The sequence below is a fragment of the Bacillus sp. FAU18 genome, assembly GCF_056033885.1.
Genome location: NZ_JBVYHZ010000004.1, coordinates 207,230 through 264,900, shown reverse-complemented (window position 1 = coordinate 264,900; position 57,671 = coordinate 207,230). Strand labels below are relative to the sequence as shown.

Annotated in this window: 58 protein-coding genes and 1 pseudogene (2 of these 59 running past the window's edge); 17 read left to right on the top strand and 42 right to left on the bottom strand. The window is 44.4% G+C overall.

Annotation, left to right across the window (positions count from 1 at the left end; genetic code table 11):
• From garD to glnK, 8 genes are all read right to left on the bottom strand, one after another.
• Positions 1–1,016 carry the 5' portion of a galactarate dehydratase gene (gene garD, locus AC0OMU_RS12460; RefSeq protein WP_474241211.1) on the bottom strand. Its footprint begins 517 nt before the window's first position, so only the first 1,016 of its 1,533 coding nucleotides appear in the window; its start codon is at positions 1,014–1,016; the stop codon falls past the left edge of the window.
• Between the two features lie 91 nt (positions 1,017–1,107).
• Positions 1,108–1,809: a FadR/GntR family transcriptional regulator gene (locus AC0OMU_RS12455; RefSeq protein WP_003246338.1), complete on the bottom strand. Its 702-nt coding sequence runs from the start codon at positions 1,807–1,809 to the stop codon at positions 1,108–1,110.
• Positions 1,810–1,878: 69 nt separating this feature from the next.
• Positions 1,879–3,246 (bottom strand): glucarate dehydratase, encoded by a 1,368-nt coding sequence (gene gudD / locus AC0OMU_RS12450; RefSeq protein WP_015382662.1) that lies wholly within the window; start codon positions 3,244–3,246, stop codon positions 1,879–1,881.
• A 36-nt stretch (positions 3,247–3,282) separates the two neighbouring features.
• Positions 3,283–4,650, bottom strand: coding sequence for a glucarate transporter GudP (gene gudP / locus AC0OMU_RS12445; protein ID WP_003234818.1), 1,368 nt, complete (start codon positions 4,648–4,650; stop codon positions 3,283–3,285).
• Positions 4,651–4,734: 84 nt separating this feature from the next.
• Positions 4,735–6,201, bottom strand: a complete 1,467-nt coding sequence (gucD, locus tag AC0OMU_RS12440) for an alpha-ketoglutaric semialdehyde dehydrogenase GucD (protein WP_015482745.1) — start codon at positions 6,199–6,201, stop codon at positions 4,735–4,737.
• 29 nt (positions 6,202–6,230) lie between these two features.
• Complete coding sequence (kdgD, locus tag AC0OMU_RS12435) at positions 6,231–7,157, bottom strand: 5-dehydro-4-deoxyglucarate dehydratase (RefSeq protein ID WP_015482744.1); 927 nt, start codon at positions 7,155–7,157, stop codon at positions 6,231–6,233.
• Between the two features lie 226 nt (positions 7,158–7,383).
• Positions 7,384–8,328 (bottom strand): glutamine utilization two-component system response regulator GlnL, encoded by a 945-nt coding sequence (gene glnL, locus AC0OMU_RS12430; protein WP_003234824.1) that lies wholly within the window; start codon positions 8,326–8,328, stop codon positions 7,384–7,386.
• Between the two features lie 10 nt (positions 8,329–8,338).
• Positions 8,339–9,571 carry a two-component system sensor histidine kinase GlnK gene (gene glnK / locus AC0OMU_RS12425; protein ID WP_080030709.1) on the bottom strand — a complete coding sequence of 411 codons (1,233 nt, stop codon included), beginning with the start codon at positions 9,569–9,571 and terminating at the stop codon, positions 8,339–8,341.
• Positions 9,572–9,872: 301 nt separating this feature from the next.
• Here glnK and AC0OMU_RS12420 point away from each other — a divergent pair, with 301 nt between their 5' ends.
• The 4 genes from AC0OMU_RS12420 to mmuP all read left to right on the top strand — a co-directional run bounded on the left by AC0OMU_RS12420 (position 9,873) and on the right by mmuP (position 14,925).
• Positions 9,873–10,856 (top strand): glutaminase, encoded by a 984-nt coding sequence (locus tag AC0OMU_RS12420; RefSeq protein WP_047182019.1) that lies wholly within the window; start codon positions 9,873–9,875, stop codon positions 10,854–10,856.
• 22 nt (positions 10,857–10,878) lie between these two features.
• Positions 10,879–12,315, top strand: coding sequence for an alanine/glycine:cation symporter family protein (locus tag AC0OMU_RS12415; protein ID WP_015382657.1), 1,437 nt, complete (start codon positions 10,879–10,881; stop codon positions 12,313–12,315).
• Between the two features lie 128 nt (positions 12,316–12,443).
• The gene (mmuM, locus tag AC0OMU_RS12410; protein ID WP_181218136.1) at positions 12,444–13,391 is read left to right on the top strand and encodes a homocysteine S-methyltransferase; all 948 of its coding nucleotides are present in this window, start codon (positions 12,444–12,446) and stop codon (positions 13,389–13,391) included.
• Positions 13,392–13,512: 121 nt separating this feature from the next.
• Positions 13,513–14,925, top strand: coding sequence for an S-methylmethionine permease (gene mmuP / locus AC0OMU_RS12405; RefSeq protein ID WP_015482742.1), 1,413 nt, complete (start codon positions 13,513–13,515; stop codon positions 14,923–14,925).
• A gap of 36 nt (positions 14,926–14,961) precedes the next feature.
• Here mmuP and AC0OMU_RS12400 read toward each other — a convergent pair whose 3' ends face one another.
• The 3 genes from AC0OMU_RS12400 to gamR all read right to left on the bottom strand — a co-directional run bounded on the left by AC0OMU_RS12400 (position 14,962) and on the right by gamR (position 17,258).
• Positions 14,962–16,032, bottom strand: coding sequence for a branched-chain amino acid aminotransferase (locus tag AC0OMU_RS12400; protein ID WP_063335986.1), 1,071 nt, complete (start codon positions 16,030–16,032; stop codon positions 14,962–14,964).
• 209 nt (positions 16,033–16,241) lie between these two features.
• Complete coding sequence (locus AC0OMU_RS12395) at positions 16,242–16,517, bottom strand: DUF1648 domain-containing protein (protein ID WP_322840120.1); 276 nt, start codon at positions 16,515–16,517, stop codon at positions 16,242–16,244.
• A gap of 33 nt (positions 16,518–16,550) precedes the next feature.
• Positions 16,551–17,258 (bottom strand): transcriptional regulator GamR, encoded by a 708-nt coding sequence (gene gamR, locus AC0OMU_RS12390; protein WP_014475668.1) that lies wholly within the window; start codon positions 17,256–17,258, stop codon positions 16,551–16,553.
• A gap of 218 nt (positions 17,259–17,476) precedes the next feature.
• Here gamR and nagB point away from each other — a divergent pair, with 218 nt between their 5' ends.
• The 3 genes from nagB to gltP all read left to right on the top strand — a co-directional run bounded on the left by nagB (position 17,477) and on the right by gltP (position 21,531).
• Entirely contained in the window at positions 17,477–18,226 is a 750-nt protein-coding gene (nagB, locus tag AC0OMU_RS12385) for a glucosamine-6-phosphate deaminase (protein ID WP_474241210.1), read from the top strand.
• A gap of 20 nt (positions 18,227–18,246) precedes the next feature.
• Complete coding sequence (gene ptsG, locus AC0OMU_RS12380; protein WP_474241209.1) at positions 18,247–20,142, top strand: glucose-specific PTS transporter subunit IIBC; 1,896 nt, start codon at positions 18,247–18,249, stop codon at positions 20,140–20,142.
• 144 nt (positions 20,143–20,286) lie between these two features.
• Entirely contained in the window at positions 20,287–21,531 is a 1,245-nt protein-coding gene (gltP, locus tag AC0OMU_RS12375) for a glutamate-aspartate/proton symporter GltP (protein WP_003234847.1), read from the top strand.
• A gap of 35 nt (positions 21,532–21,566) precedes the next feature.
• On the opposite strand, the gene trhO is transcribed toward gltP, so the two are convergent.
• The 11 genes from trhO to purT form a co-directional block, all read right to left on the bottom strand.
• Positions 21,567–22,535, bottom strand: a complete 969-nt coding sequence (gene trhO / locus AC0OMU_RS12370) for an oxygen-dependent tRNA uridine(34) hydroxylase TrhO (protein WP_015382648.1) — start codon at positions 22,533–22,535, stop codon at positions 21,567–21,569.
• Between the two features lie 199 nt (positions 22,536–22,734).
• Positions 22,735–23,622, bottom strand: coding sequence for a helix-turn-helix transcriptional regulator (locus AC0OMU_RS12365; protein ID WP_003246240.1), 888 nt, complete (start codon positions 23,620–23,622; stop codon positions 22,735–22,737).
• A gap of 107 nt (positions 23,623–23,729) precedes the next feature.
• Positions 23,730–25,067 carry an erythromycin esterase family protein gene (locus AC0OMU_RS12360; protein ID WP_474241208.1) on the bottom strand — a complete coding sequence of 446 codons (1,338 nt, stop codon included), beginning with the start codon at positions 25,065–25,067 and terminating at the stop codon, positions 23,730–23,732.
• 104 nt (positions 25,068–25,171) lie between these two features.
• Positions 25,172–25,450 (bottom strand): hypothetical protein, encoded by a 279-nt coding sequence (locus AC0OMU_RS12355; RefSeq protein ID WP_047182011.1) that lies wholly within the window; start codon positions 25,448–25,450, stop codon positions 25,172–25,174.
• 54 nt (positions 25,451–25,504) lie between these two features.
• Positions 25,505–26,296, bottom strand: coding sequence for a phosphatidylserine decarboxylase (locus tag AC0OMU_RS12350; RefSeq protein ID WP_014475662.1), 792 nt, complete (start codon positions 26,294–26,296; stop codon positions 25,505–25,507).
• On the bottom strand, positions 26,289–26,777 hold the full coding sequence (locus tag AC0OMU_RS12345; protein WP_003234861.1) for a DedA family protein: 489 nt from the start codon (positions 26,775–26,777) through the stop codon (positions 26,289–26,291). The genes AC0OMU_RS12350 and AC0OMU_RS12345 overlap by 8 nt, the downstream gene beginning before the upstream one ends.
• Positions 26,768–27,301: a CDP-diacylglycerol--serine O-phosphatidyltransferase gene (gene pssA / locus AC0OMU_RS12340; RefSeq protein WP_014475661.1), complete on the bottom strand. Its 534-nt coding sequence runs from the start codon at positions 27,299–27,301 to the stop codon at positions 26,768–26,770. Before pssA ends, AC0OMU_RS12345 begins: the two co-directional genes overlap by 10 nt.
• 194 nt (positions 27,302–27,495) lie before the next feature.
• Positions 27,496–28,386, bottom strand: a complete 891-nt coding sequence (cesB, locus tag AC0OMU_RS12335; protein WP_015482737.1) for an enantioselective carboxylesterase CesB — start codon at positions 28,384–28,386, stop codon at positions 27,496–27,498.
• A 171-nt stretch (positions 28,387–28,557) separates the two neighbouring features.
• Positions 28,558–28,956 carry a YbfJ family protein gene (locus tag AC0OMU_RS12330; protein WP_015482736.1) on the bottom strand — a complete coding sequence of 133 codons (399 nt, stop codon included), beginning with the start codon at positions 28,954–28,956 and terminating at the stop codon, positions 28,558–28,560.
• Positions 28,919–29,860: an extracellular metalloprotease Mpr gene (gene mpr / locus AC0OMU_RS12325; protein WP_015252930.1), complete on the bottom strand. Its 942-nt coding sequence runs from the start codon at positions 29,858–29,860 to the stop codon at positions 28,919–28,921. Before mpr ends, AC0OMU_RS12330 begins: the two co-directional genes overlap by 38 nt.
• A 143-nt stretch (positions 29,861–30,003) precedes the next feature.
• The gene (gene purT / locus AC0OMU_RS12320) at positions 30,004–31,173 is read right to left on the bottom strand and encodes a phosphoribosylglycinamide formyltransferase 2 (RefSeq protein WP_474241572.1); all 1,170 of its coding nucleotides are present in this window, start codon (positions 31,171–31,173) and stop codon (positions 30,004–30,006) included.
• 210 nt (positions 31,174–31,383) lie between these two features.
• On the opposite strand from purT, the gene AC0OMU_RS12315 reads away from it, so the two are divergent.
• From AC0OMU_RS12315 to AC0OMU_RS12305, 3 genes are all read left to right on the top strand, one after another.
• On the top strand, positions 31,384–32,211 hold the full coding sequence (locus tag AC0OMU_RS12315) for an AraC family ligand binding domain-containing protein (RefSeq protein WP_015382640.1): 828 nt from the start codon (positions 31,384–31,386) through the stop codon (positions 32,209–32,211).
• Positions 32,208–33,128 carry a DMT family transporter gene (locus AC0OMU_RS12310; RefSeq protein WP_015382639.1) on the top strand — a complete coding sequence of 307 codons (921 nt, stop codon included), beginning with the start codon at positions 32,208–32,210 and terminating at the stop codon, positions 33,126–33,128. Before AC0OMU_RS12315 ends, AC0OMU_RS12310 begins: the two co-directional genes overlap by 4 nt.
• A 324-nt stretch (positions 33,129–33,452) precedes the next feature.
• Complete coding sequence (locus tag AC0OMU_RS12305) at positions 33,453–33,881, top strand: hypothetical protein (RefSeq protein ID WP_015482733.1); 429 nt, start codon at positions 33,453–33,455, stop codon at positions 33,879–33,881.
• A gap of 33 nt (positions 33,882–33,914) precedes the next feature.
• Here AC0OMU_RS12305 and AC0OMU_RS12300 read toward each other — a convergent pair whose 3' ends face one another.
• The 3 genes from AC0OMU_RS12300 to AC0OMU_RS12290 form a co-directional block, all read right to left on the bottom strand.
• Positions 33,915–35,165, bottom strand: coding sequence for an MFS transporter (locus AC0OMU_RS12300; RefSeq protein ID WP_041518179.1), 1,251 nt, complete (start codon positions 35,163–35,165; stop codon positions 33,915–33,917).
• Positions 35,162–36,079, bottom strand: coding sequence for a bifunctional helix-turn-helix transcriptional regulator/GNAT family N-acetyltransferase (locus AC0OMU_RS12295; RefSeq protein ID WP_015482731.1), 918 nt, complete (start codon positions 36,077–36,079; stop codon positions 35,162–35,164). The genes AC0OMU_RS12300 and AC0OMU_RS12295 overlap by 4 nt, the downstream gene beginning before the upstream one ends.
• Positions 36,080–36,170: 91 nt before the next feature.
• Positions 36,171–36,419, bottom strand: a complete 249-nt coding sequence (locus AC0OMU_RS12290) for a YbeF family protein (protein WP_015382635.1) — start codon at positions 36,417–36,419, stop codon at positions 36,171–36,173.
• 296 nt (positions 36,420–36,715) lie between these two features.
• On the opposite strand from AC0OMU_RS12290, the gene glpT reads away from it, so the two are divergent.
• Both glpT and AC0OMU_RS12280 read left to right on the top strand, forming a co-directional pair.
• Positions 36,716–38,050 (top strand): glycerol-3-phosphate transporter, encoded by a 1,335-nt coding sequence (gene glpT / locus AC0OMU_RS12285; protein WP_003246460.1) that lies wholly within the window; start codon positions 36,716–36,718, stop codon positions 38,048–38,050.
• 98 nt (positions 38,051–38,148) lie between these two features.
• Positions 38,149–39,030 (top strand): glycerophosphodiester phosphodiesterase, encoded by an 882-nt coding sequence (locus AC0OMU_RS12280; protein WP_124060143.1) that lies wholly within the window; start codon positions 38,149–38,151, stop codon positions 39,028–39,030.
• Positions 39,031–39,076: 46 nt separating this feature from the next.
• On the opposite strand, the gene AC0OMU_RS12275 is transcribed toward AC0OMU_RS12280, so the two are convergent.
• Positions 39,077–40,696, bottom strand: coding sequence for an APC family permease (locus tag AC0OMU_RS12275; RefSeq protein ID WP_309529910.1), 1,620 nt, complete (start codon positions 40,694–40,696; stop codon positions 39,077–39,079).
• 267 nt (positions 40,697–40,963) lie between these two features.
• Here AC0OMU_RS12275 and AC0OMU_RS12270 point away from each other — a divergent pair, with 267 nt between their 5' ends.
• On the top strand, positions 40,964–41,224 hold the full coding sequence (locus AC0OMU_RS12270) for a hypothetical protein (protein ID WP_003234883.1): 261 nt from the start codon (positions 40,964–40,966) through the stop codon (positions 41,222–41,224).
• Positions 41,225–41,264: 40 nt separating this feature from the next.
• Here AC0OMU_RS12270 and cypC read toward each other — a convergent pair whose 3' ends face one another.
• Positions 41,265–42,518 (bottom strand): fatty-acid peroxygenase, encoded by a 1,254-nt coding sequence (gene cypC, locus AC0OMU_RS12265; RefSeq protein ID WP_474241207.1) that lies wholly within the window; start codon positions 42,516–42,518, stop codon positions 41,265–41,267.
• A gap of 172 nt (positions 42,519–42,690) precedes the next feature.
• On the opposite strand from cypC, the gene blaOXA reads away from it, so the two are divergent.
• A complete protein-coding gene (gene blaOXA, locus AC0OMU_RS12260; RefSeq protein WP_063335973.1) occupies positions 42,691–43,494 on the top strand; it encodes a class D beta-lactamase in 804 nt (267 codons plus the stop codon).
• Between the two features lie 26 nt (positions 43,495–43,520).
• On the opposite strand, the gene AC0OMU_RS12255 is transcribed toward blaOXA, so the two are convergent.
• The 4 genes from AC0OMU_RS12255 to AC0OMU_RS12240 form a co-directional block, all read right to left on the bottom strand.
• Positions 43,521–43,712: a DUF5370 family protein gene (locus tag AC0OMU_RS12255; RefSeq protein WP_003234886.1), complete on the bottom strand. Its 192-nt coding sequence runs from the start codon at positions 43,710–43,712 to the stop codon at positions 43,521–43,523.
• A 16-nt stretch (positions 43,713–43,728) separates the two neighbouring features.
• Entirely contained in the window at positions 43,729–43,977 is a 249-nt protein-coding gene (gene csgA, locus AC0OMU_RS12250; RefSeq protein WP_003234887.1) for a sigma-G-dependent sporulation-specific acid-soluble spore protein CsgA, read from the bottom strand.
• A gap of 111 nt (positions 43,978–44,088) precedes the next feature.
• The gene (locus AC0OMU_RS12245) at positions 44,089–45,477 is read right to left on the bottom strand and encodes an amino acid permease (protein ID WP_015252942.1); all 1,389 of its coding nucleotides are present in this window, start codon (positions 45,475–45,477) and stop codon (positions 44,089–44,091) included.
• A 317-nt stretch (positions 45,478–45,794) separates the two neighbouring features.
• A complete protein-coding gene (locus AC0OMU_RS12240; RefSeq protein ID WP_181218110.1) occupies positions 45,795–46,979 on the bottom strand; it encodes a DUF4885 domain-containing protein in 1,185 nt (394 codons plus the stop codon).
• Between the two features lie 131 nt (positions 46,980–47,110).
• Between AC0OMU_RS12240 and AC0OMU_RS12235 the strand changes: the two genes are divergently transcribed.
• Both AC0OMU_RS12235 and AC0OMU_RS12230 read left to right on the top strand, forming a co-directional pair.
• A complete protein-coding gene (locus AC0OMU_RS12235) occupies positions 47,111–47,968 on the top strand; it encodes a hypothetical protein (RefSeq protein WP_015382628.1) in 858 nt (285 codons plus the stop codon).
• An 85-nt stretch (positions 47,969–48,053) separates the two neighbouring features.
• Complete coding sequence (locus tag AC0OMU_RS12230) at positions 48,054–48,824, top strand: serine/threonine protein kinase (protein ID WP_100506628.1); 771 nt, start codon at positions 48,054–48,056, stop codon at positions 48,822–48,824.
• Here AC0OMU_RS12230 and AC0OMU_RS12225 read toward each other — a convergent pair.
• The 4 genes from AC0OMU_RS12225 to AC0OMU_RS12210 are packed head-to-tail and all read right to left on the bottom strand — an operon-like array spanning position 48,809 to position 51,764.
• Positions 48,809–49,072 carry a hypothetical protein gene (locus AC0OMU_RS12225; protein ID WP_015482726.1) on the bottom strand — a complete coding sequence of 88 codons (264 nt, stop codon included), beginning with the start codon at positions 49,070–49,072 and terminating at the stop codon, positions 48,809–48,811. The two genes, AC0OMU_RS12230 and AC0OMU_RS12225, sit on opposite strands and share 16 nt — an antisense overlap.
• A 58-nt stretch (positions 49,073–49,130) precedes the next feature.
• Positions 49,131–50,117 (bottom strand): two-component system sensor histidine kinase YbdK, encoded by a 987-nt coding sequence (gene ybdK / locus AC0OMU_RS12220; protein WP_181218108.1) that lies wholly within the window; start codon positions 50,115–50,117, stop codon positions 49,131–49,133.
• Positions 50,114–50,785 (bottom strand): two-component system response regulator YbdJ, encoded by a 672-nt coding sequence (ybdJ, locus tag AC0OMU_RS12215; protein WP_367148140.1) that lies wholly within the window; start codon positions 50,783–50,785, stop codon positions 50,114–50,116. Before ybdJ ends, ybdK begins: the two co-directional genes overlap by 4 nt.
• A gap of 1 nt (position 50,786) precedes the next feature.
• Entirely contained in the window at positions 50,787–51,764 is a 978-nt protein-coding gene (locus tag AC0OMU_RS12210) for an alpha/beta hydrolase (protein WP_015382623.1), read from the bottom strand.
• 130 nt (positions 51,765–51,894) lie between these two features.
• Here AC0OMU_RS12210 and AC0OMU_RS12205 point away from each other — a divergent pair.
• A pseudogene (locus AC0OMU_RS12205) lies at positions 51,895–52,044 on the top strand (MerR family DNA-binding transcriptional regulator); the annotation flags it as partial.
• A 116-nt stretch (positions 52,045–52,160) separates the two neighbouring features.
• On the opposite strand, the gene AC0OMU_RS12200 reads toward AC0OMU_RS12205, so the two are convergent.
• The 7 genes from AC0OMU_RS12200 to AC0OMU_RS12170 form a co-directional block, all read right to left on the bottom strand.
• Positions 52,161–52,505 carry a hypothetical protein gene (locus tag AC0OMU_RS12200; protein WP_100506626.1) on the bottom strand — a complete coding sequence of 115 codons (345 nt, stop codon included), beginning with the start codon at positions 52,503–52,505 and terminating at the stop codon, positions 52,161–52,163.
• Between the two features lie 208 nt (positions 52,506–52,713).
• Positions 52,714–53,886 carry an MFS transporter gene (locus tag AC0OMU_RS12195; RefSeq protein WP_212130880.1) on the bottom strand — a complete coding sequence of 391 codons (1,173 nt, stop codon included), beginning with the start codon at positions 53,884–53,886 and terminating at the stop codon, positions 52,714–52,716.
• Positions 53,887–54,012: 126 nt separating this feature from the next.
• Positions 54,013–54,315 (bottom strand): ArsR/SmtB family transcription factor, encoded by a 303-nt coding sequence (locus AC0OMU_RS12190; RefSeq protein WP_003234907.1) that lies wholly within the window; start codon positions 54,313–54,315, stop codon positions 54,013–54,015.
• 478 nt (positions 54,316–54,793) lie between these two features.
• Positions 54,794–55,168 carry a Na-translocating system protein MpsC family protein gene (locus AC0OMU_RS12185; RefSeq protein WP_003246482.1) on the bottom strand — a complete coding sequence of 125 codons (375 nt, stop codon included), beginning with the start codon at positions 55,166–55,168 and terminating at the stop codon, positions 54,794–54,796.
• Positions 55,169–55,225: 57 nt separating this feature from the next.
• A complete protein-coding gene (locus AC0OMU_RS12180) occupies positions 55,226–55,516 on the bottom strand; it encodes a DUF6407 family protein (RefSeq protein ID WP_015252954.1) in 291 nt (96 codons plus the stop codon).
• A 63-nt stretch (positions 55,517–55,579) separates the two neighbouring features.
• Positions 55,580–56,107 (bottom strand): carbonic anhydrase, encoded by a 528-nt coding sequence (locus AC0OMU_RS12175; protein ID WP_474241206.1) that lies wholly within the window; start codon positions 56,105–56,107, stop codon positions 55,580–55,582.
• A gap of 76 nt (positions 56,108–56,183) precedes the next feature.
• On the bottom strand, positions 56,184–57,671 hold the 3' portion of the coding sequence (locus AC0OMU_RS12170) for a DUF2309 domain-containing protein (protein WP_474241205.1). It continues 1,128 nt past the right edge of the window; the window shows 1,488 of its 2,616 coding nt (coding positions 1,129–2,616); the start codon falls outside the window, past its right edge — the gene reads right to left on this strand; its stop codon occupies positions 56,184–56,186.

Here is a 57,671-nt window from a genome sequence, read left to right as displayed (position 1 = left end):
TACCACTTCATCTCTTTGATCAGCGATTGTCCGACCTCTTCACTGACAGCCCGCGGCGTTAATAAATGAATGGCATCCCGCACCTCTGTCACTTCAGAAAACAAAACCGTTGCACCTGCGCGAACCAATAAATCAGCCGCATACCCCACGGCAGGGTTCGCCGTCACGCCGGAAAACGCATCACTGCCGCCGCATTGCAGGCCGATAACCAGATCCGAAACAGGGCATGACACCCGGGTTCTGCTGTTCAGCCTGATTAACCGTTCCTCCGCCATTTCCAAAATGGATTGGATCATCGCCGCAAAACCTCGGTGATCCTGGAGCGATAGAATGTCATCATCATTTTCGGAGGCAATTCTTTCCGGGAGGAGCTTTTCACATCCCAATCCGATTACCATTACTTCTCCGCCGAAGTTCGGATGCTTCGCGAGATTTTGAATCGTGCGGATCGGAATAACAGCGTCGGGCGCATTGATCGCCACGCCGCATCCGTATTGATGATGCAGCGGCACAACGTCATCGACATTTGGGTATTTCGGCAGCAGCTCTTCTTTTATTCGTTTGACTGCATAATCCAAAACGCCAACAACACATTGAACACTTGTCGTGATGCCGAGGATATTTTTTGTCCCCACACTGCCATCCGCATTTCGGTATCCTTCAAACGTGTAGCCTTCAAGAGGCGGCCGCGGCTGCGGCACCCTGTTTGCGAGAGGAAGATCGTCTAACGCCGGAGGAGCGGGCATTCTCACGAGGGCTTCCCGTATCCAGCTCCCGCGTTTGATCGTCTCATCAGCAAATCCGATCACCTCTCCGTAACGCACGATCTCGTCCCCTTGATTGAGATCGGTGAGGGCCACCTTATGGCCTTGAGGAACATCCTCTTCAAGTACGAGCCCGCATGAGAAAACAGTGCCCTTTGGCAGTCCTCCATCATTTACAATAATCGCGGTGTTATCTATTTCATGCACTTTGATGTAAAGGGGCGCTTGGTTCTTCCTGAGGTTCATCGCCATATGAAAATCACTCCTCATATCTTAGTAAGCGTTTTCTAAATTGGTTTTAAAAAAACCGCAGCTCTTACGTTTCAACTGCGGTTGCTCACCATTATTTTTCATCCATTCCTTTTAGAATTTTGTCACGGACAAATTTCAGATGCTCATACATGTGGTAATGTGCTTTGTACGGATCTCTTTTGGCAAGGGCGTCGTATATTTTTTTGTGATATTCGACCGTTACATCTCTCTCCCTGTACGGAATTTGGCTGTCAATTTTCGCATGGGTGATCAGCAGGGACTGAATCATCCCTTCAACGACGGGGTTATTGGCGCTTAACGCAATAATTCGATGGAACTCTTTATCCGCTTCACCATAATGATTGTCAGTGCTGTTGGCAATATCGTCGATCGTCTTCTGCAAACGCTGAAGCTCTTCCTCATTGATTTTTTCCGCGGCAATTGTCACAAGTCCAAGTTCTAGCGCCATCCGCGCTTCAATGATAGCCGGAAGATTATCAGTGGCCAAAGCAAGCATGACGGAGAATGGCTGCATGCCGATTTTATCGTTGAAATATGTGCCCCCTCGTGTTTTTCTCGTAATGACGCCCAGCGTTTCAAGTGAACTGAGTGCTTCCCGTAGCACCGGCCTGCTGACATGCAAAATGTCCATCAGTTCCATTTCTGTCGGCAATTTGTCTCCGGCCCTCAACTGTCCGCTCGATAATAAATGGACAATCCGTTCGATGACCTGCTTGGCTAATGTTTTCCGATTGACTGTATCGACTTTCAAATCCTCTAAACCTTCGTACACGAACAACTCTCCCTTCAGTTGTTCAATTGTAAGACAAAATAGCGGATATGACAATATTTACAAACAAACTTATCGCACAAGACACGGGCGCTTCCGGTCAAATTCCCAGTTGCGGATCAGGAACTGCATTGGGATCGCGTCATTCCGTGCGCCTAAATTCATTTTCCGGTAGATCTCATGCGCTTTTTCCACTTGTTCCATATCAATATCGACGCCTAGTCCAGGCTTATCCGGCACCTTGACACAGCCAGAAGAAATCTCAAAAGGCTGTTTCGTTAATCGCTGCCCGTCCTGCCAGATCCAATGGGTATCAATCGCCGTGATCCGCCCCGGAGCCGCTGCTGCCACATGGGTAAACATCGCTAGGGAAATATCAAAGTGGTTGTTGGAATGCGAGCCCCATGTCAAACCCCAATCATGGCACATTTGCGCAACCCGCACCGACCCTTGCATCGTCCAAAAATGCGGATCAGCCAGCGGTATATCCACCGCATGGAGCTGAATTGCGTGACCCATTTCCCGCCAGTCAGTCGCAATCATATTTGTCGCAGTCGGAAGCCCTGTCGCACGGCGGAATTCAGCCATTACTTCACGAGCGGAGTAGCCATTCTCATCCCCGCACGGATCTTCCGCATACGCGAGCACATCTTGCTTTCCTTTGCATAATGCAATAGCTTCCTCTAATGACCATGCCCCGTTCGGATCAAGAGTGATCCTTGCCTCTGGAAAACGTTTCGATAATGCGGTAACAGCTTCGATTTCCTCTTCTCCCCGCAGCACCCCGCCTTTCAACTTGAAATCCTGAAAGCCATAGCGCTCCTGTGCTGATTCGGCAAGACGCACAATGGCCTCCGGCGTCAGCGCTTCCTCATGGCGCAGACGGAACCACGCACAATCTGACTGCTCATCGCTTTGATACGGCAAGGTCGTCCGCTTTCGGTCGCCGATGTAAAAGAGGTAACCGAGCATTTTTACTTCATCACGCTGCTTCCCTTCGCCCAGCAAAGCCGCGACCGGTTCCTGAAGAAACTTTCCAAGCAAATCTAACAAAGCCGCTTCCAGTGCGGTGACGGCGTGCACAGTGGTGCGCAAATCAAACGTCTGGTTTCCTCGCCCTCCCCTGTCCTGATCGCCAAACTGCTTTCTGACCGTTTGCAATATCGCTTGGTACGCACCGATAGATTTTCCGACAACAAGCGGCTCTGACAGCTCCAGTGTGCGGCGAATATGCTCTCCGCCAGGCACCTCGCCGACTCCCTGATTTCCGCTGCTGTCCGTTAAGATTACGATATTCCGGGTAAAAAACGGGCTGTGTGCTCCGCTTAGATTCAGCAGCATGCTGTCATGTCCCGCAACAGGAATCACCTTCATTTCAGAAATTGAGGGAATATTCGATCTTTTCTCTTTTTGAACCTGCTCTTGTATCGGTGAACTCATGCATTTTCCTCCCTTTATAAAGCGCTTTCATAAATATTAGACAGGCAACGATTGATCGGGGTCTTGTTCTTGTTTCTTTAACACGACCCGTTTGATCGGCCCGACCAGCAGCAAATAGCTGAGGATCGCCGCAATCGCGTTAGCGCCGACAAACACAAGCGCGCCATTAAAAGATCCAGTGGCATTAACAATGTATCCGATAATAATCGGTGTTGTAATCGAGGCAATATTGCCGAAAGTGTTGAACAAACCGCCGCTTAATCCTGCACATTCTTTCGGAGACGTGTCCGACACGACAGCCCAGCCCAATGCGCCGAAGCCTTTTCCGAAAAACGCGAGCGACATAATAACAACGACAAGCCACGCTGAATCTGTATAGTTGCAGACAATCATACTGCAAGACAGCAGCATGCCGGCAATGATTGGCACTTTTCTTGCAAAGGTCAGTGAACGGCCTTTTTTGAGTAAGATGTCTGACACAATGCCCCCAAGGACGCCGCCGGCAAATCCGCACAGCGCCGGCAGGGAAGCGACAAACCCAGCTTCAAGAATAGACATGCCGCGGGCCTGAACCAAATATACCGGAAACCATGTGAGAAAGAAATAGGTGAGAGTCGTAATACAGTATTGCGCGATGTACACGCCAATCAGCATGCGGTTCGTTAACAGCTGTTTGATATACGGCCATTTCGATTCTGTTTCTTGTTTGCTTTTACTGTCATCCATGGAAATCAGCCCGCCGCCCTGTTCGATGTACGCAAGCTCAGCTTCATTAACCTTTGGGTGTTTTTTCGGTTCATACACCGTTTTTAGCCAGATGACAGCCAGAAGAATGCCCGCAATACCCATGACAACGAAGACGGAATGCCAGCCGAAAGAGTGGGTAAGCCAGCCCATTAAAGGAGAAAAAATGACGATTGCGAAGTATTGTGCTGAATTAAAAAAGGCTGAAGCTGTCCCGCGCTCGGAGCTTGGAAACCATGAGGCAACAACTCTGCCGTTTCCGGGAAATGAAGGCGCTTCTGATAAACCAACCAGAAAACGCAGTGCAAACAGCAGGATAATCGCTGTGCCGGCGGAGAAAAAGCCAATCGCCCCTTGCAGCAGCGTAAAAAACGACCAGAAAAAGATGCTTAACGCAATGATAGTCTTTGAACCAAAACGGTCCAGCAGCCAGCCGCCCGGAAGCTGTCCGATAACATAGGCCCAGCCAAAGGCAGAAAAGACATATCCCATGGCGACCGAGTCCAATCCCAAATCATGCTGGACGGAATCTCCGGTGATGGAAAGCGTCGCTCGATCCGCGTAGTTAATAGAGGTCACAAGAAACAGCATAAACACGATGAACCAGCGCACGGACGTTTTTTTGCCCGCCGGTGTAACACTCGCAAAGTCTTTTTTCATAGTATCTTCTCCTTTTCAAAGTAGAGAATCATATGCTGGCTGTGATAAAGCCGGGAAAGAGACGCACGCCTCTTTCCAGCACCATTACGGCTTCACAAAAACGGTTTTAATCGCCGTGAAAAAGTCCTTCGCTGCCTCACCCTGTTCTCGGGAGTGGGAGCTCGACTGCTTCATGCCGCCAAAAGGCGCCTGCAGCTCAACACCTGCGCTTTCTGCATTGATCCGAACCAGCCCGGCATCGATTTCATCAATGAAAGAAAGCATTCGGCCGATGTTTTCCGTGAAGATGGATGCACTTAAACCGAACTTCACATCATTGGCGATGTTCAGCGCCTCCTCCATCGAGTCCACCTTGATCAAGGCGATCACCGGACCGAAAATTTCCTCCTGGGCAATTGTCATCTCAGATGTCACATTGTCAAAGATGGCAGGCTGAACATAATAGCCGTTTTGATACTTTCCGTTCTCCAGCTTTTCTCCTCCTATTAAAAGGGAAGCGCCCTCCTGTTTGCCTTTCTCAATGTATGACAGGCAGTTATCAAGCTGATTCTTGCTGGCAATCGGTCCCATCCAGACATCCTCTTTTAAGCTGTCTCCGATTGTAATATCTTTTGTGCGGTGAAGCAGTTTTTCTTTAAAGCGCTCATAAATTCCGCTTTGTACAATGACACGGCTTGTCGCGGTGCATTTCTGGCCGGTTGAACGGAAGGCCCCCGTTATGACAGCTTCTGCCGCAGCTTCAAGGTCAGCATCATCAGCTACGATGACAGGGTTTTTGCCGCCCATCTCAAGCTGGTACTTGGCTCCCCTCGCTAAAGCGGCTTGCCCGATGATTTTTCCGACTTGATTTGAACCGGTAAACGTAACGGCGTTTACACCGTCATGCTCAGCAAGCCCCTGCCCGACAACAGAACCCGGGCCTGTCACCAAATTGATGACCCCTGCCGGGAGCCCCGCTTCCTCAAAGCAGGCAATGATCTTCGCGCATGTCACAGCTGTTTCTGTCGCCGGTTTGATGACAACGGTATTGCCGTATACCAATGCCGGCGCCATTTTCCAAATCGGAATCGCCACTGGGAAGTTCCACGGAGAAATCACGCCGACCACACCGAGCGGAACACGGGTGGTAAACATGAGCGCGTCTTTGTCAGTAGACGGAATGACGTCACCCGTTTTTCGCATACCCTCTCCGGCATAATAGCGCAGAATGGCAATCCCCCGGGCTGTTTCTCCCTTCGCTTCCGGCAATGTTTTACCCATTTCACGCGTTGCACAGGCGGCGATTTCCTCCAAGCGCTGCTCCATGATATCCGCTGTTTTGTATAAGTATTGGCCGCGCTCGGCACCCGTCAGCTTTCTCCAAGCCGTTTTGGCTTCATTGGCGGCGACGACGGCACGTTCCACATCTTCAGCCGTTGAATTCTGTACATATCCGACAATATCATTCACATCGGCAGGGTTTTCGACCTTGACCATATCGCCTGATTGAGACTTAACCCACTCTCCGTTAATAAAGTTGAGGTACGTGTTTTGTTCCGTGATCACAGACATGCCCATTGCCCCTTTCGTGTTTTTTCTGGTCAAACCGTCGCGGCTTTTTTCGGAAAACGGTCAGCCGCCCGCTTCAAAATTGCTTCCAATTGCTGATAATGATCTTTTTCAACCGGGCCGACAGGCGGTCTGGCTGTATTCCTTACATTCAAACCCATGATTTCCATACCGGCTTTAATCAAGGATACGGCGTAGCCTTTCCGTTGTTTGCGAATGTCGTTGATCGGCAGAATCACATGCCGATAGAGTTCCTTCACAAGCTCGTCATTTCCGTTTTTCAATGCATCATAGAACATTCGCGAAATATGCGGGATATAATTTGAAATCGCTGAAGAGTAAGAGTGGAACCCGATCGGCAGATAAGCCGGCATCGTCACTTCAGCCATCGGCATTCCGTTGAGCCATCCTAAGCGGTCGCCGATCGTATAGACGAGGTTGATATTCAAATCCATATTTCCTACCCCGTCTTTGACACCGACAAGCTGTTCACATTCGGTCAGACGTTTGATCTGTTCAACTGAGAGAACGGCGTTATCGCGCTGATAAAGAATCGCGTTCAAGTCAGTGCTTTCAATAATCGTTTTCGCATACTGGTACAGCCCCTCCTGTTCGCCATGCACCAAATACGGAGGCAGAATCAAGTAGCCGTCGGCGCCTTTTTTCTCCGACAGCTGCGCCCAATCAAGCGCTGTGCTGAGGTTGCCGCCCACCCCCGTGTAGACCGGCACCTTTCCTCCGGCTGCCGAGACTGCGACTTCCACCATTTGCTCATATTCCTTCTGGCTGAGAGATTGGAATTCACCAGACCCACAAGCGATAAATATCGCTTCCAATCCTTCTTCCAGCAAAAACTCAATGTTTTGAAAAAGAGCTTCTTCCTCCAGTTTTCCTTGTGTGTTAAAAGGAGCAACCGGAAAACCTAAAATTCCAGCGGGTGCTTTTCTGATACGGCTCATCAACATAACCTCCTGTTATTTGTGTATACAGCCCTTGACTGAAAGCGCTTTTATTAATTTTTCTTTTACAACCGCCCCTTCCCGTATATCCTTTTGTTTAATTGTAAGACAAATAAACAATAAGTCAATATCTTTATTTTCTGATATTTTATAAAAAAGCGGTAAATCACTGTCCGGCCGGGATTCTGCGCAGCAAAAAAACAGCCTGGTCAGCCGGCTGTTTGGTTTATATCCTTCTTTGTTTCATCGTTTCATGCAAAAGCTTTGCTTCCAAAAAAAACACGTGGATGAATTTTTTCATATTTATTCTAGCAGGTGCAAGGGGTTTTGCATCCTTGGATTGGAGTTCTTTCATTTTCTGGCTGACAACCGGAAAATCAAAGAATTTCGATGCATAGGTTTCAAATTTTGGATTCGAAAAATCAGTTGTGCCCAGTGAAGCAAAATGGTGCAGCGAATGAATAATCGCTCTGCGGATACGCTGCTCCGAGGCTTTCATTTCGCGATTGACTTCCGTCTGTGAGGCCCCTGTCCCCAGCTTCCGTACCGCTACTTGGGTGAATATTTGTTTTAGCGAAGGGCTTTGTTTTTCGTGCGGCTCGGATTGCTCGTGTTCTGCTAAATACTGCAGGACCGCCATGAGATCATGTGCGCCGCCTTCTCCCATCATGCCCAGCTCGGACAACAGGAATGTTCCTGCCTCTTTTAAACCGCTGTCACTCTTCTGCTGGGGACGCGCTTTCCGTTCAGTCCGATTGACAAGCCGGCTTAGAGAATGCTGAATGGCTCCAATCGAGTGTTCAAGCTCGATCCGCTCCTTCACCTTTTGGAGAACCGTGACAATTTCAATGCGGTTAATCGGCTTATGGATAAAATATTCGATGCCGAGCGAATACGCTTCCCCGACCATTTCCTTCGCCTCCACTTGAGAGATCATTACGATTTTGCCGGAGTACGTATTCTGGATCTGACGAATCGTCTCAATGCCGTCTCTTCCGGGCATTAACAGATCGATTAATAAAATATCAATCTGCTTAAATTGCAGCATATGCCCTTCCACTTGGCTTCCGTCGTCTGCTTCACCAGCAGCTTCCCCGAGATCTTCGTCCTCAATGATCTGCCTTAAAATTGACCGCACCGCACGGTCATCATCTGCAATAAAAAAACGCATAGCTTTTGGTTCACCCTTTCTGAATCAAATGCCGGACAGGCAGCCTGATGGCAAACACCACTCCCCGCTGCTGATTATCAAACGTGATATCCCCTTCTAGCTCTGTCACGATTTCCTTTACGTAGGAAAGTCCGATACCCGTAGAAGGCGTGCCAAATTCGTCATATTTTGAAGTAAAGCCCGGGTCAAACACAATGTCTCCGATTTTCTCAGAAATCCCGGGGCCATTGTCTTCCACCTGGAATTCTACCATACTCTCATTTGGCTTACGGAGCCTCAGGCTGACCATTCCCTCTTCATCCATAGCCTCTACCGCATTTGCTGTTAGATTATTAATGATCGAAAGCACGATAAATACGTGATATTCGTCATGCTCTCCCTCGATCGAGCAGTAAAAATCAATCTGCTTCCCTAGTGCTTCAGCGTACTTTTCATTCATTCGAATCACGAGCTGCAGCAAATCAGAAGCCCTCATATAATCTCTCAAACTCTCATTCGAAATCAATTTTGAAAGCCCTGCGAATATCCGCTGGTTGTCCTTTTTCACTTCATGAATCTCTCCGGCCAGTCTCAGGATTCTGCCGCTCAGCTGAACATCCTTGCCCTTCATTTCCCGATAGAGCTGATACGAATCGTTTGTCACTTTCTCTGTCGTTTTCAATGTCTTTTTTAGGTGCACCGTTTCTTCATATAAATTGGAAACGATCATCAGCATGTGCTCGTGCTGCTGCCTTGTCTGTTTTTCTCTCGATTGTGTTTCATACAGCTTCAGCACACTATAAAAGCTCATCACAATAAATGTGTGAGAAATCGCAATCACCGCAATGTCAGTGATTTTCTCAGGCGTGACAACCGTATGAAAAATGAGAAATTGCACAGCCAGCTCGACACAATCTGACACAACTTCAATCATAAACCCAATGAAACCGAGCATAATCGGCCGTTCACGGAAACGATTGGCCTTTAATATGGAAAACAGACAGGCGTAAGTCATATAAAAGAAAAAGCCAGACGCTTGATCATACAGAATCGGAGTCAGTCCATTGTGTCCTCCGCCCCATAATTCCAGTAAGACGCGAAAGATGAAAACAGCCGCTCCAGTCAGAAAACCCGGCAGCACAGCGGGCACATGCCGCAACAACGATAAAAAGAAGAAAAAAACCGGTGCCCCAAAGCTGACCCGGAATTCTTCATTAAGGGGATAAAATTTCAGTTCACCGGCCAGCGGCACCGTTATCAGCATGAGGGCCAGTATATATCCGTCTTTTTCAATAAACCGTTCCAGTTTTATGTTGATCACATCCTCGCTTTTTATTTTGGGGAATCGGGCGAAAACCTGCAAATTGCTTTTGACCCAGAAAATAAGGTTTTTATAAATCTTACTGCTTATTTTCAAAATGTTTTTGTCGTATTTTGTATGATTCTGTAGTCGCCATTATACAGTAATTATACCTTCCGCTATCATGAAAGCGTTTAACGCCCCTTTAGCCTTCGTTTTGATACACCTCAGTCCTTTAAGAAAAAAATCAGTGAGGAGGAATTCGATGAAAGAATTGATAAAAGAGCACCAGAAAGACATAAACCCGGCGTTACAGCTGCATGATTGGGTTGAGTACTATCGCCCTTTTGCCGCCAATGGACAAAGTGCAAACTATATCCCCGCATTAGGAAAAATCAATGATTCACAGCTCGGCATCTGTGTATTGGAGCCTGATGGAACGATGATACACGCCGGCGACTGGAACGTCTCTTTTACCCTGCAAAGCATTTCAAAAGTGATTAGCTTTATTGCCGCCTGCATGAGCCGCGGCATTCCCTATGTGCTGGACCGCGTAGATGTCGAGCCGACAGGCGACGCCTTTAATTCAATCATTCGGCTCGAAATCAACAAGCCGGGAAAGCCCTTCAATCCCATGATCAACGCGGGCGCCCTTACCATCGCTTCGATTCTTCCCGGAGAATCGGCATACGAAAAGCTCGTGTTTCTTTACTCGGTGATGGAAACTTTGATAGGAAAACGGCCGAGAATTCATGAGGAAGTATTCCGTTCTGAATGGGAAACCGCCCACCGCAACAGAGCGCTGGCCTACTATTTAAAAGAAACAAACTTTTTAGAAGCTGAAGTAGAAGAAACACTTGAGGTGTACTTGAAGCAATGCGCTATGGAGAGCACTACAGAAGATATTGCGTTGATCGGCCTGATCCTTGCTCATGACGGGTATCATCCGATTCGACGCGAGCAGGTGATTCCAAAAGATGTCGCAAAATTGGCCAAGGCATTAATGCTGACGTGCGGCATGTACAACGCTTCAGGCAAATATGCGGCGTTTGTCGGCGTGCCGGCCAAAAGCGGCGTCTCCGGCGGCATCATGGCGCTGGTGCCTCCAAGCGCCAGAAGAGAACAGCCTTTTCAATCCGGATGCGGCATCGGCATTTACGGGCCTGCCATTGATGAATACGGCAACAGCCTCACTGGCGGTATGCTGCTGAAGCATATGGCGCAGGAATGGGAGCTCAGCATTTTTTAAATATGAAAAAAGAGGTGATTCTATGCAGCAAATCCTGGAACATATCGTCGGTATTGCAAATGATCTTTTGTGGTCAAAGCTATTAATTGTTTTGCTCCTTTCTTTTGGAATCTATTTTACGTTCAGGCTGAAGTTTTTACAGGTTCGCATGCTGAAAGAAATGGTCAGGGTATTAAGAGAAGGTGCTGCTTCCCGATCGAAAAACAGCATTTCTCCGTTTCAAGCCTTTTGCATCAGCATGGCGGCCCGTGTCGGAACGGGAAATATTACGGGCATTGCCATCGCCATTGCACTCGGCGGGCCCGGTGCAATCTTCTGGATGTGGATTATCGCCATTATCGGATCAGCATCTAGCTTTGTGGAAAGCACACTGGCTCAGATTTATAAAGTAAAAGATGTAAACGGCTTCCGCGGCGGGCCTGCGTATTACATGGAAAAAGGGCTGAACAAAAGGTGGATGGGCGCGCTGTTCGCTGTGTTAATCACCTTATCGTTCGGTATCGTCTTCAACTCGGTTCAATCCAATACAGTCAGCCTTGCCTTTGAAAACGCGTTTGGCACAAACCGCCTGACATTGGGACTCATTTTAATTGCTGTATTCGGCACGATTATTTTTGGCGGAGTCAAGCGCATTGCAAAGCTGGCTGAATCCATTGTCGTCGTATTGGCTGTCCTGTATATCGGAGTTGCGTTTTTCGTCATTTTTACCAACATTACGCAGCTGCCAGGTGTGCTTGCGCTAATCGTGAAAAATGCGTTTGGTTTTGACCAGGCCGCCGGCGGGGCTTTGGGCGCGGCACTCATGCAAGGCGTTAGACGGGGAATTTTTTCAAACGAAGCGGGAATGGGGAGCGCACCGAATGCCGCTGCCACCGCCACAACAAGCCATCCTGTCAAACAGGGGCTGATTCAAGCGCTTGGTGTCCTGTCAGATACGCTAATCATTTGTACAAGCACCGCCTTTATCATCCTGTTTTCGGACGCCTATCATACTCCGGGTCTGAGCGGAATCGCCTTGACACAAGCCTCCCTCAGCTCCCATGTCGGATCATGGGCATCAGGCTTTCTCGCCATTCTGATTTTGTTATTCGGATTCTGTGCTCTAATTGGAAACTATTATTATGGCGAAACCAATATCGGCTTTTTGAACAAAAGCAAAAAACTGATTTTTGTCTACCGTATCGGCGTGCTGGCAATGATCGTGTTTGGCTGTGTTGCCAAAGTCCAGCTCGTCTGGGATCTTGCTGATTTGTTCATGGGTTTGATGGTCGTCGTGAATTTAATCGCGATTTTCTTACTATCAAAGGTCGTTTTTACGGCGCTGAAAGACTATACACGCCAGAAAAAAGCAGGCAAGGATCCGGTCTTTTATAAAGATGTGCTCAAAAACCATAATGGCATTGAGTGCTGGCCGGTTTCAGACACAAAGACTGACACGCACAACAAACAAATATCATAAGAAAAGGGTGTTCAGACATATCGGCTGAACACCTTTTCCTTTTTGCGTTTATTGACAAACACGTAAGCCTCCATTACGATTTTCATATCTTTTTCAAAAAAATCTGAAAGAAGGCATCGGTACATTCTATGAATCCTATCCAACACATATTAGATACATACCCGCTTATTGTGCTAGACGGCGCCATGGCGACCGAGCTTGAACGCAAGGGCTGTGATTTGAACGACAGTCTGTGGTCGGCAAAAATCCTGATGGAAGAGCCAAATCTGATTAAACAAGTTCATACTGATTATTTCGCGGCAGGCGCCGATTGTACAATCACCGCCAGCTATCAGTCTACATTTGAAGGCTTTGCCGCACGCGGGCTGAGCGAAGCGGAAGCACGCCGGCTCATCGAGTTATCCGTCAGCATCGCAGCTGAAGCACGTGATGAATTTTGGTCGCTTGAAGAGAACCGTTTGAATCGGCCAAAACCGATCATTGCGGCTTCTGTAGGCCCTTATGGCGCTTATCTTGCAGACGGGTCTGAATATCGCGGCAACTACGCAATACCAGAAGATGAACTGATTGAATTTCATCGTCCCCGGATGAAGGCGCTGATTGAAGCCGGAGCTGATGTTTTGGCATGCGAAACGATTCCGTGTCTGACTGAAGCCAAAGCGATTGTTCGGCTGTTGAAGGAATTTCCTGAAACGTATGCATGGATCAGCTTCAGTGCTAAAGACGGCCTGCATATCAGTGACGGAACACCTGCCGCTGACTGCGCATCGTGGCTTGATGAACACCGCCAAATTGCAGCACTCGGCATCAACTGCACGCCGCTTCAGCATATCCCTTCCTTGATAGAGGAGTTAAAAAAGAACACGTCAAAACCGATCATTGTCTATCCGAATTCAGGTGAGCAATATGATCCGGAAACAAAAACGTGGAACGGCGCAGCATGCGCAGAATCTTACGGGGCGAGCGCCCGCACCTGGCATGAAAAAGGGGCGAGGCTGATTGGCGGCTGCTGCCGGACAAAACCCGAAGATATTCAAGAAATTGCGGCTTGGGCCCGCTCTTTAAAAACAACTTGACTTATCGGAATAGTTTGTATATTCTAACTTAAAGCCGGTTCGCCGGAATCTCGTGTCACTTCCTGACATGAGATTTTTTATATTAGGAGGAAATAAATCGCTGATAGAAAGTTGGAAAAAGATGAACTCTGTCCACAACAAGAATGAGACAACCTTTCAGAGAAGTATGAAAAGCCGGCACCTCTTTATGCTTTCCTTGGGAGGTGTCATCGGAACCGGGCTGTTTTTAAGCTCAGGTTATACCATTCAGCAAGCAGGCCCGGCCGGAACGATACTTGCCTACTTAGTCGGGGCCGGCATCGTCTATCTGGTCATGCTATGCCTCGGTGAGCTGTCAGTCGCCATGCCTGTGACCGGCGCCTTTCACACCTATGCAGCCAAATACATAGGGCCGGGCACCGGATTTACGGTCGCTTGGCTGTACTGGCTGACATGGACCGTGGCATTGGGATCAGAATTCACAGCAGCCGGCCTGTTAATGCAGCGCTGGTTCCCCCATACATCGGTTTGGATGTGGAGTGCCGTCTTTGCGCTGTTCATTTTCTTGCTTAACGCATTTTCGGTCAAGTTTTTCGCTGAATCAGAATTTTGGTTTTCCAGCATCAAAGTGTTAGCCATTGTATTATTTATTCTTTTAGGCGGCTCTGCCATGTTCGGCATCATCCCGATCAAAGGCGGAGAAGCCGCTCCGATGCTGTCCAACTTCATGGCGGAAGGCGGGCTTTTTCCAAATGGATTTGTCCCGATTTTGATGACGATGCTGTCCGTTAATTTTGCCTTTTCGGGAACGGAACTAATCGGAATCGCAGCCGGTGAAAGCGTTGATCCTGACAAGACAATACCAAAAGCGATTAAAACAACGGTCTGGCGTCTCTCACTCTTCTTTGTCGGAACAATTTTTGTGCTGTCAGGGCTGATTCCGATTCAAGATGCAGGTGTCATCAAAAGCCCGTTTGTCGCTGTTTTTGACAGAGTCGGTGTACCATACGCAGCCGATATCATGAACTTTGTTATCCTGACAGCGATCCTGTCAGCGGCTAATTCCGGACTCTACGCTTCTTCCCGGATGCTGTGGTCTTTATCAAAAGAAAAAACGCTTCATCCGACATTTGCAAAGCTGACGTCAAAAGGAACCCCTTTTAACGCGCTGGTGTTCAGCATGATCGGCGGCATTCTGTCGTTGCTGTCCAGCGTATTTGCGCCAGACACTGTATACGTTGTGCTCGTGTCGATTTCCGGTTTTGCCGTCGTTGTCGTGTGGATGGGGATCGCTGCTTCTCAATTCATGTTCAGAAAACGTTATATCGAAGCGGGAAACAAGGTTACTGATTTGAAATACAGAACCCCTTTGTATCCGTTCGTGCCGATTGCCGCGTTCCTGTTATGCCTGGCTTCCGTTGTTGGCATTGCCTTTGATCCGAATCAAAGAATCGCACTCTATTGCGGCGTTCCATTTATGGCCATTTGCTATGCAACATATTATGTGAAAAACCGCAAAAGCCAGCCGGCTGCTGATATGACTCATTCAAAATAAAAAGAACCTGCCTCCGGGCAGGTTCTTTTTCGATTTTCACACTTCCACTGTCCAGTTAAACGGGCCTTTCACCTTGCCAAGCTGAATATCTGTTATCGTTTCATACAGCTTTTTCGAGAGCTCCCCGATTTTCCCGTCGCCTACAATCACCGTTTTTCCATGAATGTTGAGTTCACCGACAGGCGTAACGACTGCTGCCGTGCCTGTGCCGAAGACCTCTGTCAATTCTCCGCGTGCAGAGGCCGCATACACCTCATCAATCGATATTCTCTCTTCACGAACCGGAATGCCCCAGCTTCGAATCAGTTCAATCGCAGACGCACGTGTCACCCCGCTTAAAATACTTCCGCTTAAAGCAGGTGTGACAGCTTCCCCGTTTATGACGAAAAAGATGTTCATGCTCCCTACCTCTTCCACATATTTCTTTTCAATGGCATCCAGCCACAGCACCTGGTCATAACCCAGCTCATTCGCTTTCCGCTGTGCCTGAAGACTGGCCGCGTAATTTCCAGACGTTTTTGCACATCCGACTCCGCCGTTCACCGCCCGCACGTACTCATCTTCGACGTAGATTCTTACCGGCTTCAGCTGATCGTCGCCATAGTAGGAGCCTACAGGCGAAAGCACGATCATGAATGTATAGCTCTTGGATGCCTTCACACCGAGACTCGGTTCTGTGGCAATCACAAAAGGACGAATATACAGTGACGTTCCTTTTTCCTTTGGAACCCAATCTTTCTCCAGCTCAACTAATTGCGTCAATGCCTCAAGCACCAGCTCTTCGTCTAAAGGAGGCATACTCATGCGCTCACACGATCTGTTCAGCCGTTTGACATTTTGATCCGGACGGAACAGCAGCACCCTGCCGTCGTCTGTTCTGTATGCTTTTAATCCTTCAAAAACAGCCTGGCCGTAATGAAAAACAGATGAAGACGGATCAAGCGTAAGCGGTGCGTACGGCGCAATTCTCGGATGATGCCATCCAATTCCCTCTTCGTAGTCCATCACAAACATATAATCTGTAAAATATTGACCGAATCCCAAGGATGACGGGTCGGGCTTTTCCTTATGAAATACAGTTTTTTCTCGTTCAATAAGCTTATTCAATCTAATCAGCACACCTTTCACATAATTGTTTAAATATTCAGTCTTTTTAAAGCTGCAAAAAGTATACAGCCTTTCCTTTGATCATACGCCGCTTCACACCTATAAATTTCAGAATATTCTTTAGGATCATCAGCTATTATACACCACATTCATTGTCAGATGAAGCTGAAATTAAAGAAAAACAGCCAGTTTTATTCTGGCTGTTTGATTTAGAGCGCTAAATAAAGGACGACAATGTGGCAAATCAGCAAAATATACACCGCGAATACAAATTGCCAATTGATCTTCCGCGCCCATGCAAACACCACCATCAAAACAGGCAGCATCACAATCCCCGCCAGCTTGTTAACCGTCAGATCCGGACTGTTCGCAACATCATAATGAATCGGCATTTCGGCCGGTAGAAAAGGGTAAAACACGATTGATAGGATAAAAGCAGCAATGACAGCCCCCCACAGCACTTTTCCATTCGTCAATAGAAACATAGAACGACCATTCCTTTCTTATCACGTATTGCTTTATGAATGATATGACTGTTCTACGGTGAATTTCGTTCGGTCTCCCCGGGTAATAATTTGCGCATATTCCACCACTTCTTCATTTTTATCATAGGTAAGGGATTCTGATAAAAACGCAGGCGCTCCGACATTGGTTAATAAGTGGCCGCTGATCGTTTCATCCGTTAAAATCGGTTCGATCGATTCCGTGCCCCTGCTGATTTCAATATTGTATTTTGTCCTTAACAATTCAAACAGCGAGCCGGTGCATTCCTCATGCGCCAGCCCCGGTGCCGCCTTCCAGGGAATATATGAGGTATGATACTGCAAAGGTTCCCCCTCGGCGTATCTGACTCTGACAAGCTTGTTGACAGGTTCATTCTCTTTCATTTTTAAAAGCTCGGCAATGGAGTGATCGGCAGGAATCACCACAAGCTCAAGCACTTTTGATTCAGAACGAAGGCCTCTCATTTGTTCTGCAAAGCTCGTAATCTTATGCGGAATCGGCGTTTGTATTTTTGCCGCCGATACAAATGTCCCTTTTCCTTGAATTCTTTTAATATATCCCTCAAGCTCTAGCTGCTGCAGAGCCAGTCTCACAGTTGTTCTGCTGACATCATATTGTTCGCAAAACTCACTCTCCGTCGGCAGCTGATCATTCGCCTGATATTTGCCCGATTTAATTAACTCAATGATTTTAAACTTGATAACAGAATATAAAGCTGTCATTTCATTCTCCCCATTCTGTATGCAATCCGTTCTTTTTCATTGAGACCATAATACCATTTGCCATCCCAATATGAAAGATTTGTATCCTTCTTTTATAACAAATTTTCAGAAATTAATATTGACAGTTTGATAAGGACGGTGCTAAATTCGTAATGACAAGTATCATAAATTGGTCATAACAAATATGATGATTGTCTATCTCTTTGAGGGGGTGTCACATGAAGATTCTGATCGCTGAGCACTACGCAGAACTCTGTAAGTTAAGCGCTGCCATTATTAAAGAACAAATACAAGCTAAGAAAGATGCCGTTCTCGGCCTGGCAACAGGAAGCACACCGGTCGGCTTATATAAGCAGTTGATTTCAGACTATCAGACAGGCGAAATTGATTTTTCAAAGGTTACTACATTTAATTTGGATGAATACGCTGGTCTCTCTCCATCTCATCCGCAAAGTTATAACCATTTTATGCATGAGCAGCTTTTTCAGCATATCAAGATGCAGCCTGATCATATTCATATCCCGCAAGGAGACAATCCGCAGCTTGAGGCGGAATGCAAAGTATACGAGGATCTCATCCGCCAGGCGGGAGGCATTGATGTCCAAATTCTCGGCATCGGCGCCAATGGCCATATCGGTTTTAATGAACCGGGATCTGATTTTGAAGACCGGACACGTGTTGTGAAGCTCTCGGAAAGCACGATACAGGCAAATGCCAGATTCTTCGGCGGCGATCCGGTGCTGGTGCCGAGACTCGCGATTTCAATGGGCATTAAAACTATCATGGAATTCAGCAAACATATTGTGCTTTTAGCAAGCGGCGAGGAAAAAGCAGACGCTATTCAAAAGATGGCTGAAGGTCCTGTCACGACAGATGTACCGGCCTCTATTCTTCAAAAACACAATCATGTAACCGTTATCGCCGATTATAAAGCAGCTCAAAAATTAAAGAGTGCATCATTCTCATAATACAATAAAAGGAGACTGTCATGTTTAAAAAGGCATTTCAAATTCTGCAGCAGCTTGGCCGCGCGTTGATGACTCCGGTTGCGGTCCTGCCAGCAGCAGGTCTTTTGCTCCGTTTCGGAGACAAGGATTTACTGAACATCCCTATTATAAAGGATGCGGGCGGCGTTGTATTCGATAATCTCCCGCTGATTTTCGCCGTGGGGGTCGCGATCGGATTAGCCGGCGGAGAAGGTGTAGCCGGACTTGCCGCTGTCATCGGATACTTAATTTTAACCGTCACCCTCGACAATATGGGAAAATTACTCGGCCTTCAGCCTCCGTATGAAGGAGCCGAGCACCTGATTGATATGGGGGTTTTCGGAGGAATCATCATCGGGCTTCTCGCCGCCTATTTATATAAGCGATTTTCATCAATCGAGCTGCATCCGGTCCTTGGATTTTTCTCTGGAAAACGCTTTGTCCCGATTATTACTTCCGTCAGTTCATTGGTGATCGGTGTCATTTTCTCATTCGTTTGGCCGCTGATCCAAAACGGAATTAACGCAGCCAGCAGTTTAATTGCCGATTCAACAGTCGGACTGTTCTTTTATGCAACGATCTATCGTTTGCTGATTCCTTTTGGCCTGCATCATATTTTTTATACGCCTTTCTATTTTATGATGGGAGAATACACAGACCCATCAACAGGCAACACCGTAACCGGCGACCTGACAAGGTTTTTTGCGGGAGACCCGACAGCCGGGCGCTTTATGATGGGGGATTTCCCTTACATGATTTTCTGTCTGCCGGCAGTTGCTCTTGCCATTATCCATACCGCGCGTCCGGAAAAGAAAAAAATGATCTCCGGCGTGATGATTTCTGCGGCGCTCACATCTATGCTGACCGGAATTACAGAACCGGTTGAGTTTTCTTTCTTGTTCGTTGCGCCCGTGCTCTATTTGATTAACTCTATTCTTGCCGGCGTCATCTTTGTCGTTTGTGATTTATTCCATGTCCGCCACGGCTATACGTTCTCAGGCGGCGGAATTGACTACGTCTTGAACTACGGACTGTCTACAAACGGCTGGGTTGTCATTCCTGTCGGGATCGTGTTTGCTTTCATTTATTATTATTTGTTCCGATTTGCGATTCTGAAATGGAATTTGAAAACGCCCGGCCGTGAGACAGATGAAGACGGTCAGAATGAGGAGAAAGCTCCAGTTGCAAAAGACCAACTTGCCTTTCACGTGTTGCAGGCCTTGGGCGGACAGCAAAATATCGCTAACCTGGATGCATGTATCACAAGGCTTCGTGTGACCGTTCATCAGCCAAGCCAAGTCAGCAAGGATGAATTAAAACGGCTTGGTGCAGTAGGTGTGCTGGAGGTCAACAACAACTTCCAGGCAATATTCGGAACCAAGTCCGATGCCTTAAAAGACGATATCAAAACAATCATGGCCGGGGGCGTCCCTGCCACCGCCGCCGCGCTGGACACGGTAACTGACAAACAGCAGAAGCCCGATTCCGGTGAGACCTTTATTTATCCGATTAAAGGAGAAACAGTCTCTTTAGAGGATGTGCCTGATCAAGTCTTTTCAGAAAAAATGATGGGCGAGGGCTTTGCGATTATACCATCAGAAGGAAAAGTCGTTGCACCTGCGGACGGCGAGATCGTCTCGATTTTTCCGACAAAACACGCCATCGGCTTTATGAGCGCCGGCGGCACTGAAATCCTGATTCATGTCGGCGTTGATACCGTCAAACTAAATGGGGAAGGCTTTGAAGCACATGTCACAAGCGGACAAGCGGTCAAACAAGGCGAACTGCTTCTCACCTTTGATCTCAATTACATCAAGCAGCATGCCGCTTCAGCCATAACACCGGTTATTTTCACAAATACCTCTGAAGAAGGTCTAAAGCACATTCAAATGAAGTAAAAAAGTCCCCCCTGCTGCGGGGGACTTTTTCGCCAACATAATGAAAGCGCTATCAAAATAAAATAACTTGAAAAAAGGTGTTTGCATTTGAATCACGAATGATATGAATATGCCTACATTCTATCGTTCTAAAGGGGGATTCATTTGAAAAAATTAATCGCGTTTCAAATTTTAATCGCTTTGGCTGTCGGCGCGGTGATCGGCCACTTTTTTCCTGATTTCGGGATGGCACTGAGGCCTGTCGGAGATGGATTTATCCGCCTGATTAAAATGATTGTTGTGCCGATTGTGTTTTCTACCATTGTCATTGGAGCTGCAGGAAGCGGAAGCATGAAAAAAATGGGCAGCCTCGGCATCAAGACGATCATTTGGTTCGAAGTGATTACAACGTTGGTATTAGGGCTTGGACTTTTATTAGCGAATGTCTTAAAACCAGGTGTCGGGCTTGACCTCTCCCATTTGGCAAAAAAAGATATCCATGAACTTTCCGGCTACACAGACAAAGTTGTTGATTTCAAGCAAATGATCCTGGATATTATCCCTACAAACATTATTGATGTCATGGCCAGAAATGATTTGCTTGCCGTTATTTTCTTCGCCATTTTATTTGGTGTCGCCGCGGCTGGTATCGGCAAAGCTTCTGAACCAGTAATGAAGTTCTTTGAATCTACCGCTCAGATTATGTTCAAGCTTACGCAAATCGTCATGGTCACTGCTCCTATCGGCGTGTTAGCCCTGATGGCAGCTTCTGTGGGCCAATATGGCATTGAACTCCTCCTCCCTATGTTTAAGCTGGTTGGCACCGTATTCCTTGGCCTGTTCCTGATCCTCTTTGTCCTCTTTCCGCTTGTCGGTCTCATCTTTCAGATTAAGTATTTCGAAGTATTGAAAATGATATGGGATCTGTTTTTAATTGCATTTTCCACCACCAGCACTGAAACCATTCTCCCTCAGCTGATGGATAGAATGGAGAAATACGGCTGTCCAAAACGAGTGGTATCATTTGTCGTTCCCTCCGGCTTGTCATTGAACTGTGACGGCTCCAGCTTATATTTATCGGTTTCTTGTATCTTTCTCGCTCAGGCCTTTCAAGTAGACATGACATTGTCCCAGCAGCTGCTCATGATGCTTGTGCTTGTGATGACGAGTAAAGGCATTGCAGCTGTACCCTCAGGATCACTTGTAGTTCTTCTGGCGACTGCCAATGCTGTAGGACTGCCGGCTGAAGGCGTTGCCATTATCGCGGGTGTTGACCGCGTCATGGACATGGCGAGAACAGGCGTGAACGTACCGGGACATGCGATCGCCTGTATCGTGGTATCAAAATGGGAAAAGGCCTTCCGCCAAAAAGAATGGGTTTCCGCAAACAGCCAAACTGAAAGCATATAGAAAAAAGAACACCTCAATCCGAGGTGTTCTTTTTATTATTCAGCAGCAGCGTGATCTTCTGTTTCAATCGCTGCCAGTCTTGCGTTTACTTCTTCTTCTGTCATATTATGCTCTTTCACATACAGGTTTCTTGGGTTCGTGCGGCATTCGTGGCTGCAGCTGCGCATATATTTATACTCATTTTCCGGTGTGCATATCAATTTTTTATTGCAAGATGGATTTGCGCAGTTCACATAACGCTCACACGGTTCTCCTGTAAAATAGTCCTTGCCGACAATCACATGCTCGACACGGTTGACAGGCACGCTGATTCTTTCATCAAATACGTAGCACTGGCCGTCCCAAAGCTTGCCTTGCACCTCAGGATCTTTTCCGTATGTCACGATTCCGCCGTCAAGCTGTGCTACATCTTCAAAGCCTTGCTTCACCAGCCACCCTGAGAACTTTTCACAGCGCACGCCGCCTGTACAGTATGTTAAAATCTTTTTGCCTTCAAGCATATCTTTGTGTTCTTCAATCCATTCAGGTAATTCGCGGAAGGCTTCGATGTCAGGACGGACTGCACCTCTGAAATGGCCAAGGTCATACTCGTAATCGTTACGCGCGTCGATGACAATTGTGTTTGGATCCTGCATCTTCTCATAAAATTCTGCAGGCTTCAAATGCTGGCCTGTTGTTTCGTTCGGATCGACATCATCTTCAAGACGAAGCGTTACAAGCTCTTTTTTATGGCGGACGAAGATTTTTTTGAAGGCATGGCCTTCTGCTTCATCAATTTTAAATACCATGTCCGCAAAACGAGGATCAGCTTTCATTGTTTCCATATATTTTTCAGTCTGTTCAACCGTACCTGATACCGTACCGTTAATTCCTTCAGAAGAAACAAGGATACGGCCTAACAAACCAAGCTCCTTACAAAAAGCCAGATGCTGCTCTCTAAACGCCTCTGGATCTTCAATCGGAACATATTTATAGTAAAGTAATACTCTGTATTGTTTTTCCATGTTTTAAACACCCTGTTCAATTATAGTTAGTTGCTATGCACACTCTTACTATATCATACAGGAAAATGCCGCAAAGATGAACAGATCCGCCCAGACTGATAAAAATATCCAAGCTCTTACAAACCTAAGCGGCACAAGGGTTTATCAATAACAAATAGTATTTTCCATTAACTTACTAATAAATGTAGTTGTCTGAAAACTATTTTTGTAGTTCCTCTTCAAAAGATAAATTTACCGGTTCATCTAAAAGTTCTCCCGGCATTTCAAGGTTTGTTGAAGGAACGCTCTCATCTACCTCTTCAAAAACAACATGATCCATCCACACCTGACCCGGCCCAGATAATTGAACGCCAAAAGATATCACAGCGCTATTTTCAGGGACATCTAAAACGATAGCATAATGATTCCAATTGGTTGTTCCGGTAATAGGTCTGTTGCTCATATTATCAAATTGGAGAACATCATCAGCAGCACTGTCAACCCGCATCCAAAGTGAGGCAAAATGCTGCACCCCCTTTGTTTTGATAAAACTTGATAGACGAAGCCTTTTTCCTAGATAGCGATCTGCTTTGAATTGCTGCATCATCGTCGCAAATTCACCGATATCCTGCACCATCGTTGACTTTAAATACCCTGAAGCTTTTCCCTGATGTACATTTTCCCGGTCAATCCCCATTTCGAATTGGAACGGATGGCTCCCGCTCAATACCCAGCCTTTCATTTTTTTCTCCATGTAAGATTCCTCCTTTTTTGAAGTAAAGCGTTTCATAAATGTTCGGTATGCTCCTGGCGGCATGTGATACATCTTTTTGAACGTCCTCGTAAATGCTTCTTGAGATTCAAACTGATAATACAAAGCAATATCGATAATACGATGATCTGTATAAAGCAAAGCTGCCGCCGCATTCGCAAGACGTCTTAACCGAATATAAGAAGCAACCGACATGCCGACTTCTTTTTGAAAAATCCGATGAAAATGGAATTTTGAAAAGCTTGAAACGTTAACAATATCCTCGTTTGATATTTGCTCATGTAAATGTGATTCAATCCAATTGATTGTTTTCTGGACAGCTTTTTCATAATACATTGCAAGCTCCAATCTCCTTTCTGTTTTAGAATAATGGATCACGGATTATATGTTTTGATTATTTTTGCGATATGTAAAAATCCCCTGTTTACCACAGGGGACACCGCTCACTTGATAATGACTGACGGCGTGATATGCTCCAGCCAAATGACACCGTCATATTGTTCCTTAAGGATCATCTGCTCTTCCATGTACCCCCAATAGAGCGCAGTCCGCGGGGTATACATCCACGAAGTGCCTTTCTTGTTTGTATGGAGAAAATCAACAAAAACAACTGGATGATCCGCAGCTTTCAGCAAAGCTTCAAGACTTCCAGACGGCGGCGGGCTTGTAACCGGCATAACCGTCTTATTATCAGAACTATCAAGACTTGCACCTGAGTAAGCATAAATGCCAATCGTATATGTTTGTTTTTTCAGCCGCTCCGGCAAATAATCACCCATGTTAGGGCCGTTTAGCTGTACCCAGTCCTTTATCATCTTCGTATTCTGTTTGCGCAGATGGTAATTGTGGCCCCAGACAATGATTTTCTTTTTCGGATAAAGGGTGTCAGCTACCCACTGAAATTGCTCAGCCATCATGCGGTCTCTCATAAAGAATGAAAAATCCTCAATATTCTCCGGATACTCCTCTAGTTTTTCTTTCATTTCTTCCAGCATATACGTTTCCATTACGTCAATTCTCAGCTGAAGAGAATGCATAAACATCTCATAAGCTTTCGGCTCTTTTGGAAGGTTATCTTTTAGCTCTGAAGCATGTGTTTTAGCGAACTTGATCAGCTTCTGATAGTTTTTCACAAGCTTTTCCTTCTTTTGCGAAAATTCATCAAACGTATTGCTGTCTGTCACTAATGTTGAAAACTCATTTTCTGATTGGGAGAGCAACTCTGCTTTCTCAGGGTCCACCGCTTTTACCCATTGAGTCGCAGCATCATTGAATGAATTCTTCATGCTTTGAATATCAAAACCGGTAAGGATCAGCGGATCGCCTTTCTCTTTTTGCTCTTTCATGTAATCAAACAATTCAACGACATCTTCTGTGTGCCATACAGCGTAAATAGAGTTTTTCATCGTGCTTTTAGGGGTTAATTGGTCCATATTAAGGTAGGATGCATTTGTATCAGGAAAGCCGGACTCAAAGGCCAATACATCGTATCCCAGCTCTTCGTGGAGATATTTGATCATTCTGACCTTTGTGGCGTTGATTTCACCAGCGCCGTGTGTGGTTTCTCCTAACTGAACGATTCGTTTTCCCTTCAGCACCTTCTTCAGAAAGCGAAGGTCTTTGTTTGAAGCATTGGAAGCATCCAGCGGCTGTGCATGTCGGTCAATCCATGGACCCCAATATTTTTCTTCAGAAGCAGCACGGGCAGAGGCTGAAAAAGAAGAAAACGCCAGACAAACGATCAGCAGCGGCAGGGTCATTCTCACTATCATTCGTTTCAATTCTATCTCTCCTTTTCTGCTAGGTTCTCTAGTCATTACGAGATAGATATAGAAAAAGTTTCCTTTTCCTACCAACAAAAAAAGCTTCTCTGTTGAAAGAAGCTTTAGCTGGATTCTCTCATCACCTGATGAAAGTAAAACCGATACGTATTTCGTAAAAATGTCTCAACCGGAAGCTGCACATCCGCTTGGTATTTGCTGATGATGAATGGAAACCGCTCAATTCCTTTTTCGCGCAAATTGTTCGCTTGCTCTTCATCTATTGCCTTCTCATGCAAAACTGTTTCAACGATCGGCCAGCATACTTCTCGCACTTGCCGCAGGACGGCTTCATCTCCGGTGTTCTGATAATCTGTAATCCAGCTGATGATTTGTTTCTCCATGAGTCTCACCTTTCTTCAAAAAAAGAGGCGCTGCGTTTATGCAAGCTCCTCTTTTTACTCTTCGTAACCTATCAGTTCTCCGACTTGAACTTCTTGGCCTTCTGTTAAATTGGCGGACGGCTGGAACGCGTCTTTTTCAAAAATCAAAATGACGGTTGACCCGAATGAAAAGTATCCCAGCTCCTCGCCGATCTCCAATTCAGCACGAGTATTCGTCTGCACGATAGAATTAATATTCATCGCGCCGACAGGAATCATCAGGACATTTCGGCTGCCGCTATTCAGCTCGTACACAAACCGGTAATTTTTCGACAGCACATCTTTCCCGTATTTTAAGCCTAGTTGATTTACCGGGTATGAGCGATTTCCGAGCTCGGCCAGCTTTTGATACCTGCAGCTGATCGGAGAATGGAAACGGTGATAATGCCTCGGGCTTAGATACAGCACGACGAAGTAACCGCCATTGTATTGATGGTCTGCGCTTTTACAGCCGGTCAGCTCAGCGAATGAGTAATCTTTCCCCTTCACCGTAAAGGTTTGATTCGGGTTGATGATTCCTACCGTCTGAACCACACCGTCAACAGGGCTGACCACCGCATGCGCCTCTTTTGATACAGGGCGCCGCTCCAGATTTATTTGTCGAATGAACAATTCGGACAGCGATCCATAATCAGCAGCCGTACCGTCCACATCATCCCAATTCAGCCGAAAATGTTTTGAGAAAAGCGGAATGACCGGTTTGCTGATTTTTGACTCGCAAAATCCTTTAATCAGATAGGATGACAGACGATGATTCGTCAGCTCTATCAATGATCGATACAGAATCTTTACAGCCGTATTAAACATGAATAATCCCTATAACCCTTCCGATTGTAATAAAAACAAAGCACCATAAAAAGGCGCCGATTGCCGCAAACGCAACATACGTTTTCAGATCCATTTTGCCGATCCCCGAAAAGTAGCACGTCACATGTCTGACGCCGGGAATAAAATAACCTAAAATAAGAGAATATGGACCGTATTTCTTCATCCACTTCTCCACTTTCATCATTCTTTTTTCTTTTAAGCCGACCCACTTGCCGTACTTGTCGATAAACGGGCGTCCGGCTTTTCTGCCAATCATGTAGCTGATCAGCATACCTAACAAAGCCCCGACAAAACTGATCAATATCGAAAGCTCATAATTCAATACATCGGTATGCGTGAAATAGCCAACAACGGTCATCATCACTTCATCTGGAATCGGCAATCCTACAATCCCTAATACCAGCATCAAAAAAATAGCGAGATAACCGTAATCCGCTATGAGCTGCTGAACTAATTCCATCTCCCGGACTCCAGGTTTTCTGCCGCATGTTTTTTAAAATGAGGGAATTTTATTTTACTCACCATCAAATATGAAAGTCCGCAAGTGCCGATTGCCAGAAGGATCGGGTTATAGGTAAAGCTTAAAATAACGAGACACATGCCCGCAAACGGAATCGGCATACCGATAAATGTCGGGAGCTTGCTTTGTTCAATGTTAAATTTAGAGAGGCGAAGCATTCCGCAAATGCTGTACGTCAATGCGCATAAGATCCCGATAAATGGCAGGGTATACAACGCGACACTGTAAGCAAGCATAGAAGGAGCCACCCCAAACGTAACCAGATCGGCAAACGAATCCAGTTCTTTCCCCATATCAGAAACGGCATTCAGCTTACGAGCAGCCATCCCGTCAAAGAAATCAAGGAACATGCCTGTAAAAATAAAAAGCACTGCTGAATGAATGTTGTGATATAGCAAGGAATGAATCGCCAGCAATCCGCAAATGAAGTTTCCTATCGTAATCATACAGGGGATGTAATTCACAGTGTAACCAAACCTCCAATTGTAAAACCATCTATATTATTTGACGATAGTGATCGAATAGCGTTACAGGAAAAATTTTTCTCCAATAAGCATGATAACATAGAATGCTCCAAAAAAAGCAGCATTCAAATTCTATTATTATACAACATTTGTTACCTTTTGAAAAATGAATGCCAATCTTTTCATGTTCCTTACTATTTTATCCCCCCGCATAAAAAGGACAAGACGCGTTGATTGACGTACTCTGGCTGCTCCAGAGATAACAGATGTCCGGCGTTCTTTACGATTTCAGCCTGAATTCCCGGCACCAATACCGAAGCCCGCTCAAAGGCCATTTGCTGATGGTACATGACCTCGTGCTCACCGAACATCAGAAGTACCGGGACTTGTATCGATTTCAATTCCTGGTCTGTGAACACGTACGGAAAGCCGTTTTCTGTCGGCTTCAGGCTCCTTTGTTCCTCCTTCCATTCCACGCCCGCCACAATTTGTCTTTGCAGTAAAGGATGCAGATCATAACTGTTGCCTGTGATCCACTTGATATATGATTCAGCTCCTCTTGCCCCTGTAAGCTCTGCAGCGTATTTATAGACATCCGGATGAAATGAAATAAACGCTTCAGCGGGACTCATAACAACCGCCCGCTCTACTCTTTCAGGCGCGCGGAGTAAGAAATTCACGATATGGGAGCCGCCAAGCGAAAGACCGGCCAGGTGTGCCGTCTCAAGTCCAAGAGAATCAAAGACATCTTTCATCCATTCTGCAAAATCAGCTCTCGTTTCCATGGCTGCTGATGGTATACTTTTATTTTTGTCTCCTATTATATCGACCGCATATGTACGAAATTGACGGCTCAACGCCGCGATATTCGGATACCACATCGCAGAGCTGAAAAGGCCCCCGTGAAGCAAAATGAGCGAAGGTGCGTCCTTTGGCCCACTTGCAATAATATGTGTTTTTCCAAAACGAGTAGAAACATAGAATGCTTCCGACTCAATCGGCCACAAAGAAAGGCTTTGATCATATGCCTGGTAAAAGCGCAGACCACTTTCAACCGCGGCAAACTGCATTGAATCTTGTATCATCTTCTTCTTTTTCCTCCGGGTTTGATTAATATAAAATAAGGGATAGCGCCCCTTTTGTCTCGTAAGAAAAAATACCTATTTCTTATTATCTCACATAATAAATTTCCAGTATATAGTTTGGTTTCCTGCAATAAATAAAAAAAGGCAGTTCCCTTAAAATCAAGGAAACTGCTATTCTTTGAAGACTAACGGAATGGCATGATCTTTCTTATCCTCTGTTAACGAGATGTGATGGGTTACTGATATTTCACCCTTCGTCAACGCGACTGAGTAATCGCCTTTTCTGCCGGTATCCCATTTGATATCTCCGTTTTTGTCTGTTTTACCGAGTATCTCGCCAATCTCTGTACTCGGCTCCTCATCTGAAGAGGGCGCTTTGACAATCGTCACTTGAACCCCTTCGACCGGCAGCCCCTTAGCATCCTCCACATGAAGAGTGACAGGAATAGTCGTTTCTTTTTGAGAAGAATGCGTCTGCGAACTGCATCCGCATAAAAACAAAATAGACATGAATATGGCTAGTTTGCTGTATTTATTGATTTGCCCAATATTGAATATTGTTGAATACATCGTTCGTCACCCTTGTTCCCAAGTTATATGACGATCCTCCGTTCGTGTGAATGGCAATAGCTGTCTGCCCTGTATCACTGTAGTTTCGATAAACAGGCGAGCCGCTTTGGCAGCCGTACGTATCGGTTGTATAGGTCAGCTTATACGTTTCAGCGGAGCGTATCGGCTTTGTATCAGACCACATCGTGCCAAAGGTTTTGTCACACGGGAATCCTGTCACTGACGAGGAAAGGCCCACGGGACTGCTGCTGTTTGTAGTCCGGTAGCCGTACCAGCCAACCGTGTTTCCAGGAGAACCGTTTAATTTAATAGCTCCGTAATCATAATTGGTGTCTTTGCTTTCCGTCCATCCTTTGACGGAGTAAAACATCGTGCCTGAATAAGTACCGTACGGATAGGACGAACCATTGCGGCCCGGCGCGGCGGTTATCGTCGAAGCCCATCCATGATCCTGGCTGTACACACAATGTCCAGCCGTGACGACTGTATTTGGATTGACTAAAAATCCGGTACATCCATAAGTGCTTGAAGTGTTGGGATACTTGATTGACAGTTGAACGGTTGCTCTATATGGAAAAGATGTAGTGCTGGAGATTCTGGTGCGTTCATCAGTTCCGATAATGCTCGAAGGCTGTAAGGTTTGAATGTTTTTCTCCAGTTCCGTTTGGCCGCCGTATAACGATTTACTTGTTTTTCCGGTTCCCTCATAAGGGGCGGAAACCTGTTCTGCTTTTGATGTTTGGTTTTTCGTGGCATCAGCTTCTTTACCGGTATTCGATACAGAAGTTTGCGGGTTCTCTGCCGCTTTTGCCGGTACGCCAAAAGATACCGCTGCTGCCAAAGCCAAACACAAAACCGTTAAGTAAGCGAACCATTGTTTTCTGAATCTTGGAACTAATTTCATTTTGTCATCTCCCTCCTTTAGTGTCAACCACCCGTATCGATGGAAGACTTTTACATTATAATCAGGTTTCTGATTCTTATGATAAAACTTTTACGGAGAAAGAAAAAAACAGGCCTTGTACCATGACAAGGCCTGTTCAAACTCTATTTTATCGTTAGCTGGTCCAACGCTTTCTTTGCATTCTCTCTTGCCGTTTCAACTGAATCAGCAGCAGAGAGCGCAACTGCCATACGACGTCCGGCTTTCGTTATCGGCTTTCCAAAGACGCGCACTTGAGTCTTTGGGACTGCCAGTGCGTTTTCCAATCCTTCAACAGTGTAATCCGCTAATTCTTCCGGCGCTTTGAGGGGCCTGCTGGCGCCAGGAGAAAGCTGTGTGATTTCTGTAATCGGAAAGCCTAGAATCGCCCGGACATGCAGTGCAAATTCTGACAAATTTTGCGTCACCAGCGTGACAAGGCCTGTATCATGCGGACGGGGAGATACCTCACTGAAATATACCCTATCTTTCGCAAGGAACAGCTCAACACCAAACAGGCCGTATCCGCCAAGCTCATCCGTGATCGTTTTCGCAATATGCTTCGCTTCTTCTATTTGCTGCTCTGTCATATCATGCGGCTGCCATGATTCGATATAATCCCCGTCCTTTTGCACATGACCGATCGGCTCGCAAAATGCCGTACCGTTAACCGCACGTACGGTTAAGAGTGTGATTTCTGATTCGAATGGGATAAACTCCTCAACGATTACGCGGCCGTTTTTCACCCGTCCGCCTTCCATCGCCGTCTCCCAGCAGCTCTCTAAATCCGCTTCAGAGTGGCAGATACTTTGGCCTTTTCCAGAAGAACTCATCAATGGTTTAACGACACAAGGAAAACCGATCTGTGCTGCCGCTTGTATAAATTCATCATATGTATTCGCAAATTCATAGCCAGCCGTCGCAAGTCCGAGCGTTTCCGCCGCAAGCCGTCTGATGCCTTCCCGATCCATCGTCAGCTTGGCCGCACGGGCATTCGGGATGACATGAAATCCTTCCTCTTCAAGCTTCAGCAATTCATCCGTCGCGATCGCCTCCACCTCAGGCACAATCAAATCCGGCTTTTCTTTCTCAATAATGGCTCTGATCTGCTCTGGGTCCAGCATATCAACGACATAACTGTTATGTGCGACCTGCATCGCCGGAGCATGCTCGTAACTGTCAACTGCCACCGTCTGTACCCCAAGACGCTGGGCTTCAATCACTACCTCTTTACCTAACTCACCTGAACCTAACAATAAAACCTTCTTTGATTGATACATCTTTGCCCCTCCTATCTGTTCCAAACCATTATAACTGAAATATTTGAAAAATAAATTTTTATTAAAAAAGATAAAATTATTATTGAGGGTTAATTAAATTCTTTAAACGAAAGCAGACCAATAACGGTCTGCTTTCTCTATTCCTAAACAGCAACATCATACAAGAAATCCCCCTAAATCATGCTACACTTAATCCAAGACCACCACACCGACAGGAGGCATCCCATGCAAAACGAAACCCGCACACTGCAGCTTGACCCACACCTTCATATAGAAGCCTACCGTTTCAAGGGAATTATGCAAAAGTTCCCGAACCACTTTCACGATTATTATGTGATTGGATTTATTGAAAAAGGGCAACGGTATCTGGCCTGTCAGGATCAAGAATATATCATCAATCCTGGTGATCTTCTCCTCTTTAACCCCCGTGACACGCATAGCTGTGAACAGATTGACGGCCGGACGCTTGATTATCGGTGTATCAATGTCATGCCGGATATCATGGAGAAGGCGGTGAAAGAGATTACTGGCGCCGGGCATCTCCCTTATTTCTCCCAGCATGTGTTATTCCGCCATGAGCTGACAGCCAGCCTGCAGGAATTGCATATTTTGATATCCGAGGAAAAACAAGCTTTGCGTAAGGAGGAGCTGTTTCTTCATCTATTAGAGGAGCTGATCCGCCATTATTCAGATGTCACGTTCCTTAGCAGCGTTCCAGAACCATCAGACGAAGTCAAAATGGTTTGTGAATTTTTAGAAGAGCATTATGCAGAAAATGTCACGCTCAATGATTTGAGTGAATTAACAGGCTGGAGCAAGTATCATTTATTGCGTTCATTTACAAAACAAAAAGGCATTACCCCTAATAGCTACATGGAAACAATCCGGATTAATCAAGCGAAAAAACTCCTTGAACAAGGGGTAAGGCCGATTGATGCGGCTTTTCAGACAGGATTCAGCGATCAGAGCCATATGACGAAGTTTTTTAAACGGCAGGTGGGGCTGACGCCGAAGCAATACATGAAGATTTTTGAAAAGGAGCTTCACAGATGAACATACAAAGAGAAACTGCGGGGCATATCGCAGCCATTGTGACCATTCTGATTTGGGGGACGACCTTTATTTCGACAAAAGTTCTGCTGGCTGACTTCTCTCCAATGGAAATATTATTTTATCGGTTTTTGATGGGCTTTATCGCTCTTATCCTCGTCCGTCCCAACATGATTCCTTTCAGGAATTGGCGACAGGAGCTGTTATTTGCCGGGGCTGGTTTATTTGGCGTAACCTTATACTTTCTATTAGAAAATATAGCTCTCACCTATACATACGCATCCAATGTCGGCATGATCGTGTCCATTATTCCGATGATCACTGCGGTTTTGGCCCATTTTCTGCTTGAAGGCGAAAAACTGCGGCTGACTTTTTTCATTGGATTTGGCTCGGCACTGATCGGGCTTTTATTGATTACGTTCAACGGCAATATCGTACTGCGTCTAAATCCTCTCGGAGACATCATGGCTGCCGGGGCTGCTCTCGTGTTTGGCGGATACTCGATATTCATGAAAAAATTAAGCGCTTACGAACACCACATCATCGAGCTGACACAGAGAGTATTTTTGTATGGTTTATTGTTTATGGTTCCCGCTTTATTTTTGTTCGACTTCCATTTTGACCTAAGCCGATTTTCATCAGCTTCAAATATACTCAACATGCTTTTCTTAGGGATTGGCGCTTCGGCCCTGTGCTTCGCCACTTGGAATTACTCAGTCGGCGTGCTCGGAGCCGTCAAATCCAGTGCGTATATATACATGGTCCCGGTTATCACAATCGCCGCTTCCGTCCTGATCCTGCATGAAAACATGACATGGATCGCTCTTCTAGGAGGCGCCCTTACGCTTTTAGGCCTCTACATCTCGGAGATGAAACCGAAAGCGAAGCTGATGGAGAACGGATGTAAAATGGATGCTTAACGGCATCTATACACGGGGTGTATGGGCAGACACAAACGGCGCTCACTGCGTTCCAAATCGACTTTATCAAAATCTACCTAACAGTCTTTGCTTACCGACTGAACTTTATGTAATTCAATAACTCAAACATTGAATACTTAATTTGTACCTTTTTGACGTTGCAATATATAACAATGCTACTTCTGGACTTAAAACTTCGATTACATTTAAAAAAGGCCCTGAAGCAGGAGCAGTTGCAGTACTCTTCCGTCCATTATTAATAGTCTTGATCTCCATGGGTCCTTTTAGAGGACTCATGGAGTTATTCTTAAGGGAGGATTCTATATGAAAAGTAATATACATAAATATCAGGAGATCACAAAAAAAATAGAAACTGACTTGTACCCTATCAGTCAAAACGATAATGATTTACTTTCGTACCTAATGAAACAAGACTCTTTCACACTCAACCAAATGAAAGTGTGTTTAATTGAACCACAGCTCACATTCAAACACACTGTCAAAATCGTATTTACAGTAACATTAATAACGTTATATATTTATTTTTTCAGTTCTCATTATAATGATTTAATAGAAATGGGTGTACAAATGTTTTTTGTGTTAATTGGCCTAATATGGGTATTTGGTGTTTACCCATTTTCAAGAAGAGTTCAAATTTCTGAACGCTTCAAACAAAAATCCGAAAACGCCCGCATAGTCGGTATGATCGACTTCGTATTAGAACAAAAATACAAAAAAAGCATCTCTGAATAATCCCACATCAGAGATGCTTTCCCTTTGTCCTCATCACTTGTCTACCACAGCCGCACTGTCACGCGTAACCGCAGCTGGCTCCCTCAGCATCACATTCATTACGCTCGCAAGCACGAGCATTCCAATCGACAAATAAAAAGCCAGTGTATACTCACCCGTTACCGTATAGATGACGCCGGGCACATACGCACCTAGTGCCGATCCGATCTGATGGGCGAGTGACAGCCAGCCAATCATGAGGCCGATCGAGTAGTTTTGAAAGTACTGGGTGGCGAGCATTTGAGTCGGTGCTACCGTTGCAAAGTCCACTAATCCAAACAGAATCGCAAAGGCTAAAAGCAAGTAAGGCTCGTGGCTGTAAATAAGAATCACGATCGACAACGCCCGCACCGCATATAAAAAGCACAGGATTTTCCGGCTGCTCCACCGGTCCGCTACAATTCCGGACAGCAAGATGCCAGCAATATTAAAGCCTGCCAGCAGACTGACAGCAGCACTCGTGACTGTCGTTGAAAAGCCATGATCATGAGAAAACGGAATCAAATGGGTATCCATCAGCCCCACGGTCGTAAATCCACAGATCAAAAACGGAAAAATCAAGTACCAGAATTGCCTCATCCGAAACATCCCGGTCACTGAAAGAGCTGTTGTTTTGGGTGCTGTTTCTTTTTCTGATGCAGCCAGTCCGCCTATCGGCTCTGTATTCTTTTCTGAAGGATTGTTCCGCAGCATCAGCAGCGCAGCCGGAAAGACAATCACGATTAACAGCAGTCCCAACACCACAACCGTCAGCTTCCAGCTAAACCAATGGATCAACATGAGTGAGCCGGGAACGAGAAGCATTTGCCCCGCGCCAAAGCCTGCTTCCATGATCCCAAAGGCTAGTCCCCGCTTTTTGCTGAACCAATTGACGACCAATACACTTGCCGCCACATTCGATGCTCCGCCCACTCCAAGTGAGACACCCAGCCCATAAAGCAGAAACAGCTGCCAAGGCGAAGTCACAAGGTATGTTAAGAAAATGCTGACTCCTGTCAGTAACGCACTCCATGCCAAAACAGCCCGGGCACCCCATTTGTCCACAAGCCGCCCAATCACAGGCTGTGATATGCCATAAACAATAAAACTCATCGTCGAAATCAGCGAGATGGTGCTTCTATCCATTGAAAACTGCCGTTCCCACGGCTCCACAAACGCACCAAATGACAGCCGCACCCCCTGAACCGCCAATAAGATCAAAAAGGTGACGGAGACGATGATCCACGCATAATGCAGTCTTTTCATGACAGCTCCAAATCCCACCGTTCTTCTGTCAGCTGCTGTCCCCATAATGGCGCTTCTTGTTTTACTTCACTTATCCTGAATCCAAATTTTTTATAGAGCGGACGAGCCTCAGCCATGGTGCTCACCGTCCAAAGGAAAATGCGGTCAAACTTCATGTCTTGGCAGTATGCAACCAGATGCTCCAGCAATTGCGTGCCGAGCCCCCTGCCCCGAAAATCCGCATCAACCAGAAACCATCTGAGCTGGACTGTCTTTTCATCATGCTTGACCAATCCGACAGAGCCGGCAAATTTCCCGCCGCTTTCCGCAATCCATATTTTTTCGATGTCAGCATCAAATGTCTCCTGAAGATAAGCTAAAAACGTGTCATCCCAACCGTGAGCCTCCGCGTAAAATTGTCTTTGTTTCTCAATAAGGAGTTGTAGATCCTCCGAAAGAAAATAATCTCTAATCGATATCTCTGATGTTCTGGCAGAAAGCGACTGTGAAAGGATCGCTTCAATCTCTGCCATCGCCTCGGTAAGCTTGTGCTGCTCCTTTTGGTTGATTTCCTTCAGCATCAGTTCTACTTGTTCGTTGGCTTTCTCCTCCAGCTTTTTATAAATCATTTTTCCTGTTTCTGTGACAAAAATATAATGGTGGCGGGCGTCATCTTTGCTCCTCTGTTTATAGATCAAATCTTCTTTTTCAAACTGCTTCACAATCCTGCTGACATATCCCCTGTCAAGCCCCAGTTTATCCTGAAGAGCTTTTGCCGTACAATTAGGCGTATTATAAATCTCAAATAAAATCCGTGTTTCTGTTAAGGAAAACGGGCTGTCGTAAATGTGCTCATTAAGGAAACCAAGGACGTTTGTATAAAATCGATTGAACTTTCTGAATTTTAACCCGACAGATGATTCTCTTGTTTTCAAATCAATCCCCACTTTCTAATATTGTTGACTAAGGCAATTATAATCACATATAGTTGCTTTAGTCAACGATATGTTAGAAAGTGAGGTCTTTTTAATTTCCTGATTCCTTCCTTTTCCTTACCACAATCAATGTGATATAGGATAAAGCCAGAGAAAACAAGCTATAGACAACAGCCCATCCCAAAAATGATTCATTAAAAATGGTAAAGGTGAGCACAAGAGAAATCACCAAACTAAGCATTGGCATCAGATACGGGTTTTTACAAATACAGGTCCCGACAATCGATAGCAGCATAATTCCTAACGGTAAAATAAAGAATGCGATATCTAATTCATCCACCTTTAAACAGCCTCCCTCCAGATTTTTATGTTACTAGTAAAAAAACATAACTGCATTTAGTAAAAGGATAATATTTACTTCCATAAGGTCCAATTTGAAAATTACCCGTTTACATTCGCTCCGGACTATGATAATTTAAGAAAGCGCTATCATGATAAGTTAATAGCTTGGATGGAGATGAGGAGAGCCAGGAATCCAACCCCTTTTGACAAGGGGTGTTTTCTGGCTCTTTTTGTTTTTCGGGAAAGGAGGCACGCCACACATCCAGCACAAACAGCAAAGGGGGATAATTGTTAATGCTTAATATATTTAAACCGGCTCCTCACATTGAGAGACTGGATGATTCAAAGATGGATGCGGCATACAAACGGCTCAGGCTGCAAGTATTCATTGGTATTTTCATTGGCTACGCAGGCTACTACCTGCTGCGGAAAAACTTTGCCTTTGCCATTCCTTATCTGCAGGAACAGGGATTTTCGAAAACAGAACTGGGTTTGGTGCTGGCCGCTGTGTCCATTGCGTACGGCTTCAGCAAATTCATCATGGGAATGGTGTCTGACCGCTGTAATCCGAGATATTTTCTGGCGACAGGCCTATTTTTATCAGCAATCGTTAATATTCTATTCGTTTCAATGCCTTGGGTGACTTCGAGCGTCACCATCATGTTTATTTTTATGTTTATCAACGGATGGTTTCAAGGAATGGGCTGGCCGCCATGCGGCAGGACGATGGCCCATTGGTTCTCCATAAGTGAACGCGGCACAAAAATGTCGATCTGGAATGTCGCCCATAACATAGGCGGCGGTATTCTTGCTCCGCTTGTCACTCTTGGGATCGCGATGTTCGTCACTTGGAAAAGCGTGTTTTTCTTCCCTGCCATCATCGCCATTATCATTTCATTTTTAATTGTTTTATTGGTTCGTGATACGCCTCAATCCTGCGGACTCCCGCCAATTGAAGAGTATCGGAATGACTATCCAAAACACGCTTTTAAAAATCAGGAAAAAGAATTAACAACAAAAGAAATTCTTTTTCAATATGTGCTGAACAACAAATTTCTTTGGTACATCGCTTTTGCCAATGTATTTGTTTATTTCGTGCGGTACGGCGTGGTTGACTGGGCGCCTACTTACTTAACAGAAGCCAAAGGCTTTTCTCCTGAAGACTCGCGCTGGTCGTATTTTCTTTACGAATACGCAGGCATACCGGGAACGATCTTGTGCGGCTGGATCAGTGACCGATTCTTCAAAAGCCGCCGGGCACCGGCAGGCGTTTTGTTTATGGCGGGTGTTTTCATTGCCGTATTGGTGTACTGGCTGAATCCGGCCGGCAATCCGCTCGTAGACAATATCGCCTTAATCAGCATTGGCTTCTTAATCTACGGACCTGTTATGCTAATCGGCCTGCAAGCGATCGATCTAGCACCGAAAAAAGCAGCCGGAACTGCAGCCGGTTTGACCGGATTTTTCGGATACATCGGCGGATCCGCTTTCGCAAACGCCATTATGGGCTTTGTCGTTGACCGTTTTAACTGGAACGGCGGCTTTATCATGCTGATCTCTTCCTGCATTCTTGCCATCGTCTTCTTGGCTTTGACGTGGAATACAGGAAAACGGGCAGAGCATGTTTAAGAAAGACACATAAAAGATTAATAGTTTTCCAACACGCCGTTTACATCCGTTTTTTAATATGAAAGACAGGTAGTGCTTATCTATAAGGAGGAGAAATCATGAGAAAAAATAGAATACTGGCCTTGTTTGTTCTGTCGCTGGGCTTACTCTCATTTATGGTAACGCCAGTGTCGGCAGCGTCAAAAGGAAACCTGCTGTCACCTGACCGTATCCTGACCGTCGCGCACAGAGGGGCTTCTGGATATGTGCCTGAGCACACGATTCTGTCTTACGAAACCGCTCAGAAAATGAAAGCTGATTATATTGAATTGGATCTGCAAATGACAAAAGACGGAAAATTGATTGTCATGCATGATGAAAAACTGGACCGCACCACAAACGGAACGGGCTGGGTGAAAGACCATACGCTCGCAGACATTAAGAAGCTTGACGCCGGTTCTTGGTTTAATGAAGCCTATCCGGAAAAAGCAAAGCCGCAGTACGTCGGCCTTAAAGTTCCTACATTAGAAGAGGTATTAGACCGTTTCGGAAAGCACGCGAACTACTACATTGAAACAAAATCGCCTGACACCTACCCAGGTATGGAAGAAAAACTGATCGCTTCTTTGCAGAAACATAAATTACTGGGGAAGCATTCTAAGCCAGGCCAGGTGATCATTCAATCGTTCAGCAAAGAAAGTCTGGTAAAAGTCCATCAATTACAGCCAAACCTGCCGACCGTTCAATTGCTGGAAGCCAAACAAATGGCGTCAATGACAGATGCTGCCCTGGAAGAAATCAAAACATACGCTGTCGGTGCGGGCCCGGATTATAAAGCTTTAAATCAAGAAAACGTCCGTATGATCCGCAGCCACGGCCTCCTGCTTCATCCTTACACAGTCAATAATGAAGCAGATATGCATCGCCTCCTTGATTGGGGCGTAACAGGAGTGTTCACCAACTATCCTGATCTTTTCCACAAAGTAAAAAAGGGTTATTAAACGAAAAAAACCTTGCGACAACTATCGCAAGGTTTTCTTCTATATTTTATTCTTTTCCGGCAGCAGCTTCTGACTGTCCATTATGCAGCTGAGAATTTATCTCTTTCGCATCCTTTAAGTATTCTGTCTGGTAGCCGCTCTTCAGCGCCCACACATAGAATACAAGTGATACCATCGCAATCAGAACCATATCCCAGCCATAATGAATGACATTCAGGCCGCCGAATTTATCACTGCCCAAATAAGAAATGACCATCATGGCCAGCAGATAAAACACCATCCAGACGCCGGCTTTAAAGTTCCGGCCAAACCCTTTCCATTTCGCCTTCGCCTGATAATAGAAATAAATCGGAAGACCGATCAGGATAATAAACAGAACCTGTCCTGTTAACGGCCAGCGTGCCCAATACAGCACCAGTGACGCAAAGATAAATCCAAGCGGCGCAATCACGCTTAAGCCTTTTAAACGAAGAGGCCTGTACAGGTCTTTCCCCGTCCGTCTCAATGTCATCACTGTGATCGGGCCGGTGATATAAGAAATTAACGTAGCAACGGAAATAATTTCCGCTAATACGCCCCACCCTCTGAACAGGAACAAAAAGATGAACGACACAATCAAGTTAAAGAACATTGCTTGTCGCGGAACGCCGTAAATCGGATGAAGCTTCCCGAATATACTCGGCATGTATTTGTTTTTTTCCATTCCGTAAATCATTCGGGACGTTGTCGCCGTATACGTAATCCCTGTTCCAGACGGTGATACAAATGCATCTGCATATAACACAATAACAAGCCAGTTAATATTCAGCGCAATCGCCAGATCAGCAAAAGGAGAATTAAAATTCAGATGGCTCCAGCCGTGAGCAATATCAGAAGGATTCACCGCTCCGATGAAGGCGATCTGCAGCAGGACATAAATCACTGTTGCAACGAAAAGAGAGCCGACAACCGCAATCGGAATTGATTTCCCCGGATTTTTTGCTTCTCCCGCCATATTAATCGGGCTTTGGAAACCATTAAACGCAAAAACGATACCTGAAGTGGCAACCGCCGTCAGCACACTTGCCCAGCCATTCGGCGCAATGCTTTGACCGCCAGTAAAGTTTTCTCCGTGGAATCCGACAAACAGCAAAGCTCCAATCGTAAGACCCGGAATAATAATTTTAAAAATCGTAATTAATGAATTCGCTTTCGAAAATAGATTGACTGTCCAGTAGTTCAGCAGAAAATAAATGAGAAGCAATACAGAGGCAAATGCTAGTCCTTCCCCAGTCAGCGTTCCATTCTTCACCAAACCGCTTGTCCATTTCGCCCATTCCCAAGGCCAAGAACTCATATATTGAACGGAGGCCACCGCTTCAACCGGAATGACGGACACAATCGCAATCCAGTTGGCCCAGCCCGCAATAAAACCGATAAACGAACCGTGTGAATATTGCGTATATTTTACCATTCCCCCCGCTTCAGGGAACATAGAACCTAGTTCACTATAAGAAAGAGCAATAAATAAAATGACGACCATTCCAATAACCCATGAAATAATAGCAGCTGGCCCTGCTATTTGAGCCGCACGCCAAGCCCCGAACAGCCAGCCTGAACCGATCATCGATCCGAGCCCGACCATCATGAGGGAAAACGTTCCCATTCTTCGATGCAATTGATTCATATCGTAAACACCTTTCATGTATGATGACATTCTCTTGCCAATTATATTATTATTCTGATTACTTTACTTTGTCAATATTTATCGAATTTTGACTGAAACTATAATAAGTCAATGTATATTACCTTCCAATACAGGAATGAAGTCACTAGTTTCTTCTTAAATGGAATTTACTGTGAACCCCAATGATAAAAACACAATAGGTTTAGCTATTTCCAAAACGGGAATGATACAGGAAACACTATTCTTAAAATAGAAAGGAGTATCACCATGAAACAAAAGCTGTTACTTTCAGGTCTCGCTGTTTCAACTGTCGGCATCACTTCTTATCTATTAAAAGACCCGTCAAATCGCCAAAAGGCAAGAGAATTCATTCACAGCATGAAGATGAAAATAACAAAACAGCCAGACATGGAAACGTTCCCAGTCGATAAAGCCGGCCACCCGGACCCGCAAGATATCGAGGACAACAAAATGGTATCAGAAGGCTCCATGTATCCCGTCCAATACTACGATGAAAAAAAGAAGTAATCAAAAAGCTCTCTTCGATAAAGGAAGAGAGCTTTTTAATTTAACTTTTTCGTCTGATTCCGCTCATTACAAAGCCGCTTTCAGGCAATGACGGCATTCTGGCGAGACTGTAATGCAGTGTTTGTTCCGGAACATCGTATTCAATCTGCTGGACGAGGAAATCCAGGCTCGCTTTCATGACTTCAATTGTAATGCCTTCCCCTGGACAGCGGTGGCCTTTCTCAGCGTGCCCCCCGCCTTGAGGAATCATATCATACGGATTTTCTTCCCGCTCCGCAAATCGTTCCGGCCGGAATTCATCGGGATGATTCCATAGACGAGGGTCGTGGTTCGTTCCATATACATCAAGCAGCACCGATGTGCCCTTCTTAAACTCACAGTTATTCCATACAAAATCTTTTTTGACAAGCGCCCCTAAAAACGGGCCGAACGGATAATATCTGCGGACCTCCTGCACAAACATTTCTCTTTCCCGGCTGTTTCCAGACCGCAGCCATTCCTTATACTTCGGATGCTCATGAAGCGCCAAAGCTGAAAACACAAGAAAGTAAGAAATGGCGACAATAGGCCGCAGTACATTAATCAGCTCAATGGCTGCCATGCGGGAATCCAGCTGGCTTCCATCTTCTTGTGTGTGAAAAGCCATTTCATGCAGCGCTGTTCCGGGAGTCGTTTTCAGCAACCCGGCACGAGCATCTTCAATCATGACTTCAATCCACTCTTCCGCACGCGGCCTTGCTCTTCTTCCCTTCCAATGCCGCGGTCCCACAGCACCGAACGCATCGACCATGTCAATGAAGTCATCCGCTCTCTCTTTGACTTCCGTTTCCTTCAACGGAACACCTGCCCAATAGCACGCTACCCGGCACAGGATTTCTTTTGCTTCTTCAAATAACACAACCTCATCTGCCTTCTCCCATCTTGTGACTGCTGCTTTCCACTCCTCTGTCATCAACTCAGCCAAACGTTTTTGATGCGGCGGTGTCATCAATGACAGAAAAAGCATCTTCCGATGGATATGCGCGCTGCCATCCATTCCCTGAATCGCATTAACACCAAACAGCGATTTCTGCACCCGCTTAGGCAAAGCGTTCTGTCGCTGGAATCGATCCGTATCATAAAACACCTTCGCCGCCTCAGCGCCAGTCATGCAAATAAAGTTTTTTCCCAACAAACGGGCCTGAAACAGATCTGAATTGTAGCGCTCTGTTCTGTTTTTAATAAATAAATACCCTTCCTTCAGCAGTGTCAGACTGTTATCGAGACTTTTGTCATGTGGAATCTGCTCATTCATCCGCTTACCCTGCCTTCCTTTTTACCCTCTATTTTCACGTTATCTTCCGACTATAAACCCAGTAACAGTATTTGTTTACAAAACCAAATTTAAGCGCTTTTTGATTATTTTTTAAAGGAAGAACAAACCAAATAGAGAAAAGGTAGTTAATCAAAACGAAGGGGAGAACAAAATGAAAAAATGGATATATGTTGTGCTTGTGCTGAGTATTGCAGGGATCGGCGGCTTCTCCGTCCACGCAGCATCATCTGCTCATGAAAAACACTTGAATGTCAGCAGAATGAATGTCGATGACGAATTCAAGGATACGGATGGAACCTTCATTCTTCACGATTTACAAAAGGATCAGACATTTGTCTATAACAGAAAACGGGCAAATCAAAGACAAACTCCGCAATCCACCTTTAAAGTCGTGAACGCTTTAATCGGTTTGCAGGTCAAAGCTGTAAGAGATGAATACGATGTTAAACGATGGGACGGGGTCAAGCGTGAATTCGAATCATGGAACCGCGACCATACGCTTGGCTCGGCCATGCGCGAATCCGCAATCTGGTATTATCAGGCATTAGCGAGAGATATCGGCGAGGAAAGAATGAAAACATGGCTTCATACACTATCTTACGGCAACGAGGATATCAGCGGGGGAATCGACCAGTTTTGGCTGCAAAGCTCGCTCACAATATCTCCGCTGGAACAAGAAACCTTTTTGGAGAAACTATTTAAAGAGGAGCTTCCATTTGACAAGCCGGTAATGAAAACCGTCAAGCGCATGATGATTCAAGAGGAAGGCGATCATTACACGCTCTACGGGAAAACCGGAACCCGCCTGACAGATATGGGATTAGGATGGTTTGTCGGATTCATCAAAACAGAGCATGGCTCTTATGTCTTTGTCACCAATGTCGATGATTCCGGCACAAAAGCCAAAAACATCACCGTGGATATCCTGAAAAAGTATGGCCTGATCAGATCCTAAATAAAAGAGCCCTGCACGGCAGGGCTCTAAATCTCATGCTCAAAACAATAATGATTCACAAGCTCTTCAATCAAATCATGATCGGGATATTCCCCGTTAAATTCAAATTCGATTTCTTCCACAAATTCTCCTTGATGGTACACATGGATGGCTCCGTTTTGACGGACAACGCTAAACTCCGGCTGAAATGTATATCCGCTTCGTTCAATTGCTCCCATTTCTTACCCGCCTTTCTCAAAGCAGTAATTCATACACCTCGTTTAATTCCTTGGCCCGTTTTTGATCCTGTTCATTCTGGGCATACTTAATTTCTTTTTCTAATACATGATTCAAAAAAGACATTTCATTATCATCTAAGTCTTTTACAAATTCCTCTTCATTTGCATAACGCTTCGCCAGCATCTTCTTGCAAATACGCTGGCAGACTTCATTTTCTAGATGATTCGAAAGTGATTCGCGCAAATAACCGAGTGTAACATCCATTTTATGAACACCTTTCCTTCTGCTATCTTTACCCTATAGCTTGCTAAAATAGGGAAAATCCATACGTGAAAAATAAAAAAAGAGACATCCGTGAATGTCTCTTTTTTATCGTTATTCAGCTGCTTGTTCGCTTTTTGTCAAATTGGCCTGCGTGCGTTTGCCAATCCCAAACACATAATAACTAATGACCACAAGCGCTAAGAAAATCACGCCTACAATCAGGGAGATACGAGTATCATCGTTAAACCACATGCCAACCAGAACCATCAGCAAGAAAGCAATCGTCAAATAGTTTGTAAAAGGAGCAAACGGCATTTTGAATGGATGTTTATCTAATGCAGCACCCTTCGCTTTTCTGAATCCGATATGGCTGATCAAAATGATAAACCAAGGAATCATCCCTGGGAGCACGCTTGCGCTGTATACATAGACAAAGATCTTCGGCGGCGCGATATAGTTCAGTACAACACCGACAGCCAAACCGATCAGCACCGCAATTGTGCCATACAGCGGCACACCATTGCGTGAAATCTTCTTAAAGAATTTCGGTGCTTGTCCATTGACACCCAGTGTATACAGCATGCGGCCCGCGCTGAAAATACCGCTGTTACAGCCGGACATTGCAGCAGTAATCACGACAAAGTTAATTATGCCGGCCGCTGCCGTAATTCCGATTTTCGAGAACGTAGACACAAACGGACTTCCGAGTGAGTTGAGCTCATCCCAAGGATACACCGTCACGATCACAAAAATAGCGCCAATGTAGAAAATCAAAATACGCCAGATAATACTTTGAATCGCATTTCTTAGCGTGTTTTGCGGGTCCTTCGCTTCACCCGCTGTAATCCCGATCAGCTCAACTCCTTGATAGGCCGCAATGACAAGAGACAGTGCAAAGAAGAAACCTGAGAAACCTCCTGCAAAGAAGCCCCCGTGAGACCACAGGTTCGACAAACCGATCGCATCTCCGCCGTTGCCAAAACCGAAGAAAATAATTCCGATTCCCGCAATAATCATCAAGATAATTGTCACGATTTTAATCATCGCAAACCAAAACTCAAATTCCCCAAACGACTTAACAGAAATTAAATTCGCCGCACCAAGAATCACCATTGCCACGATACCAGGTATCCAAGCAGGCAAATCCGGGAACCAATACTTCATATAAGAACCGACAGCGATAATTTCTGACATGCCGACGATAATCCACTGGAACCAGTTGCTCCATGCTGTTATATAACCTGCCATCGGATGAATATATTGATGGCCGAACGTCGCAAAAGAACCTGTGCTCGGCTCGACATACAGCATTTCACCCATCGCACGCATAATAAAAAAGATAAAAATTCCGCATATTGCATAGGCCAGAAGGACAGATGGACCAGTCCATGAAATCGTGCTGGCAGAACCCATAAACAAGCCAACACCGATCGTACCGCCCAAGGCGATCATCTGAATATGGCGCGCACCCAGGCCCCTCTTTAATTCTTTATTTGCCACTCCTCTTCCTCCTCCTAACAAAATACTCATAAATGAGAAAACAGCAGACCTGCTTGCCTTCACATGAATCAGTGATAACAATCAGAAAATTCAAACTTAAAATTGTTATATAATCTCCTAAATTACTTATTTCATCATAATAAATTTCTCTGGAAAATACAATTGTTTTTTTCAGGTAAACACCTTTGTTCAGAGTTTTGAATCGTTCACTTCTTTTAAAATCTTTTATATAAAAATAATAAAATTGTTTGAATATTGAAATTAATACCCCCCTTAGATTCTCATAAAAAATAAGCTGTTCTACATGAACAGCTTACTTAATAATTCACACCCGTTTGACGCTTTAATGCTTCAAGCCACCCGGTATCTCCGGTCCCGTAGCTCTTGCTTTGTCCCACATCTCTCAGAGATCCATTGCTGTAATCAATTGAGAGGATGAAATCCGGAATGGCATTATACCCGGCTTCCGCGATTTTACTGAGCTCTGAACGATAGTAAGATATAGCATAAGAAGCCGTTTGTTTCTGCACTGGATCTTTTTCAAGCTCTTCCTTATATACATCTATTAAGTCACGTCCCTCAGGCGTGACGTACCGCCCATCAATCACTTCTAAATCCTTCAAATGGTAGCCTGTGACTTCGTACATCTCACGAGCTGCCTGATACTTTTGATAGGCCTTTTCGGAAAATTGTGTCGAATCACTGCTTTGGCTTTTCATGATGTGTAAAAATAGTTCTTTGCTGTTGTCTCCAGATTGCAGCACTTGCTCAATTTGCTTGATCAGATCCTGATCGTCTGTCCCGCTCACCCGCACCTGATAGTCAATCGGCGTAATCGTAAACGTCAGCTCTGTCCCCTCTGGAATATGAATATGGTTTCGATTCAACAGCACTTGCAGCTGCTGGTTAACCTGTCCCCGCTGATACACCTTTTCATTCTCAGCTTCCACTTCCCCATGAAATGTGACATTCCGAAACGCAGCATCCTGAAGGTTATAGTTTTGCGCCTTCCCTTTGAATAACCATTCTGTTTCATTATCGTAAGCGGCCTGTCTTTCTGCAGCTGACAGATCACTTCTGAAATAAGGAGACTTTGAATTTTGGTACTTATCCTTAATATAGCCTAATGGATCAGACTTTGTTTTGTTAATCGCATTCATCCTGCTGTATTTTTCATCTAGTATTTTGATTCTGATATCACTCTCAGATTCATAGGGGTTTTGGGATTGAATCACTGTTTCTTCCCCTGTGTCTGTCACTGTTCGATCATTCACTGATTGATACACTTTGCTGAACGTCCCGCTGTTTCCCGACACGCTGGTTTTAGAATAATTGAACTGATTGATTCCCCCAGTTGAAGATTGTGACTTAAGCCTGCTGTATGCCTTTTCCAGAACTGCCGCTGGATTTTCAGTCGCATTCTCCCGTTTGGCAGGCGCATTCTTGCTCAATATGTTCTGTGCCATCAGCTGAGTGCGGATAAATTGCCGATTCAGACGCATTGAATTCCCTCCCGAGTATTCTCTCTTATTCTTTTTTATCGGCAAAGATAATGTATATATTAACCTCAAAAAACATTTATTTACACCTAAATCGTTATTATGTATGATGGAAATAAAAGGAGGTTGTTTGCATGGTGAAAAAATGGCTTATTCCATTCGCTGTTATGCTGTCTGTCTTATTCACCTTTACGTATTCGGCATCAGCTGTCGGAGTCACTGCTATCACAGGAAACAATTCATTTGATACCGCAATGCCGATCGGTTATTGGAAATATAAAAATATCGATACAACAATACTGGAAGCTGGTCAAGATGAAGCCTATTTCACTTTTACGGCTAATAAGGGAGAAAAAGTATACGTGAGGAGTACATACCAGAGCGCGTATACAGGGATGAAGATTGAAATTTATGATAAGAATAGAATACCTGTTTCTCAAGGGACAGAAGTCATTAACCCTAACACGTTTTCTTCTTTTATTTATGCAAATGCAGACGCCCAAAACACGACAGATACCTTTTATGTGAAAGTGTCACGAGGCACCTATACCGGAAACATGTATTTTACACTTTCAATTGAAGACCGAATCAAATCAGGCAGCGGAACATTCCAATTCAGCGGCGTTGCTGAAAATAAAGGAAATACAAGCCTTAGCCTCTCAGGTTCTGACTCCAGCGTGATCAAGGTTGATTTAACAAACCAATCCGGGATACCGCGTGATGCCATTGTAACCAGAGTTCAAACCACCGCCACTCAAACACCAAGCCAGGGAAATACACGCCACCTGATCATGACGAGCGAAAACAACGAATGGCGCCGTGCTCTTGTAAACAGCTCGACTTCAGGGTCTTATGATATCTCTTTGTCAGATCAACTCAGTGTGGCAAAGGTATGGAGTTTTAAATATAATACATTAGCGACAGCCAGATCGACGATGAGCAACGTAAAAGCAAAAATAGATTATGAATACGACGTGACAAAGCAGTTTTAACTTATACCGAGCCGGTTATCCGGCTCTTTTTTATTCTCCGTCTAGAAGGTAAACTATAGTCAGTACAACCAAGGGAAGTGCAGACATGGCATTAAAACTTCTAAAAAAACTGCTATTTGACCGCCCTCTAAAGAACGGCGTTATCTTAAATCATCAATACAAAATCGAAGAGTGCCTCGGTATGGGAGGCTACGGTTTGGTTTATTTGTGCACCGATATCCTAACTCAAACACCATATGTCTTAAAACAGCTTCGGACGACAAAAGCGAAAAAGGAAAAAGAAAAAGTCCGGTTCCAGCAGGAAATAAAACTGCTCAAAAGCATTCACCACCCGCAAATTCCGGGCTTCATAGATGAGTTCATCATAGACGGACAGGCTTATTATGTCATGCAGTTCATTGAGGGAGAAAATATAGAAGAATTATTATTTTTTCGAAAACAGCCGTTCACAGAGCTTATGGCGTTACAACTGATTTCGCAGCTGCTTGAGATTATAGAATACCTGCATGATCGCCTTATTTTCCACAGCGACATCAGAACGCCTAATATCATCATCAATGACGGCAGGCTCTGCCTCATCGATTTCGGCCTTGCCAAACAATTGACGCCTGAAGAAATGGAGGAAATAAAGGTACGAAAACAGGATGACTTCTTCGATCTCGGAGAAACGCTGTTATTCCTGCTGTACTCTCAATATAAAGGAAAAAAGAAGAAAAACGGCACTTGGCTGGAGGAATTAACACTGACAAAGGAAGTAACCCTGCTGCTGAAAAGATTATTGGGCATCGAGGAAGAGTATCAGCACACCGCTTCCATTCGCGAGGATCTAAACCGGGCCATTCAATCGGTCACATAAAAAAACCCTTGTCCCAAATAGCGGAACAAGAACTTTTTTCGATTAACTGCTGCTGTAGCTCCGGCGTTTGTAACGATGACTGCCGCCATAACGGTCGTAGTGTCTTCTTTTGCCTGAGCTGCTGCTGTAGCTGCGATAATGTCTGCGCCGGCTGCTGCTGTAATGCCGGTGTCTGCGATATCGGTCACTAGAACTGCTTGAGAGGTACTTAATCGTTTTGATGATTTTTTTAAACATATGATGTTCACCCCATTTCTTTCTCCCTATTATATAAATTTTATAGGAGAAAGAAAAACATCAGCGGGGTCACTCTTTTGAAAACAAGAACCCCGTTCCGTTATCATTTGTATGCAGCTCATAAGTAATCGCAAGCAGCCTGCATGTATCCTCAATAATCTTTAACCCAAGTCCCTCACTGCTCTCATTCCGATCAAATCCAATGCCGTCATCACGAATAAAAACATCGCCATGTTCAATCGTGACTTCCATCTTTTCAGCTTTTGAATGCTTTAACGTATTTTGAAAAATATTATCAAACAGCCTTTGCATCCATAACGCGTTGCTCATCCATATCACATCTGAATCTGCCGGCTTATAGTGCAGCTCAATCCCACTCATACTGTATAAATAATCCCACTTTTTCACCGCTGTTTCTAATAGCTCGTTTAGACGCACTTCTTCATTTACAATATAAGAGCTTTCCAGCGTCTCAGCGGAATATAGATTGAATTCATTGGTTAATTCCGAGATATATTCGATTTGCTGGTACAATGATTCGAATACAGCCTGACCATGACATTGGTCTTCCAAATAAAATAACTGCAGCCTGAGAGCCGTTAAAGGTGTATTAATGTCATGCCGCAGTTTTTGCAAAAGCTCCTTTTTGATTTCCTCTTGCTGTCTCAGCTCCAGTTCACGATATGTCGTCCGTTCAATTAACAAATTGACCGACTTGATCAGTTCCCCGATTTCATCAGCACGCTTCACTTCAATTTTATCGGGCACCCTTTGATCACTTGCCAAATGCCGAATGGTTTGATTTAATAGATTGATTTTATGCAATAGAGAATGAATCGACTTTGAAAATAAAAAAGCTAACAATAAGAGTGATATCAAAAATACAACGATCATTGCCGGGTACGCAAACGACCTGTGAAAGGGCATACCATGATTCATCGTTTTAAACATGCTGTCATAAATCACCGACATCAAAACACTGACCGCCAGCAATAGCATCGGAACACTAATGACGGCCGTAAACAATAACAACTGATATTTTGTCTTGAGCTTCATTTCTTCACAACGGTATTCAGCCGATACCCTTCTCCATATATATTTTCAATCATCTCACCCGCTTGATCATTGATTTTAGCTCTGATTTTTTTAATATGCACATTGACAATATTCGGGTTTCTATCTTCGAGCTGCCATAGATATTCAAAGAAATGTTCCTTTGTCAGGATACTGTCTCTATTTTCATATAAATAAAAGAAAATTTTCCGCTCAATCGCAGTAAACAATACCTCATCATGCAGGCTTTCATTGAACACTTTTTTCGTTACCGCATCAATATACAAATGTTTGATTTGCGTAAAGGTGCCATAATGATGCTCAAGCATATTCCGCATTCTTAATAGCAGCTCTCTCGGATCAAAGGGCTTTACCATATAATCCTCGCCGATCTGCAAACCTTGAAGCTTGCTGTCCATATCATTACGGGCCGAAAGAAAAATAACCGGAATGCCCAGCCCCAGCTCTTTGATTTTTGCAGACATTTGATACCCGTCTTCACCCGGCAGCATCACATCCATAATGACCAAATCCACCTTCTGAATCACCGAAAGCACATTCGCTCCATCTGTTTTCCATATCACACGATATCCCTCACGCTGCAAAATCTTTTGCAGCAAATCACCAATCATCTCATCGTCTTCAACGATTAAAATATGATAACCCTTCATCTTAGCGAACCTTTCTCATAAACTCCATGGACAGTTTATATATTTGATCAGGCTGATATAAATAAATACTGTGTGTTCCCCTCAGTTCCTTTATATCGGCAGTATTGAATTGAGCCGCAAACGCTTCATAATCTTTTCGGTTTTGTATAGCATACTTTGAATGTCTATTTTGGTCAGAGACCGCATCTAAAATCAAGACGGGAGTTTCCTTTGGTGCCGGCAGATTCACAGATTTGCTGCCGTTTTGGTAAGACTGTAAAAGCTCATGCTCCATATCTGCATTAAAAAATTGCTTAAAGTTAATGGCTTTATAGATTTCTTTTTCTTCATCAGTTAAAAACGACTGCCGAATCGCCTCAGGATTATATACAGCGGAAGGCATAAACCGATGAAAACCAATCGAGGTTAACAGGTGGAACCCTCTCACTTTCAATCTGTCAACTCCGCTCAATTTATACGTGACGTACTGCTGGGGCAATCCAATATCCATCGCAATAATGGCCTTGATTTCCTTAGGATATTTCTGTGCCCAATACATCGCTTCAATCCCGGATATCGAATGAGGCATTAAAATATAAGGAGGCTTATTTCCGCTTTTCATAAGCGCTTTCCTCGTCTGTTCCAATACCGTATCAATATCTCTGTCATCGTGAGACACTTCACTGTATCCATAACCTGCCCGATCTACAACAGCAATCTTATTTTCTTTTGAAAACTTGCTGTACAGCCCCTTCATTTCATAAGCAGGCGCAGCAATCCCCGAACCGGACATAAACACAAACGTATCCTTCCCGCTTCCCTCTTGATACACATTCATCTTTTTACCGTCAACATCGACTAATGTGCCTTTACCTTTCAGCAGTGCCGCCTCCTTATTTAGCTGGAAATGGTGATAAATAAATACCGAGACGGATACAAGCAAAACCAAAGCAGCCAAGCTGACAAAAACAATTTTGAGGACTTTCCATAATGTTTTCATATGATGCTCCTTTCACTTGATACTGAAAGGATACAATATGAAAATAAATTTCTGATTAACTTTGGAACAGTTTTATTTTCACATTTAACTTTGCCCTTACGGAAAGGTGTACATTTGGAGCATAGAGGTGATCACTCGGCTATCGATCGGCGAATTTTCAAAGATATGCAAAGTATCAACAAAAACACTGCGATACCATGATGAAATCGGACTCATCCACCCAGAAGACATTAATCCTGAAATCGGAAGGTCTATCCGCAAAGTCCGAGAATTTCTTATACGCAGCCTTCTCCAACCGAGAACGACATTGAGAAGGCTACCGCTTATATCAATCTTTCACAAAACATAATTCAGGGGTATTTAATCTATTTATTCCTATTTATTCACACAACAAAGTCACCACAAAGCTTTTTTCTCTTCTTCCTGCTCGATAAACAGATAATTTTCAGGACGTGCCAAAACAGTAAAAAGCACCAAAAGCAACTTCCATCCTCGGATCGGACTTCCACACCTAAACTTCAACACTTCTCCTTCTGCTAAGTTAAACCTCAATATTTGGCTTGTACACCAATCAACTTTCACTTGAATAACATGTTCACCAGGCTGCAAATCAATTCGCAGCCTCCCTCTATCTTTGATATTTCCCACCTCGGTACCATCAATTAGCACAGAATACCCTCTCAATTTATTGACGTACTGTGATATCCTGCTAATTTCAATATACTTCTCTTGATTATTCACGATGACACATCTTCAAAATAATGATCTTACAGGCGGGAAGCGCTAGAACCCTTCCGCCATACCGTTATTTCCCTTCCTAGTATATTATAACTTGCTGTGCTTCAGCTCTCTGTCGGCAAAAATCCCTTTCAGCTTCAGTGTGCCTTCTACTTGAGCTTTTTAAAAAAACACCCGCTTGTATAACGAGCGGATGTTAGATCTTTCGAAATTATTGATTGATATCTTTTAACGTCTGTTTCGGTTGTGAATGAAAAATCGTCAATGATGTAATAATTGCAATCATAACCCCTAACGCACCAACCCAGGTAATCGAGGCCAATGATACGTTTTCCACAAAAACCCCTCCTATTCCTGCGCCGACCGCCATGGCGAATTGCATCATTGACTGATTCATGCTAAGCAAAACACCTGACATTTCCGGTTCTATTGTAGCCAGGTGAAATTGCTGTGTCGGACCGGTGGACCATGCGGCAAACGACCATAATATGAGAATCACCAACACTCCGATATAGGAATGAGTAACAAGTGACAGCAGAATCAGTGTGACGATATGCAACGTCATCCCGCCAACGAGTGTAAAGGACACTCCCCATTTATCGGTGCTATATCCCCCAAACTTTGATCCAACCAAACTGGCAATTCCAAATATAAGCAAAACACCACTGAGCAGCTTGCCATTTATACCTGAGATGTTCAAGAGATACGGTGACAAATAAGTGTAAGCAACAGAATATCCCCCGAGCCAGAAGAAAGTGATTGATAATCCCATAGCCACTTTCCGTTTTTTGAAAAGAGCAAGCTGTTGAAGCAAAGGCACAGGCTTATCCCCTTCAGTATGCGGAAGAGTAAAGAAAATAACGACCATTGCGATCAATCCCAACAAAGCAATGGCTCCAAATACAGACTTCCAGCCTAATGCTACTGCTATCATTCTTCCAAGCGGAACACCAATGATTAAAGAAGCGGTAAATCCCATCACGACCGTAGCGATGGCACTTCCCTGCTTCCCTTCCGATGCAATTTTAGCGGCAATCGTTAAGGCGGTGACAACCACCACACCTGCTCCCATCGCCATAATGATCCGCGCTGCAATAAACCATCCATAACCAGGCAGTACAAAAGCCAGGACATTACCGAACACAAACAAACCTAGGGCATACATCATCAATTTGCGTCTATCCATACTTGCTGTCAACGCCATAAGTACGGGTGTAGAAAGAGCATATACAAGTGAGAAAATGGTAATAAGCTGGCCCGCGGCAGCTAAAGTGATCCCGAGAGTATGAGCAATTTGATCCAAAATTCCGGAAATGATGTACTCTGAGGTTCCAACTAAAAAGCTGACAATGGCTAAAATATAAATTTTCCAAGTGTTAGACATAAAACATTCACTCCTTAATTATTAATAAACATATCACGAATTATCGATATGTTATTATAAAAAATAAACACATCGTAATATGTCGATATGTATGGTGTAAAAATAAACATCTTTTGATGTTTATTTTTATATCTCTGTTTTAAGAAAGTCAGCAAGTTTCCCAATGGCTTCTTCATCTCTTTTGTAATACGTGTACTTTCCGATTCGCTCCGCCTTAATTAGGCCGGCTCTTAAAAGGATGGTAAGATATTGGGAAGCCGTCGATTGCGTCATTTTCAATTTGTCTGTTATTTGACTGACACATACCCCGATTGTGTTCATATCAATCCCTTCATGGGGTGCAAAATGACGATCCGGTTCTTTCAGCCATTGCAAAATTTGCAGCCTTGATTCATTTGATAAGGCTTTGAATACTTCAATTGGTTCCATATCGATTATTATATCGTTATATTCCGATATGTCAATCCGTTTTTGGATATATTTAATTAAAGGTTTATCTCTGACAATTCCGTGAAATGAAACTGAAGACAGCATATCAATTTTGTTCACCGCTTAAATTTATCATCAAGCTTTACGAAATTGGTCTCATAATCATGTCACTAAACACTTGGAGGAACCCGGCAGGCAATTAAAATGAATTTAGTATTGTTCAAGTGACTAATTACCATCATCAAATTCATGTATTTAAAATAGATGTGAAAAAACATCCGCTCATAACAACAGCGGATGTTAGATCTTTCGACAGGAATAACAAAACAGTATACTATGAATTGACATCTCTTTGTCCGCTTAGGATATGAATAAAAGTTATCAATGATGCCATAATTGTAAAACAAAAGAAGCGGCAGTTCATTATGTTCAATTCACAACAGATTCCATACCGTCAAAACATTTTAATTTCTTTAGATTATAAGATCTTTTCCAAATTTTTCTCTAGATCATTACATAATTTAAACACCATCACTCGTTCACCTGTCCGGGAGCTTAAATCAGTATGAAAACTTTTCACTTTTTCTCCGGTTATTTTAAGGATAATATCCTTAAGGCCTTCTATACCTGATTCGACTAACTCCGAACGAGTTTGTTTGATAGATAACATACCCTCTTTTGATCCACAAACTACATATTCGGCTGGTGTTAAAATCCCTTTTAAATTGACGATGATCATGTCCCGCAGTATATCAGTCTTAACAGATACAGACCCCCGCCCAAGATAATCCTTCTCCCATTGAGTAATGGACTTACTGATCTCTGATTCAATAGAACCCTTCGACTTTTTCATATCTAATACATCTCCTGAGCAAAAAAATTGGCATATTCTATTTGTGATTTCGTCTCATTAATATTCTCTTACAACATATCCTTCATATACACCTTCAATATCCAAATCAGTTTTACCGTTTCTTGTGACCACTATCATTTTGGATAACATATTTTCTTCCATCATAGAGTGGACATGCAAAAATCGAACGTTTCCTGAATGGGTTTCCTCAACTTCTTCATAAGACTTTAGATGATAAAAATCAATTGCTTTTCTAATTAGTTTTTTCATACATTCCATATTTTCACGATCAAACGAGTTCATGTCCTCTATTGTTTTCGTGACAAAATCAGTTAAATTAGCGCTCATACAATCTCCTTAGAACTGCTTTCTCCATATATGGGTGCGTTTAGAAGTTGAACCTGTATTTCATCATGACAAGCAATGATCAGGTAAGGCTTGACCTGTTTTAACATCAGGAACCTCCACGATTGAGGGTTTTCCATCCTTATGATGAACGAATAAACCTCTAACTTTAACATATGACGGCACTAGGGGATGATGTCGAATCATATCAACACTTTTTTCAATGGTGTCACTGTTATTTTCATTTAGCCATTCATCGACCGTACCACCTAAAAATTCAGGCTTGCAATTTTGAAAGAGATAATCCAATGTTTGTATTTTATCTTTCATTGTTTCAAGTTGAGTTAGTCCATTACCTGCGGAAGTCTTCTTGTCTTTTGTTCCTACTACAAAAATCTCCTCAACATCTTCCTGGTAAATCGCAAAAATAACAGACCTCATGATTTCTCCATAAGGATGTGAAATACTGGCACCATAGCTTTGTATAGTCAACATATTCTCTGCAGAAGTGTTAGTCGCTTCTTGTAAAATAGGCTCCAAACCGTTTTCAATATCCGTCAAAAATAATACTTTTTTATTTTGGTTTACATTCATACAGCACACCTCTTCCTTATGTTTATCATTTTTATTTTGAATAACAAATCCATTTGATAAATGCTTAGATTCATCATTACCAGCTTTCCCAACATCCTTCTGGATCAATATTAGCCAGTCGGACCCATCCATTTTGAACTTTTTGCAGAAATGCTGAGTCATGATTTAATAACCGTTCTACATATTCTCTAGGTGCTTGGATGAGTATCAATAAACGAAGAGGAGAATGATAGGCCTCGTGATCTGATTCCATGACCGATTGCCAAGGCAGTCCGGCTAACAAGTCGCTTGCATTCCCCTGCATAACGCCGAGACCTGCAGTAACGGTTTGAGTTGCTTTATTTCCGCTGCCGTAATAATGAGGCGCTACCGTTGATGCGTAATATTGTAAATTAATCCATTGGGCTACAGTTCCAGGTCCTGCAATAATATTTGCTAGGAGTTCACCGCTTTCATCCTGCTTCCAATCATAATTATGGAGAAAGGCTCTGCCTTCCAAATCACAATCCTGAGTTAGTTCACGTTTACCGATAATAAAAGCGGCATTACGAGCCAGTCCCCATTCCGGACGTATCTCACTCCAATCTTCCGCAAATCGGTTTGCCTCAGCCTTCGGATTTTTTAGCTTCGATTGGAAATTCGGTAATTGGGCCAGACGTTCTGCGTTTACATGATGTCTCACTTTCGGCATAACGGCTTCAATTTGTTCAAATGCTTCTTGTGCAGCTTCGGAAAGCTCTGGTACATAAAGCCAATGTAATTCATCCACCGTTGTATTATGTTCAGCTGCTGCAAAAACCGTATCCTCAGGGATTTTAATTCCTTCAGTTAAAAGAGCTTCCCGTACCTCTGAAAGATTACATAAAGCAGCTAAAACTCTTGCATTGAATCCACCAGCCGCTCCACCGCAGGCACCACAATCAAGGGCTGCAGAATAAGGATTATTAGTGCTTTGACTGCCATGCCCGCAAATCACGACCAATGGTGCGATGTTTTCCGTTAATCCCATCATTTTTAATGCTTGGCGAGCATAGTTCACTTTTTCTTCATCAGTAAAACCCACAGGTATTTCTGCTTCTGTAGCATCATGATGAAGCGAGAGTTTTGTATCAGGTTTGCGCAACCAAGCCTCACGGAGATTACGAATGAAATGACCCGCCTTTCTTGGCACAAAGCTACGGGCTGCCATTTGCAGAGTAAGCCAAGGTCCGCTTAGCTCAGGCAGTAGTAAGCTCGAGAGCGCATTCTGCTTCATCGTTTTAAAGGTATGGCTTAAGGAATGAATTGCTTGCTTCCGTTGATTGTATTTTTTGAATACATCCTCATCTGCGAACTCTTTTATTTTATTTTGCGGTTTTTGTATGATCGGCAAGGAAGCATGACTGTGTTTACTGCCAAGTTCACAAGTTGCAATCGGCACCCCGAAGAAACCAGCAATACCAATCGTTTCAAACGGGCCTTCTTTTTCTAGTTGACGACGAAAAGGTTCTGATCGTACATCGATGCAGAATGCTAATTGAGCTAATGCAGATTTTTTACGGCCGGTTTCACGTTGTTTCGAGAT

Coding starts and splice junctions, on each gene's coding strand:
- gudD (WP_015382662.1), bottom strand. CDS start 3,246: ATGAGTTCACCGATACAAGAGCAGGTTCAAAAAGAGAAAAGATCGAAT.
- gudP (WP_003234818.1), bottom strand. CDS start 4,650: ATGAAAAAAGACTTTGCGAGTGTTACACCGGCGGGCAAAAAAACGTCC.
- gucD (WP_015482745.1), bottom strand. CDS start 6,201: ATGTCTGTGATCACGGAACAAAACACGTACCTCAACTTTATTAACGGA.
- kdgD (WP_015482744.1), bottom strand. CDS start 7,157: ATGAGCCGTATCAGAAAAGCACCCGCTGGAATTTTAGGTTTTCCGGTT.
- glnL (WP_003234824.1), bottom strand. CDS start 8,328: ATGCGTTTTTTTATTGCAGATGATGACCGTGCGGTGCGGTCAATTTTA.
- glnK (WP_080030709.1), bottom strand. CDS start 9,571: ATGCTGATAACGGTGCCGCTGGCCGGTGAACTGAAATTTTATCCCCTT.
- AC0OMU_RS12420 (WP_047182019.1), top strand. CDS start 9,873: ATGAAAGAATTGATAAAAGAGCACCAGAAAGACATAAACCCGGCGTTA.
- AC0OMU_RS12415 (WP_015382657.1), top strand. CDS start 10,879: ATGCAGCAAATCCTGGAACATATCGTCGGTATTGCAAATGATCTTTTG.
- mmuM (WP_181218136.1), top strand. CDS start 12,444: ATGAATCCTATCCAACACATATTAGATACATACCCGCTTATTGTGCTA.
- mmuP (WP_015482742.1), top strand. CDS start 13,513: ATGAACTCTGTCCACAACAAGAATGAGACAACCTTTCAGAGAAGTATG.
- AC0OMU_RS12395 (WP_322840120.1), bottom strand. CDS start 16,517: ATGTTTCTATTGACGAATGGAAAAGTGCTGTGGGGGGCTGTCATTGCT.
- gamR (WP_014475668.1), bottom strand. CDS start 17,258: ATGACAGCTTTATATTCTGTTATCAAGTTTAAAATCATTGAGTTAATT.
- nagB (WP_474241210.1), top strand. CDS start 17,477: ATGAAGATTCTGATCGCTGAGCACTACGCAGAACTCTGTAAGTTAAGC.
- ptsG (WP_474241209.1), top strand. CDS start 18,247: ATGTTTAAAAAGGCATTTCAAATTCTGCAGCAGCTTGGCCGCGCGTTG.
- trhO (WP_015382648.1), bottom strand. CDS start 22,535: ATGGAAAAACAATACAGAGTATTACTTTACTATAAATATGTTCCGATT.
- AC0OMU_RS12365 (WP_003246240.1), bottom strand. CDS start 23,622: ATGTATTATGAAAAAGCTGTCCAGAAAACAATCAATTGGATTGAATCA.
- AC0OMU_RS12355 (WP_047182011.1), bottom strand. CDS start 25,450: ATGGAGAAACAAATCATCAGCTGGATTACAGATTATCAGAACACCGGA.
- AC0OMU_RS12350 (WP_014475662.1), bottom strand. CDS start 26,296: ATGTTTAATACGGCTGTAAAGATTCTGTATCGATCATTGATAGAGCTG.
- AC0OMU_RS12345 (WP_003234861.1), bottom strand. CDS start 26,777: ATGGAATTAGTTCAGCAGCTCATAGCGGATTACGGTTATCTCGCTATT.
- cesB (WP_015482737.1), bottom strand. CDS start 28,386: ATGATACAAGATTCAATGCAGTTTGCCGCGGTTGAAAGTGGTCTGCGC.
- AC0OMU_RS12330 (WP_015482736.1), bottom strand. CDS start 28,956: ATGTATTCAACAATATTCAATATTGGGCAAATCAATAAATACAGCAAA.
- mpr (WP_015252930.1), bottom strand. CDS start 29,860: ATGAAATTAGTTCCAAGATTCAGAAAACAATGGTTCGCTTACTTAACG.
- AC0OMU_RS12315 (WP_015382640.1), top strand. CDS start 31,384: ATGCAAAACGAAACCCGCACACTGCAGCTTGACCCACACCTTCATATA.
- AC0OMU_RS12310 (WP_015382639.1), top strand. CDS start 32,208: ATGAACATACAAAGAGAAACTGCGGGGCATATCGCAGCCATTGTGACC.
- AC0OMU_RS12305 (WP_015482733.1), top strand. CDS start 33,453: ATGAAAAGTAATATACATAAATATCAGGAGATCACAAAAAAAATAGAA.
- AC0OMU_RS12300 (WP_041518179.1), bottom strand. CDS start 35,165: ATGAAAAGACTGCATTATGCGTGGATCATCGTCTCCGTCACCTTTTTG.
- glpT (WP_003246460.1), top strand. CDS start 36,716: ATGCTTAATATATTTAAACCGGCTCCTCACATTGAGAGACTGGATGAT.
- AC0OMU_RS12280 (WP_124060143.1), top strand. CDS start 38,149: ATGAGAAAAAATAGAATACTGGCCTTGTTTGTTCTGTCGCTGGGCTTA.
- AC0OMU_RS12275 (WP_309529910.1), bottom strand. CDS start 40,696: ATGAATCAATTGCATCGAAGAATGGGAACGTTTTCCCTCATGATGGTC.
- AC0OMU_RS12270 (WP_003234883.1), top strand. CDS start 40,964: ATGAAACAAAAGCTGTTACTTTCAGGTCTCGCTGTTTCAACTGTCGGC.
- cypC (WP_474241207.1), bottom strand. CDS start 42,518: ATGAATGAGCAGATTCCACATGACAAAAGTCTCGATAACAGTCTGACA.
- blaOXA (WP_063335973.1), top strand. CDS start 42,691: ATGAAAAAATGGATATATGTTGTGCTTGTGCTGAGTATTGCAGGGATC.
- AC0OMU_RS12255 (WP_003234886.1), bottom strand. CDS start 43,712: ATGGGAGCAATTGAACGAAGCGGATATACATTTCAGCCGGAGTTTAGC.
- csgA (WP_003234887.1), bottom strand. CDS start 43,977: ATGGATGTTACACTCGGTTATTTGCGCGAATCACTTTCGAATCATCTA.
- AC0OMU_RS12240 (WP_181218110.1), bottom strand. CDS start 46,979: ATGCGTCTGAATCGGCAATTTATCCGCACTCAGCTGATGGCACAGAAC.
- AC0OMU_RS12235 (WP_015382628.1), top strand. CDS start 47,111: ATGGTGAAAAAATGGCTTATTCCATTCGCTGTTATGCTGTCTGTCTTA.
- AC0OMU_RS12230 (WP_100506628.1), top strand. CDS start 48,054: ATGGCATTAAAACTTCTAAAAAAACTGCTATTTGACCGCCCTCTAAAG.
- ybdK (WP_181218108.1), bottom strand. CDS start 50,117: ATGAAGCTCAAGACAAAATATCAGTTGTTATTGTTTACGGCCGTCATT.
- ybdJ (WP_367148140.1), bottom strand. CDS start 50,785: ATGAAGGGTTATCATATTTTAATCGTTGAAGACGATGAGATGATTGGT.
- AC0OMU_RS12210 (WP_015382623.1), bottom strand. CDS start 51,764: ATGAAAACATTATGGAAAGTCCTCAAAATTGTTTTTGTCAGCTTGGCT.
- AC0OMU_RS12195 (WP_212130880.1), bottom strand. CDS start 53,886: ATGTCTAACACTTGGAAAATTTATATTTTAGCCATTGTCAGCTTTTTA.
- AC0OMU_RS12190 (WP_003234907.1), bottom strand. CDS start 54,315: ATGGAACCAATTGAAGTATTCAAAGCCTTATCAAATGAATCAAGGCTG.
- AC0OMU_RS12185 (WP_003246482.1), bottom strand. CDS start 55,168: ATGAAAAAGTCGAAGGGTTCTATTGAATCAGAGATCAGTAAGTCCATT.
- AC0OMU_RS12180 (WP_015252954.1), bottom strand. CDS start 55,516: ATGAGCGCTAATTTAACTGATTTTGTCACGAAAACAATAGAGGACATG.
- AC0OMU_RS12175 (WP_474241206.1), bottom strand. CDS start 56,107: ATGAATGTAAACCAAAATAAAAAAGTATTATTTTTGACGGATATTGAA.